Source organism: Nostoc sp. (assembly GCF_036917635.1).
In the GTDB taxonomy this organism is placed as follows: Bacteria; Cyanobacteriota; Cyanobacteriia; order Cyanobacteriales; family Nostocaceae; genus Nostoc.
This window is the reverse complement of record NZ_JBALCW010000044.1, coordinates 1-56,360: the sequence shown is the minus strand read 5'-3', so window position 1 is coordinate 56,360 and position 56,360 is coordinate 1. Positions and strand designations below refer to the sequence as shown.

At 40.0% G+C, this 56,360-nt stretch carries 47 protein-coding genes and 2 pseudogenes; 21 read left to right on the top strand and 28 right to left on the bottom strand.

The features are described 5' to 3' along the window. Nucleotides 1–211 precede the first annotated feature (211 nt). The gene (locus tag V7K32_RS12755; protein WP_334993677.1) at nt 212–658 is read right to left on the bottom strand and encodes a hypothetical protein; all 447 of its coding nucleotides are present in this window, start codon (nt 656–658) and stop codon (nt 212–214) included. Nucleotides 659–798: 140 nt separating this feature from the next. Further along, nucleotides 799–1,560: a hypothetical protein gene (locus tag V7K32_RS12750; protein WP_334993675.1), complete on the bottom strand. Its 762-nt coding sequence runs from the start codon at nt 1,558–1,560 to the stop codon at nt 799–801. A 161-nt stretch (nt 1,561–1,721) separates the two neighbouring features. Here V7K32_RS12750 and V7K32_RS12745 point away from each other — a divergent pair, with 161 nt between their 5' ends. The 3 genes from V7K32_RS12745 to V7K32_RS12735 all read left to right on the top strand — a co-directional run bounded on the left by V7K32_RS12745 (nt 1,722) and on the right by V7K32_RS12735 (nt 6,269). Continuing rightward, nucleotides 1,722–2,588, top strand: coding sequence for an aldo/keto reductase (locus V7K32_RS12745; protein ID WP_334993673.1), 867 nt, complete (start codon nt 1,722–1,724; stop codon nt 2,586–2,588). A gap of 154 nt (nt 2,589–2,742) precedes the next feature. Next, on the top strand, nt 2,743–3,651 hold the full coding sequence (locus tag V7K32_RS12740) for a transposase family protein (RefSeq protein WP_334993671.1): 909 nt from the start codon (nt 2,743–2,745) through the stop codon (nt 3,649–3,651). Nucleotides 3,652–4,865: 1,214 nt separating this feature from the next. Continuing rightward, nucleotides 4,866–6,269, top strand: coding sequence for a right-handed parallel beta-helix repeat-containing protein (locus V7K32_RS12735; RefSeq protein WP_334993669.1), 1,404 nt, complete (start codon nt 4,866–4,868; stop codon nt 6,267–6,269). A gap of 558 nt (nt 6,270–6,827) precedes the next feature. On the opposite strand, the gene V7K32_RS12730 is transcribed toward V7K32_RS12735, so the two are convergent. The 4 genes from V7K32_RS12730 to V7K32_RS12715 all read right to left on the bottom strand — a co-directional run bounded on the left by V7K32_RS12730 (nt 6,828) and on the right by V7K32_RS12715 (nt 14,104). Continuing rightward, nucleotides 6,828–9,047: a GumC family protein gene (locus V7K32_RS12730; RefSeq protein WP_334993667.1), complete on the bottom strand. Its 2,220-nt coding sequence runs from the start codon at nt 9,045–9,047 to the stop codon at nt 6,828–6,830. A gap of 506 nt (nt 9,048–9,553) precedes the next feature. Then, nucleotides 9,554–10,783 (bottom strand): O-antigen ligase family protein, encoded by a 1,230-nt coding sequence (locus tag V7K32_RS12725; protein WP_334993665.1) that lies wholly within the window; start codon nt 10,781–10,783, stop codon nt 9,554–9,556. A gap of 157 nt (nt 10,784–10,940) precedes the next feature. Next, nucleotides 10,941–12,038, bottom strand: coding sequence for a glycosyltransferase family 4 protein (locus V7K32_RS12720; protein ID WP_334993663.1), 1,098 nt, complete (start codon nt 12,036–12,038; stop codon nt 10,941–10,943). Between the two features lie 623 nt (nt 12,039–12,661). Continuing rightward, on the bottom strand, nt 12,662–14,104 hold the full coding sequence (locus V7K32_RS12715) for a sugar transferase (protein ID WP_334993661.1): 1,443 nt from the start codon (nt 14,102–14,104) through the stop codon (nt 12,662–12,664). Between the two features lie 1,300 nt (nt 14,105–15,404). On the opposite strand from V7K32_RS12715, the pseudogene V7K32_RS12710 reads away from it, so the two are divergent. From V7K32_RS12710 to V7K32_RS12700, 3 genes and pseudogenes are all read left to right on the top strand, one after another. After that, a pseudogene (locus tag V7K32_RS12710) lies at nt 15,405–18,056 on the top strand (non-ribosomal peptide synthetase); the annotation flags it as partial. A 279-nt stretch (nt 18,057–18,335) separates the two neighbouring features. Next, entirely contained in the window at nt 18,336–19,517 is a 1,182-nt protein-coding gene (locus V7K32_RS12705; RefSeq protein WP_334993657.1) for an aldo/keto reductase, read from the top strand. 79 nt (nt 19,518–19,596) lie between these two features. After that, a complete protein-coding gene (locus V7K32_RS12700; protein ID WP_334993656.1) occupies nt 19,597–20,964 on the top strand; it encodes a DNA cytosine methyltransferase in 1,368 nt (455 codons plus the stop codon). Nucleotides 20,965–20,992: 28 nt separating this feature from the next. Here V7K32_RS12700 and V7K32_RS12695 read toward each other — a convergent pair whose 3' ends face one another. Further along, nucleotides 20,993–21,184, bottom strand: coding sequence for a TdeIII family type II restriction endonuclease (locus V7K32_RS12695; RefSeq protein ID WP_334993679.1), 192 nt, complete (start codon nt 21,182–21,184; stop codon nt 20,993–20,995). Nucleotides 21,185–21,238: 54 nt separating this feature from the next. Next, nucleotides 21,239–21,511, bottom strand: a complete 273-nt coding sequence (locus V7K32_RS12690) for a hypothetical protein (RefSeq protein ID WP_334993654.1) — start codon at nt 21,509–21,511, stop codon at nt 21,239–21,241. 300 nt (nt 21,512–21,811) lie between these two features. Between V7K32_RS12690 and V7K32_RS12685 the strand changes: the two genes are divergently transcribed. Continuing rightward, nucleotides 21,812–21,946, top strand: a complete 135-nt coding sequence (locus V7K32_RS12685; RefSeq protein ID WP_334993652.1) for a hypothetical protein — start codon at nt 21,812–21,814, stop codon at nt 21,944–21,946. Here V7K32_RS12685 and V7K32_RS12680 read toward each other — a convergent pair. Continuing rightward, nucleotides 21,943–23,271: a hemolysin family protein gene (locus V7K32_RS12680; protein ID WP_334993650.1), complete on the bottom strand. Its 1,329-nt coding sequence runs from the start codon at nt 23,269–23,271 to the stop codon at nt 21,943–21,945. The genes V7K32_RS12685 and V7K32_RS12680 overlap by 4 nt on opposite strands. Nucleotides 23,272–23,508: 237 nt before the next feature. Here V7K32_RS12680 and mfd point away from each other — a divergent pair, with 237 nt between their 5' ends. From mfd to V7K32_RS12665, 3 genes are read left to right on the top strand one after another with little or no spacing between them, the layout of a single operon-like run. Beyond that, nucleotides 23,509–27,135 carry a transcription-repair coupling factor gene (gene mfd, locus V7K32_RS12675; RefSeq protein WP_334993648.1) on the top strand — a complete coding sequence of 1,209 codons (3,627 nt, stop codon included), beginning with the start codon at nt 23,509–23,511 and terminating at the stop codon, nt 27,133–27,135. A 58-nt stretch (nt 27,136–27,193) separates the two neighbouring features. Then, complete coding sequence (locus tag V7K32_RS12670; RefSeq protein ID WP_334993646.1) at nt 27,194–27,397, top strand: type II toxin-antitoxin system HicB family antitoxin; 204 nt, start codon at nt 27,194–27,196, stop codon at nt 27,395–27,397. Continuing rightward, the gene (locus V7K32_RS12665; RefSeq protein ID WP_334993644.1) at nt 27,394–27,603 is read left to right on the top strand and encodes a type II toxin-antitoxin system HicA family toxin; all 210 of its coding nucleotides are present in this window, start codon (nt 27,394–27,396) and stop codon (nt 27,601–27,603) included. Before V7K32_RS12670 ends, V7K32_RS12665 begins: the two co-directional genes overlap by 4 nt. Nucleotides 27,604–27,610: 7 nt before the next feature. Here V7K32_RS12665 and V7K32_RS12660 read toward each other — a convergent pair whose 3' ends face one another. Then, nucleotides 27,611–28,081, bottom strand: a complete 471-nt coding sequence (locus V7K32_RS12660; protein WP_334993642.1) for a DUF29 domain-containing protein — start codon at nt 28,079–28,081, stop codon at nt 27,611–27,613. A 96-nt stretch (nt 28,082–28,177) separates the two neighbouring features. On the opposite strand from V7K32_RS12660, the pseudogene V7K32_RS28735 reads away from it, so the two are divergent. The 4 genes and pseudogenes from V7K32_RS28735 to V7K32_RS12645 all read left to right on the top strand — a co-directional run. Then, nucleotides 28,178–28,303: pseudogene (locus V7K32_RS28735) on the top strand (TRCF domain-containing protein); the annotation flags it as partial. Between the two features lie 420 nt (nt 28,304–28,723). Beyond that, nucleotides 28,724–28,942, top strand: a complete 219-nt coding sequence (locus tag V7K32_RS12655; protein ID WP_334993640.1) for a hypothetical protein — start codon at nt 28,724–28,726, stop codon at nt 28,940–28,942. Next, nucleotides 28,939–29,208 (top strand): ParE family toxin-like protein, encoded by a 270-nt coding sequence (locus V7K32_RS12650; RefSeq protein WP_334993638.1) that lies wholly within the window; start codon nt 28,939–28,941, stop codon nt 29,206–29,208. Before V7K32_RS12655 ends, V7K32_RS12650 begins: the two co-directional genes overlap by 4 nt. A gap of 203 nt (nt 29,209–29,411) precedes the next feature. Next, entirely contained in the window at nt 29,412–29,813 is a 402-nt protein-coding gene (locus V7K32_RS12645; protein WP_334993636.1) for a type II toxin-antitoxin system HicB family antitoxin, read from the top strand. 42 nt (nt 29,814–29,855) lie between these two features. On the opposite strand, the gene V7K32_RS12640 is transcribed toward V7K32_RS12645, so the two are convergent. The 3 genes from V7K32_RS12640 to V7K32_RS12630 form a co-directional block, all read right to left on the bottom strand. Further along, a complete protein-coding gene (locus V7K32_RS12640) occupies nt 29,856–30,311 on the bottom strand; it encodes an NUDIX hydrolase (RefSeq protein ID WP_334993635.1) in 456 nt (151 codons plus the stop codon). 8 nt (nt 30,312–30,319) lie between these two features. After that, a complete protein-coding gene (locus V7K32_RS12635; RefSeq protein ID WP_334880694.1) occupies nt 30,320–30,772 on the bottom strand; it encodes a DUF3531 family protein in 453 nt (150 codons plus the stop codon). A gap of 139 nt (nt 30,773–30,911) precedes the next feature. Then, nucleotides 30,912–31,871, bottom strand: a complete 960-nt coding sequence (locus V7K32_RS12630; RefSeq protein WP_334993633.1) for a Sll0314/Alr1548 family TPR repeat-containing protein — start codon at nt 31,869–31,871, stop codon at nt 30,912–30,914. A 326-nt stretch (nt 31,872–32,197) separates the two neighbouring features. Between V7K32_RS12630 and V7K32_RS12625 the strand changes: the two genes are divergently transcribed. Both V7K32_RS12625 and rsmG read left to right on the top strand, forming a co-directional pair. After that, a complete protein-coding gene (locus tag V7K32_RS12625; RefSeq protein WP_334993631.1) occupies nt 32,198–32,872 on the top strand; it encodes an ABC transporter ATP-binding protein in 675 nt (224 codons plus the stop codon). Nucleotides 32,873–32,955: 83 nt separating this feature from the next. Further along, nucleotides 32,956–33,714 (top strand): 16S rRNA (guanine(527)-N(7))-methyltransferase RsmG, encoded by a 759-nt coding sequence (rsmG, locus tag V7K32_RS12620; RefSeq protein ID WP_334993629.1) that lies wholly within the window; start codon nt 32,956–32,958, stop codon nt 33,712–33,714. A gap of 369 nt (nt 33,715–34,083) precedes the next feature. Here rsmG and V7K32_RS12615 read toward each other — a convergent pair whose 3' ends face one another. The 5 genes from V7K32_RS12615 to V7K32_RS12595 form a co-directional block, all read right to left on the bottom strand. Further along, nucleotides 34,084–34,791 carry a hypothetical protein gene (locus tag V7K32_RS12615; protein ID WP_334993627.1) on the bottom strand — a complete coding sequence of 236 codons (708 nt, stop codon included), beginning with the start codon at nt 34,789–34,791 and terminating at the stop codon, nt 34,084–34,086. Nucleotides 34,792–35,288: 497 nt separating this feature from the next. Further along, a complete protein-coding gene (locus tag V7K32_RS12610) occupies nt 35,289–36,173 on the bottom strand; it encodes a hypothetical protein (protein ID WP_334993625.1) in 885 nt (294 codons plus the stop codon). 266 nt (nt 36,174–36,439) lie between these two features. Further along, a complete protein-coding gene (locus V7K32_RS12605; protein ID WP_334993623.1) occupies nt 36,440–37,195 on the bottom strand; it encodes a superoxide dismutase in 756 nt (251 codons plus the stop codon). A gap of 326 nt (nt 37,196–37,521) precedes the next feature. Further along, the gene (locus V7K32_RS12600; RefSeq protein ID WP_334993621.1) at nt 37,522–37,863 is read right to left on the bottom strand and encodes a hypothetical protein; all 342 of its coding nucleotides are present in this window, start codon (nt 37,861–37,863) and stop codon (nt 37,522–37,524) included. A gap of 65 nt (nt 37,864–37,928) precedes the next feature. After that, nucleotides 37,929–38,552 (bottom strand): Uma2 family endonuclease, encoded by a 624-nt coding sequence (locus tag V7K32_RS12595; RefSeq protein WP_334993619.1) that lies wholly within the window; start codon nt 38,550–38,552, stop codon nt 37,929–37,931. Nucleotides 38,553–38,634: 82 nt separating this feature from the next. Between V7K32_RS12595 and V7K32_RS12590 the strand changes: the two genes are divergently transcribed. Then, nucleotides 38,635–38,784 carry a hypothetical protein gene (locus V7K32_RS12590; protein ID WP_334993617.1) on the top strand — a complete coding sequence of 50 codons (150 nt, stop codon included), beginning with the start codon at nt 38,635–38,637 and terminating at the stop codon, nt 38,782–38,784. A 113-nt stretch (nt 38,785–38,897) separates the two neighbouring features. Here V7K32_RS12590 and V7K32_RS12585 read toward each other — a convergent pair whose 3' ends face one another. Further along, on the bottom strand, nt 38,898–40,004 hold the full coding sequence (locus tag V7K32_RS12585) for an ABC transporter ATP-binding protein (RefSeq protein ID WP_334993615.1): 1,107 nt from the start codon (nt 40,002–40,004) through the stop codon (nt 38,898–38,900). A gap of 306 nt (nt 40,005–40,310) precedes the next feature. Continuing rightward, nucleotides 40,311–41,039 (bottom strand): GUN4 domain-containing protein, encoded by a 729-nt coding sequence (locus V7K32_RS12580; RefSeq protein WP_334993613.1) that lies wholly within the window; start codon nt 41,037–41,039, stop codon nt 40,311–40,313. A gap of 276 nt (nt 41,040–41,315) precedes the next feature. Between V7K32_RS12580 and V7K32_RS12575 the strand changes: the two genes are divergently transcribed. Both V7K32_RS12575 and V7K32_RS12570 read left to right on the top strand, forming a co-directional pair. Next, on the top strand, nt 41,316–42,737 hold the full coding sequence (locus tag V7K32_RS12575; RefSeq protein WP_334993611.1) for an NADP-dependent isocitrate dehydrogenase: 1,422 nt from the start codon (nt 41,316–41,318) through the stop codon (nt 42,735–42,737). Nucleotides 42,738–43,024: 287 nt separating this feature from the next. Continuing rightward, nucleotides 43,025–43,582: a hypothetical protein gene (locus V7K32_RS12570; protein ID WP_334993609.1), complete on the top strand. Its 558-nt coding sequence runs from the start codon at nt 43,025–43,027 to the stop codon at nt 43,580–43,582. Nucleotides 43,583–43,662: 80 nt separating this feature from the next. Here the strand turns inward: V7K32_RS12570 and mtnA are convergent, their stop codons facing one another. Beyond that, nucleotides 43,663–44,724, bottom strand: coding sequence for an S-methyl-5-thioribose-1-phosphate isomerase (gene mtnA, locus V7K32_RS12565; protein ID WP_334993607.1), 1,062 nt, complete (start codon nt 44,722–44,724; stop codon nt 43,663–43,665). Between the two features lie 574 nt (nt 44,725–45,298). On the opposite strand from mtnA, the gene V7K32_RS12560 reads away from it, so the two are divergent. Continuing rightward, complete coding sequence (locus tag V7K32_RS12560) at nt 45,299–45,691, top strand: hypothetical protein (protein ID WP_334993605.1); 393 nt, start codon at nt 45,299–45,301, stop codon at nt 45,689–45,691. Nucleotides 45,692–45,862: 171 nt separating this feature from the next. Here V7K32_RS12560 and V7K32_RS12555 read toward each other — a convergent pair whose 3' ends face one another. From V7K32_RS12555 to V7K32_RS12525, 7 genes are all read right to left on the bottom strand, one after another. After that, nucleotides 45,863–48,508, bottom strand: a complete 2,646-nt coding sequence (locus V7K32_RS12555; RefSeq protein ID WP_334993603.1) for a M10 family metallopeptidase C-terminal domain-containing protein — start codon at nt 48,506–48,508, stop codon at nt 45,863–45,865. A 265-nt stretch (nt 48,509–48,773) separates the two neighbouring features. Then, nucleotides 48,774–50,681, bottom strand: coding sequence for a 1-deoxy-D-xylulose-5-phosphate synthase (gene dxs, locus V7K32_RS12550; protein WP_334993601.1), 1,908 nt, complete (start codon nt 50,679–50,681; stop codon nt 48,774–48,776). Between the two features lie 825 nt (nt 50,682–51,506). Next, complete coding sequence (locus V7K32_RS12545) at nt 51,507–51,953, bottom strand: hypothetical protein (RefSeq protein WP_334993599.1); 447 nt, start codon at nt 51,951–51,953, stop codon at nt 51,507–51,509. Between the two features lie 494 nt (nt 51,954–52,447). Further along, entirely contained in the window at nt 52,448–53,410 is a 963-nt protein-coding gene (locus V7K32_RS12540; RefSeq protein ID WP_334993597.1) for an aldo/keto reductase, read from the bottom strand. Between the two features lie 244 nt (nt 53,411–53,654). Continuing rightward, a complete protein-coding gene (locus tag V7K32_RS12535) occupies nt 53,655–53,960 on the bottom strand; it encodes a small RNA NsiR4-regulated ssr1528 family protein (protein WP_334993596.1) in 306 nt (101 codons plus the stop codon). Nucleotides 53,961–54,126: 166 nt separating this feature from the next. Then, nucleotides 54,127–54,867, bottom strand: a complete 741-nt coding sequence (locus tag V7K32_RS12530; RefSeq protein ID WP_334993594.1) for a COG4280 domain-containing protein — start codon at nt 54,865–54,867, stop codon at nt 54,127–54,129. A 62-nt stretch (nt 54,868–54,929) separates the two neighbouring features. After that, the gene (locus tag V7K32_RS12525; RefSeq protein WP_334993592.1) at nt 54,930–55,184 is read right to left on the bottom strand and encodes a hypothetical protein; all 255 of its coding nucleotides are present in this window, start codon (nt 55,182–55,184) and stop codon (nt 54,930–54,932) included. Between the two features lie 376 nt (nt 55,185–55,560). On the opposite strand from V7K32_RS12525, the gene V7K32_RS12520 reads away from it, so the two are divergent. After that, the gene (locus V7K32_RS12520) at nt 55,561–56,283 is read left to right on the top strand and encodes a hypothetical protein (RefSeq protein WP_334993590.1); all 723 of its coding nucleotides are present in this window, start codon (nt 55,561–55,563) and stop codon (nt 56,281–56,283) included. Nucleotides 56,284–56,360 lie beyond the last annotated feature (77 nt).

Sequence of the window (56,360 nt, the reverse complement as noted above, 5' to 3'; positions counted from 1 at the left end):
CTGTGAGGCTGCTAGAGTATGGCATTACTACTTTATACAACTTTTGCGCTCACTTTACTTCAACACAGTAAAAGATGTCAAATGGGTTCTATAAAGGGGAGGGAACCGGATTTTTTTATTGTTTCCCTCCTTTATAAGGGGGGATTAAGGGGGGTAATAATTCGATTAAAAGCACAACAAACCACTTTTCAAACAACCTCTAAGGGCTTGCTTAGTAAGCGGCTATCTCAGCACCACTATCAATGAAAGGTCTCCCATTAGTATAATCGTGGGTACAGATAAGAACCATTGTGGTTGGCTGATTTAAATTAACGAGTGTAACCCCACCGATTGTAGTTGTTATAGATCCACCCAGCTGTGTTCCAAGGGCGGCTGCGTGTATAGAAATAATCTCACCTGTTTCTCTGGCGCGGACATAGCATCGCGCAATGCCATTGGTTCCATTGTTTCCAGCTGTCGCTGAATAATTAACTATCCACTTACCACGAGGAAGAAGAATTTCCGCTAGTCTGAGTTCCTGATCTCCAACAGGAGGAAAATAAAGAACCTGTGTTGTCTTGGCAAAGTATGCTACGTTGATTGCTGTTGCAGGCAGTGTTAAACTGACCACCGATCCAACAATAGCTAACAAGGAACTACCTAATGCTAATAGTTTCATAATTCAATGAATTTTTGGTTAGTTACATCAAGCCAATAAGGTTTATCAACCTTGAAATATAGTGTTAATAGCTACTTCATACATAATTTATTAAAAAATCTTCATAAATCATAAATTATGGGTATTGAAACGATTTTTTGTTAAAATTTTAAGAATGAATGTATTCTATAAACTGCATATCTGATGCTCTTTTCATCAGTATATTGTGGGTTAATTGGAATTTCCTCGCCAGATTTCATCATAATTACAGCCCGGTAAAGCTTGGAGTATTTATATTGCTTTTCTTGAATATCAAAACGCAGAATATTTTCTAGTGGATGTTCGATAATTTGATTGCCACGCAAACTTTTACGTTCGATAAATACCTTATCGATACTTTTATAGAAGGTACACGTAGTTACAGGCGAGGTTGCAAAATAAGCAGCGATCGCCATAATAATCAATATAAATAAACTTAAGAAAAATAAATAATTACGCTGATTCTGCTGCACTAATAGGGAAGTTTGCCTAGAGTTGATAAAATTATTGATTTTTAATACAACTTCCTCATTCTCTTGATAGCTAATATTTGATAGCAAAGCAAAGTCTCTAAATGGAGTGACAATAATAACTTGATAGCTTTTTCGCCCTTTGCTACCAGTCTTTGTCAGGATGTATGCTTCTTCAGGATCAAACATTTTAAGCTTTTCCATGCTTCCCAACAAATTAAACCGCTTGAATTCACAGTTGATTTGGTTTGGTGAGATGCGATCGCAAGTTATTCTAACTGAAGCAGGCTCAAAAAATAAGCAGTAAATCAAAAAGCTTAAACAGACAGTAAAAATGCACCACCCGCTAAACCAATATCCGAGTGGTCGATGCTTTAGCTGCAATCGGGTACGGGTTTCCTCTACAATTTTCATCTGTACTTGTATATAGAATATTTAACCCCTGAGTAGAGTATTCCCCTCATCGCCCATTTACTGATCACCAAGTCTAAGTACTAAGGAAGATTTCTGATGGATCGCTAAAAAAGCTTTGGTTAACTGATGGATAATTGGGACAGAAAGCTATAGCTAGAAGCATGGAAACCAAACAGCTAGGAAAAACTGGTATATTTGTAAGTGCGATCGGTTTGGGTGGTATGCCCATGTCAATTTCTAATCGCCCTCCCGAATCGGAATCAATCGAAGTTATTCATCGGGCCCTCGATCTGGGTATCACATTTATTGACACTGCCGACTCTTACTGCAAAGATGAATCAGATAAGCACCACAACGAGCGGCTAATTCACAAGGCACTTAGTAGTTACAAAGGCGATGTTAGCCAAGTAATTGTGGCAACTAAGGGCGGTTTGATGCGTCCCAATGGAAACTGGACAAGCAACGGGAACCCAGAACATTTACGCGAAACAATTCGAGTTAGTTTTGAAGCTTTAGGTGGTACTAAACCCATCGATGTTTGGCAATACCATTCGCCCGATCCTAAGTACACCATTGAAGAATCCCTTGCGCCACTTAAAGAAGCAGTCGAGGCAGGTTTAATTCGATTTGTGGGAGTTTCTAACTTTTCCGTTGAACAAATTAAGCGATCGCAGGATGTGGTAGATATTGTCTCAGTGCAGAATCAATACAGCCCTTGGCAACGACAGCCAGAAAATGACGGCGTGTTGAAGTATTGCGAACAACAAGGATTGACGTTTTTGCCTTGGAGTCCCTTTGGTGGTAAGCGTCGCCATCAAGACTTGCAAGATATCCCTGCGATCGCTAACTTAGCTAAAGAAAAAGGCGTTTCAGTATATAATATCGTTTTGGCGTGGTTGCGTTCCAAGTCGCCCGCTATTTTGCCAATTCCTGGTGCTAGTAAGGTTTCTAGCATTGAAGACTCAGCCCAAGCTATCAATGTGAAACTATTTGATGAAGAAGTGCAAAAAATCGACCGGGCAACTTAATCATTCCAAGCGATTTTCACTTCGGTGTAATACAGTTTGAACGTCATCCTCAACCCTGATGTATCAAGATATTTAGTCTCATCCAATAGACTTATCCTTAATATAAGCTTTGTGGGATAATCAAAGAATAATTAAGAAATATGCGAATTGAATAATGACAAGTCCTTTGGCAAGAATTGAATCACATCCGCAAGAAGCAAAGCAGCTAATTTGTATTGATTATGAGCAATTTATAGCATTAGTAAAATTGGCAGAAAAACACCATGCTGAAAAATGTGCAGAAATTGAAAAAAATAAAATTCGTATTATTGCTCCTGGTGGGGGACGGAAACCGGATATATCTCCAAAAGAAGGAGTATGCTTATGCCTAGTTTATCTTCGACAAAAACCAATTTTTGAAATATTAGGTCTCCTCTTTGATATTTCTAAAACAAAAGCTAATGATACATTTAATTATTGGTTAGGAATCCTCAGAGAAATCTTACCAGCATCTCAAATAGAAGAAGTAAAAGCAGATAGTGAAAAATATCAAGAGTTGCGTCGAATCCTTGGTGAATATGAATTAATTGTCGATAGCGCAGAGCAAGCCATACAAAGACCTGTAGACTATCAAGAGCAGAAAAAATACTATTCGGGAAAGAAAAAAATGCATCCTCTAAAAAACCAATTTATTGTGCTACCGAATGGTGAAGATATTGTTGATGTATGCGTTGGGCAATTAGGTAAAACAAGTGACATAGGTTTATTTAGAGAAACACGGCATAAATTCGATGCTGAACAAAAATTTATCGGCGATAAAGCTTATATCGGAGAAAATAAAATTACTACACCACATAAGAAACCAAAAAACTCAGAGATTTCACAACTACAGAAAGAAGAGAATAAACAATTATCGTCACGCAGAATTAGTGTTGAGCATATGATATGCCGAGTAAAAATATTTCGAGTAGCGAGTGAGAGATTTCGTTTATCTCGTCATCGCTATAGCCAGGTAATAATGGCAGTTTCTGGACTTGTAAGATTGCGACTTAATTGCTCATATTTTTTATCTGTTAATACTTAAGTTTAAGTGATAAAAATAAAATTTGATTTTTCCTATCTTTCCACTCCCAAGTGATGATTTAGCTCGATTTATTCCCCAAAGTCTGATTCTTACGTCCATTAAGCGCTGACGATCGCACTTGCGGTAGAATCGCTAAAATCATTGTACACTAAGGATTTCGCATTTGCGGATAAGTCTAATATAGCAACCGTATAGTCTATTAGGACGTAGACTAAAAGTATTATCATGACCTGCTATGGTCTGATTTGCTATGGCTAAACCCTACAGTTACGATTTCCGCTCTTATGGTGATTCAATCCATAGTATCTACGGGATGCGATGTAGCATATCTTACATCTAGCGTCCTAACCGTTATGGCGATCGCTATAGTTTTATTTATTTTTGCGTACTTGCTTAAATGATGTGTTTAAATATGATGCGTAGAACCGTATTTTTCCAGAGAAGCAAGCTATGCAACGCGTCTCTTATTTCAAAGAAAAACTTCTAGGTTAGAGTAGCTATTCTCGTACTACTATGGCAAAGAAACCTATGCACCGTCAAGGCCACAGGATAAGGCAAGACTAGGGTAGAGAACTGGCTTACATGAAGCGATCGCTTCCTCGAAAATTGTATTTTATATCCTAATTTTAATATCTTTTTAAGTAGTATTACTTGCTTACAAATACTATAGACCTAAAGTTTTCACCGAAAATTTTTAATCTGGTATTAATACGCTTTTTCAAACTTTGTTTTAATTACTCTAATATTTAATGAGAATGATAATACTTTAAAAGATGTAGGTGTAAAATCTATTATGTATATGCTTATTAACTCATCAATGATTATTATTATCATAAGAATTATTTAACTAAATTAACTAATTGATGACATATATAGTATCTTAACCACAGATATCCCGTATACACAGTACAATAATGTCGAATTCGAAATGACGCCATTTGTACACTTGCTTGGTGTCCATTAATGAAGTAGCGCTGGATACTGAATCATTTTCCTTCAGTACTTTTACTATATAGTTGCTATTTTTTGGAAGACAAGCTAAAAAGGCTTTTCAGCCATATTTACGTGGTAATTCTCAGGTGGTAACCTGAGAAACGGTGTATAAACTTACAAATGGCAGTTACACGACTGTAACCAATACTGAGTTACTGACTAAGGCTAGAGTTACTGACCGTTGACGAATCAGTTTTTGCAACATACCCTATTTTTTCCCTATGATGATTCATGGTTTAGGTTTTCTCAGTTTGAGCGCATCTCTTATACTTCCCTGGGCATTAACAGGTGTGGTTCAAGGACAGAGAATCACAGAGTCTTTTGTTAAAGATGTTCATCAGTCATCCACCGATCAAGAAATGCCACTACCAAGCCGCAAGCTGATCAGCGAGGTTCCAACTGCGACAAAATATTATGTTAGTGGTAAAGGAAACGATAAAAATAGCGGACGCACTACCTCATCTGCCTTTAGGACAATTCAAAGGGCGGCAGACCTGACTAACCCTGGAGACACGGTACTTATTATGGACGGGGTATACAAGAATGCATATCCAACTGGAACGGTAGTAGATATTAAACGCTCTGGAAGGGCAAAGGCATGGATTAGGTATAAAGCATATCCTGGACATAGACCGAAACTTCAGCACAATGGATGGCATGGAATTTGGATTTCCAATGGAGCATCATATATTGAAATTAACGGGTTGGAGGTTGCAGGGAACAATGGCAATATGACCCGTCGTTATGGAGAAAGTCAGAAGTATAACCAATCAAACCCCCTGACCAATGGAAATTGCATCAGCATAGATGGAACACAAAATGGTCACACCCACCATATACGAATTCTCAACAACAAGGTACATGATTGTGGAGGCGGAGGCATTTCAGCGACTGAATCAGACTATCTAACAATAGAGAATAACGAGGTGTTCAATAATGCCTGGTACTCAGTTTACGGCTGTAGTGGCATTTCGCTGCTCAACAATTGGAATTCTGACAACAACCAAAACTATAAGATGTTTGTGACCAGAAACAGGGTTTACAAGAATCAAATGCTCGTTCCCTGGATGCGTAATGGCAAGATCCAAGACGGTAATGGCATTATTATTGATCGCGCAATGAATAAGCAAAAGGGATCAAGATTGAGTCCGTATCGAGGGCGTACTTTGATTGCCAACAACATCTCATATAAAAATGGTGGTGGTGGCATTCATACATTCCAAAGTGAGAATATCGATATTGTCTACAACACTAGTTATCTGAATAACCAAAGTCCGGAAATTGCATACGGGCAAATCTCGGTTAATGATTCAAATAATATCAACGTTCTCAATAACATCCTTTATTCTGAGCGTGGGAAACCGATAAACGGGAGATGGGGTGGTAGCAACATTAGGTTTGACTACAACCTCAACGCGAATAGTTCCTCGATAAGTGTTTCTGGATCTAGTGATATTATTGCAGATTCAGAGTTTATGAATGGCTCGGCTGGTGATTTTAGGCTGAAGTGGGCCAGTGCAGCAATCAATAGTGGTATGAAGTTCAATAGTGTGAAAACCGATTTTCTAGGCGACCCTCGTGTGAAGGGTTCACGATCCGATAGAGGGGCATACGAAATGCGGTAGTAGTTAAAAGTATGGAATTGAGTTGTATGGCAAAATCCTAATTTATCCAGCGTTTTTGTCTACAACTCATTTTTATAACACACTGCTCGCTCATTTATTAGGAACTAAGAAAAAGTGTGGTGGTAAATAATCAAAGTTTCAGCGTTTGCGAAGATAGGTAATACTTATATCAGGCTACACTAAGGCATAGGTAATTCCCTGGTAAAGCTAGCTGTTGCTTCAAGCAAGAGGTAGTTCTTGAAAGGGACACTTAGTAGGGGGAAATGACCCCCATGAAGAACTGCTGTGAATGAGAGCGCAACATGGGTCTGAGTACCCCATTTCTCTACCAGTGGTGCTTATACCCCTTACGCACAGATAACGGAAAACGAAACACAGAGGATGCAGAGGTCACGGGGAAATGATAGTTTAAGAGGGTTCTTGCGTAAGCCCTAAAAAATTAAAAATAAAATGGGCGAACTGTAAGTTTTAAGCTACATTCCCCATTTAAAACTCTCACATGAATCAGGATCATGGTTTATTAATATCTATTGGAGTCGTTCCTAACCTTTGAAAGTTTTATTTTTTTGCAAGTTTCTGAAACTCTTTTGCCAACTTTGTTGGTTTAAAATATTCATGATCGTGATATAGATAACTACTAGATTCATTTTTATCAATGATTCCATTCACGACTAAGCCTAGTACATTGTAATTAGATCTTTCTAACATCTCTTGAGCAGCGTTAGCACTGTTAGAATCGATTACCCCAGGTCGAGCTACTAACAAAATACCGTCAGTCATTTGGCTTAAAGTCAAAGCATCGGCTGCCAAAAGCAGGGGAGGAGCATCAATAATTACAAAATCATAATTATGTTGAGATGAGAAATTTTCAATTAATGATGCCATCCGTTTCGAGTCAAGCAAAGCAAGTGGGTTGGGAGGTCTAACTCCAGCAGTTAAGACATCAAGATTATCCATTACCCTAGATACAGTAACGTCAAATTCAGCCTGACCTACAAGAACTTCACTTAAACCAAGTGCATTGGTTAGCTGCCAAAGATGATGCTGAGAAGGAACTCGCATATCTGCATCAATTAGTAAAACTTTACGCCCTAGTTGAGCGATCGCTGCTGCTAAATTAGCTGAAACTGTAGACTTGCCTTCTTTAGGAACTGCGCTAGTTACCAGGATAGTTTTCAGGACTTTATCTGAACTCAGGAATTTCAGATTTGCTTGAATCATTCGGTACATTTCGCTAGTTAAAGAGTAAGGCGTATCTCTGACAGCAATTTTTTCTTCTACATTTGAATAACGGGAGCGAACCTTTTTAACAGACAAAGGAACAATTCCTAGCAATGTATATCTAAATACATCTCGGACTTCCTTAAGTGTTTTCAAAGATCTATCTCTCATGCTTAGTAAGAGAACACTTGTAGTAGCCAAAAATAAACCGAATATCACTCCTAGCAATAGAACAATAATTTTTTTGCCTATTGCTGGCTTATCTGGCACTAAAGCCGGAACAATAATCCGCGAACTGGCTGTATTGGTATTCTCAACTAACTGTAATTCTTGAACCTTTTTCAAAAGAGTTTGATATGTCGATTCTGCAACTTCAACTTTCCGTTCTAATTCCCGCTGATTTTGTGCTAACTGAGGTATGAGTTTCACTCGCTGCTCGTACGCAGAACGGGAATTATATAGAGAGGAGAGTCTTTTAGCTAAACCAAAGCGCTGTATTTCTGACTGCAGAAAATTTTGGATCAGGTTTTGCCTAAGTTCTCCAATCTGCAATAGGCTCTGCGGAATTGGTGTTTTATTACCAACAGTCTGACCAATTTGCTGTTGCAAGAGGGATTTTAAGCTAGCTCTCTTTGCTTCTAAGTTAATAATTACGGGGTTGTCATCTAGGAAACGGCTACGTTCAACCGCTAGCTGTCGATCGGTATCTTGAAGTTGTGTAAGAACTCCCTGTACTGCTGGCGACTGACTGAGGGCACTCACAGCGATCGCTTCTTGAGAATTTAGCTCTACTTTCTGGCGCAGTTCATTGGTTTGGGCGTTTACCTCATCCAGTTGAGCCTTAACAGTATTCATTTCATTGTCTAGATTTCCAATAGTTGCAACGGCTGATTTTGTCTCCTCTGATAAATCTGCTATCTGATGCTTCTGTTTAAATATACGTAGCGCTACTTCTGCATTATTAACAGACTCTTGAGTTTTAGGAAGCTGCTTGGCAATAAATTGACGAGTTGCTGCTGCCTCAGAGCGATTTGTCAAAATATCATTTTCTAAATAAAGATTCATGATTGTGTTGACCACTGCAGCTGATTGTTCAGGGTCATGGCTGGTATACCTAATTCCCAATACATCTGTGCCGTTAACAACCTTCATAATCACGGCTTTCCGTAGTTGGTCTACCTCTATAGGTTTACCTTCTTCGTCTTTAAGCCCTAGTTTGTCTATTGTTCGCTGCAATAGAGTAGGTGAAGAAATAACTTCTATTTGAGTGTTTATAGGATTTTGAGTTGCTAGCAGGGATTTTAAATCTCCTGCATCTCCTCCTTCAGTGTTAGTAGGCAAAAGATTGGAGCCTACTACTTTAAAAGAAGGAATTCTAAATAACAGTTTTCCTTCGGCTTCATAGGATGGCTTCATAAATTGTGTAGCTATAACACTGAGCATAACAGTAGCTGCAAATATCGCAGTTGCAGGTAGCCACCATCGTTTTAATATCAATAAGTAACGACTAAGGTCTAAATCGATAGATTCTCTAGATTCCATAGATTTTTCTAACATAAATCTTCAAAAGTACAGGTTTTAAGCAAGAAACTAAAAATTCCCTTACTTACAGAATGCACAAACCACTGCGACAAGAGTGATGCGATTTGACAATATGACAATAGTATAGACTATATTAAGTTACAAATTTAGTTCCTTCCGAAATTTAAAGTAACTACTAACTTTGCCAAATTTTATCATCAGCCTTTAACAGTTTTGGAGCTTGATATTGCCACTCAAGAATCTTCTCCATTCTGCCTTGCTCCTGGGGTGCTCTCTCAGAACATAATCAATTTCAGCCATGACAGTTTCTCATAACGGGAAATAACACCCTGCTGGACTAAGCTAGAACTTAATATAATAATCTTGAGACTATTAGTTCGACACATTAGCTGTAATTTTTGAATATTTGGTCTATTTTTGATTAATATTATGATCGAAAGAATCACAAGTTAAAGTTTGATTGATTTTACCAGATGCAAAACGCTCACGCTTTCTTTTGATATTGAGTAAACTTATTGATTTTATTTTGACAAATTTGTGCGTGTAGAAACTTTGCTTGATAATATTGCTGATACATAAAGTATCCATTCCAGGCTATTTTGCTCTAATAATGTAGTTTCGGTTAGATTTGAAAGAATAATATAGGTAAGATAGACTAAAAGCCATAGATTTTGAGATGTTTGATTCCATCGGATTAAATATATTCCTCTTAATAAATTAATAACGAACCCAATTAGAAAAATCAAAATTCCTAATAGACCCAATGCTAACCATAGATCCAAAAAACCATTGTGAGCATTAGGAGCATTCCATTCTACGGTTTGTACAATAATAGAAGACTCACCCTTCTCTGTCCAGAATGCTCCATAGCCATATCCTAGCCACGGTTTTTTTGCAATCATCTGCAACACAGCAGGCCATAATTCTGCACGTCCAGTGAGTGTTGTGTCCTTACCTACTGAGCCAAGAATTGTATCAGCATTTGCAAGAAACCAAGTGTAAAATGCTATACCAAATGCTAACGCAAATGTTACAACAGGTATCATTACTTTATACTTTAAGTTTAAAATTCGATAATATATAAGAAAAGCACCTGTAATGATTATAAAATTACCTAGAGATGTTGTTGATTTTGATAGTATTACAAGTAATCCAGAAGTAATATAGCCAACCCATAAAACCAAGCGATTTTTTTGAGTAGTCATGGCAAGGAAGAAAAATACTGCTCCACTAAGTACAAATCTCTTGCCAAGAACATTCTTGGTTTGGAATATTCCTCGCCAAGTATTTCCATCAATACCGCCTGACAAACCATATTTGGGTATTAATATAACAAATACAAAACACATTACTGCTGAAATGCCAAGCATGTATGCACATAACTTCAGTTGCTGGTTTATGGTGTATCGTGAAGCTAAATAAAGTCCAAAGATACTTGTTCCTGCCAAACCAATAGCGCGACGTAAAGTAATGCCTGCATCTAAAGACCAAAAACTAGAAAGTGCACAAACTCCAATCAATATCCAAATAAACTTATCTCTGCTAAAAACGTAAGTAACCTTCTTCCAGCGTAGAGCAATGAAGCAAAGGCTAACTATGTATGTAAAAGTATAAAGGAGTCGAAATATAGTTCTATCACCCTCTTGTACAGTATAGCCATCCGTTAGAAAAGCATCTAGCGGAGTTCCTGAGTAGAGCATCAAGCAAGCGAATGTAAGTATTTGTTCACCAGAAATTAAAAATTTTCTCATTTTTTATGATATCTATCATCATGTATACATATAGAAAATATATTAAGCAAGCCAGTCATTAGTCGTTGCTAGTATCAGTCGATTTTGGCAAATACTTTGTTTTTTAAATTTCTAATTATTATGTTCGTTAAATGCCAAAGTAATGAGGATAGTGCTTTTAATGCCTCGTTTTTATGGTTTTTTGATAAACTTCAACAGTTTGAGCGGCAATATTTGACCAATTTAAATCTTCCTGACAACGAGCTACTGCCGCAGTTTGCATACGTTGTTGCAAGTCGCGATCGCTTAATAAAGAAATTATGGCATCAGCTAAGGATCGATTATCACAGGCAGGAACTAACAGCCCATCTTTTTTATCCTGAACGATTTCACTTAATCCCCCTACCTCCGAGGCTATAACCGGTGTTCCCATTCCATAAGATAGGGCTGCCACACCACTTTGAGAAGCTTCTATGTATGGTAAAACTGTTACTGTACTGCGTTGAAATAAATTACTTACTTCTTCAAGGGGTATAAAGTCATTGATAATCTCGTAGCGTTTCTCATCATAGCCATCAGGGAAATATTGTTTAATGTTTTCTCCTTGTCCAGCAATAATCAGTTTCACTTCAGGCACACGTTCAGCAATTAAAGGCATAGCTTCAAGCAAATATTTTAATCCTTTATAAGGCCAGATGCGTCCAAAAAATAGCAATGTATTTGGCTCACGAGGCTGACTCTTGTGATTACTTCGGCGCTGATACAAACTACCAAGTTCCCCATGCGGTATAATATTGACTCGCTCTTGAGGTAAATTAAATTGTTCAATTAAAATCTTTTTTAGTTGATGAGTATGGACAATCAATTGTTGGGAACGGTAGAAAGCAATACGCCTGGTATACTCTGAACCGAATACAGCCATACTATCACCTGGGTGACGGAATATATCGTGGATAGTTGTCACCAATGGTGGCATCTTGTTGAGTAACAATGTCCAATCGTACCAAGGATCGTTAGTTTCTTGCACATGTAAAACATCTGGCTGTATGTCTTTGATTATATGCATCATAGCGCCCATAGACAATATGTTACGTAGGTCGCGAATCCGTGGTTTTTTAAAGCTAATGACGCGGATACTAGGATCAATAACATTGATACAAACATCTGAGACTTTTTGCGGATGAATCAGTGTTAAATCAACATATTTAACCAGACTGTTGGCTAATTCGATGGTATAGTCTTCAAAACCAAAATGTAATAACGCAATTTTAATCATAATTAAGATTATATTATCACCTACAATTATTTATTCAACAAATTTGGATGTCTTCCTGCTTGGATTTTATTTTAAAATTTTTTTTGCTCTCTTAAAACTTTTATCCACAAAAAACTAAACCTGCCAAACGCACAAATTATTAGATAAAACAGCAATAAATCGTAGTCAATATAAAGTACAAAATAATTTTTTGCCCTAATTCCGAATCTAGGTAAAATTACAACACTTATTATTAACCGTCGTCCCATAATTCACCCTAAATCTGATGAAAATAGGCGAATATAGGTGAAATAAATAAAGTGCCTAAAACAAAAACCTAGGATATTCATTAATAATGCCATTAAAGCTGCATCTATTAACTCACTCAATATTGCGAAACAACTGCCACACCTCCCAAGATTCCTAATGTATTGGTAATAAGCATTACTTATAAATTTATATTTTTCTCCTATTCTTAAATTAATAATTAACCTTAATTCGCTTATATTGAATTACCAATACCTATATATTTCATAAATTGAGTTTATTTAATGGGTAAAAAACAGAAGCTTTAATGGAGACAGCAATAATTGTCTCAATCCTTATAATTAATTGCTGTCCGCTATGATTTTATTTTTCTTACCTTAGTAGGCACCTTCTTTTTTCAAAACTACCATAACTGTTTTGAGGAGAATTTCAAAGTCTAACCCAAGCGACCAATTTTCGATGTAGTTAAGATCAAGATTTATTACTTGTTCAAAATCTAAAATATCCGAGCGACCTGAGACTTGCCAAAGACCTGTAATCCCAGGTAAAACTTCATGCCGTATAAAATGATGTTCAGAAAACTTATCTACATCTCTAATAGGTAAAGGGCGAGGTCCTACTATACTCATTTCTCCAAAGATAACGTTAAAAAGTTGAGGTAATTCGTCTAAGCTGTAACGTCGAAGGAATTTTCCAACACGGGTAATACGAGGATCGTCTTTAATTTTAAAGATAATTCCATCTTTCGTTTCATTTAATGCTTCTAATTCTTTCTGGAATTTTTCTGCATCAGACCTCATAGTTCTGAATTTCCATACTTTAAACTGTTGCCCATGTAAACCTATACGGGTTTGTCTGTAAAATACTGTGCCGGGAGAGTCCAGTTTTATAGCTATAGCTATAGCTATATAAATAGGGAATGATAACATCACAAATAAAGTCGCAAAGCAAAAATCACAACTGCGTTTTATCCAAAAATCTTTCCCTGTAATTATCGGACAATCCAAACTCAGACAAGGCATTCCACCTATTTTATTAAATTCTATGTTTTTATAAATTGGTTTTAGTTCCATCGGCAAAATATGTACTTGGATGCCAGATGCTTGAAATAACCAGCATAAAAACATTCTATTTTTTAGAGCATCCCAAGATATAAAAACTTCTGTTACACCTAATTCATTAAGTTGATTCAATGTTTTTTGACGTTGATATCTATCTAATGCATTAGCTTTAGCAGTTCCAGAGACAATATAATGTTTTTCTTTTTTTATAAAGCTAGCTATCTGCTCATGGTCTTGAGAATCACAAATAATAAAGACAGAAGAACGAACTATTTTTCTTTGCTTACGTAGATATTCAAGAGTAATATTTATCGCGTATCTACCAGTGGAAACAAATAATATACTTAGTACCCAAGATAATAATATTAATTTTGGGCGTGTAATATCGATAACTGGCTTATATAAAAGGCAAACTAGGAGTATTAACCCATGAGCAAAAGTTAGCGATTTTATAATATTGAGATAGTCATAGCGTTTTTGACCTTCTCGATAAATACCCTCGATAGCTAATGAGCCTATTTGAATTGCAATAGTTATTAAAATCGGCAAATAATGATTTTGTAGATACGAAGTCAAATGCCCATAAGAGGATTCATATCCAGCTAAAACCCAAGCCAAGGATAAAAGAGTGTAGTCTACTAAAAACAATGTTGTTAATCTCAACCACCACGAACCCTTGCGTACCCTGGCAAATGAAGATGCACGTAAATCTAAAGGCACTTCACTGAATTTACTTGTTGTAATGCTTTGATTACTCATATAGAAACACTTGATGTAGTTAAAATTTGATGGAGGCTTATATTAAGATAAGTAGGGGATATCACATTTTTATTTTAAAGAAACCTGGACTTTGTAGGCTACTATTAATCATTATCTTTTCACTAAATTTAAATTATTGATCAAAAGCATCTTCCGAGGTGGGCTTTAGTGCGGTTACTACCCAAATACTTACCTTTTGTTGCAGGGTAGAATCCAGTCTAGCCTCGAAATTTTGAGCTTTGATACCAAATAAAAGGTTTTTTTGGATTTCTTTATGAGTTAACTTAATAATTGAATAAAATCCCTGACGTAAATAATCAAGTCAGTCAGGTACGAATATTAAGAAAGATTTTTAAGTTGCGTAACAGTTGAACTGAGCTAATATAGTTCAATTGCAGATTTTGAATTCTATCTAGACAAGTATATCCTTTCGGAAATTACTGTAGCATGTTTAGCTAGAATAATTCAGCTTTGCTTAGAAGTTCTCTGTTTGTGTACGCATAATTACTGATTAATAAAACTTACATGCATAAGATATAACAAAATGCATCAAAAATTTGATTATCGTTACAAAAGTTTACATAACTTTCTGTTGTGGTTGAGCTTGACTAAGTTTGATGGGCATCTCTACAGAATTTGTCATAGAGTAATATCAGTAGTGTTTGATATCTGTGAGTCTTGTGATATCTGCATTATAGACATTTTTACCTAGTCAGAGAGAATCATTTTTTTAGCTTTACACTATTTTTACATTTGAATAAACATAATGAAGATTCGGTAATAATTATTGTTTTATTCAGCAAATTTTCATAAAAAAAGATAAATTATTTTTAGTTATTGCATTTAAATCGTATATTTCCAGGAAAAAGCCAAAAAAATTATTTGTTAAATAAACGTAAGCCGGAAATTAAACTTGTCCCTGACTGGAACTAAACAATGCAGTCAGGGAAGTTTTAAATTTAAATGTATTTTAAAATTTTAGTTAAGAATAAAATATTTATTTAGGAAAAATTTGGTGATTATTTATGTTGAATAAAAATCGATTAGGTAGAGTTTTTAGAATCAATTATATTTGAAGATGTATATAATTAGCCTGGATATTGCAATTCAAAAGCGGTTCGCGCACCAGCCTGCCCTTAAGCCTAGCTAGCTTTATATCCTGAGCACATTCCGCATTCATTAATATGCAGTTTCACAAAGAATTTTGAATAAAAACATTTACAATAAATAATAAATTAAAACAATGGCATTTTTTGATGGAGTTGATATATAGAAAATGCAGATAAATAGCCAGGCTCCAGAGTATAAGCAAAATATTCCGTTAAATACCTTAACTCACAGCATTGGTACTCAAGTTCTAGAGGGATGCAATGATACCCAAGTACTTGCTCGGTATCTTTGCATCCATGAGATGTTTGAGATGCAAGTAGAGCGATCGCCCCAAGCAATTGCTGTAGTATTTGAAAATATACAACTTACTTATCAGCAGTTAAACCAGCGAGCAAATCAACTAGCGCACCACTTACGTACTTTGGGCGTTGGGCCTGAAGTTCTTGTAGGGATTTGCCTGGAGCGCTCCTTGGAGATGATCGTAGGAGTACTGGGTATTCTAAAAGCTGGAGGCGCTTATGTGCCTTTAGATCCAGCATATCCCCCAGAGCGTTTAGCCTTCATCTTATCAGATACCCAGACACCAGTGTTGTTGACCCAACAGAAATTGGTCAAGAACCTACCACCGCATCAGGCGCAAGTGGTTTGTCTAGACTCAAACTGGCAAGGTAACACCCAAAAAAGTCAAGAAAATCCTGTAAATCAAACGACGACTGATAACCTGATCTACGTAATCTACACATCTGGTTCTACAGGACAACCCAAGGGTGTAATGATCCCTCATCGTGGTATCTGCAATCAACTATACTGGCGGCAAACAACCTTTAGATTAACTCAAGCAGATAAAGTTTTACTGACTATTTCTTTTAGCTTCGACCCTTCAGTGTGGCAAATATTCTGGCCCTTGTGCTTCGGGGGGCAATTGATCATAGCTCGCCCTGGTGGACATCAAGACACTGCTTACCTGGTCAAGGTGATTACTGAACGGCAAATTACTGTCTTGGGCTTAGTACCTTCTATACTGCGTGTTTTACTGGAAGAGAAGGGAATTGAGAATTGTCGATTTCTTAGGCATATTACCTGCGGTGGTGAAGCTTTACCTAGCGAACTCATAGAAAAATTTTTTGCCCAAGTGAATTTGGACAATGTTTTCCATAATTGCTATGGCCCGACAGAAGCTTCTATTGATGCCACTCTCTGGACTTGTCAGCGCGGCACTAATTATACCATTGCTCCGATTGGTCGCCCTATTGCTAATGCAGATATTTACATCCTTGATGAAAATTTGCAGCCTGTGCCTGTTGGTAAATCAGGTGAACTCTACATTGGCGGGATTGGTCTAGCGCGAGGCTATCTTAACCGTCCTGAATTAACAACAGAGAAGTTCATTTTCCACCCTTTTAGTTCTAAAGTTGGCGCACGTCTTTACAAAACTGGGGATTTGGCACGTTACTTGAGCGATGGTAATATCGAGTTCCTTGGCCGGATTGACCACCAAGTGAAAATACGTGGCTTCCGAATTGAATTAGGAGAAATTGAAGCTGTTCTTAGACAACACCCCTGTGTGAAAGAAGCTGTTGTCATCATTAGAGAAGAAGTTCACGGTGACAAAAGTCTTGTGGCTTATCTGACTCTGAACCAGGAACAGACAGTTAAGGTTGAGCAACTGCGTCGTTTCTTACAGGAGAAACTACCTATTTACATGATGCCTTCAGCTTTTGTGATATTGAAAGCTTTACCAATGACTCCTAACGGCAAGATAGATCGTCGTTCTCTGCCAGAACCTGCTCAAACCAGACAACAAGTAGAAGAAAGTTTTGCGGCTCCCAGCGATGAGACGGAACTGAAACTGGCAAGGATTTGGGAAAAAGTACTAGGTATCAAGCCTATTGGCATCAAAGATAACTTTTTTGATTTAGGAGGCAACTCGTTGCTATCCATACGGGTATTTGCACAAGTCCAAAAAGCCTTTAAAAAAGATATGCCCTTGGCTATTCTTTATCAAAATCCGACCATTGAGCAACTAGCCATAATTCTTCGCAAATTAGAGTTTTCGCCGTCCTTATCGTGTTTAGTACCAATTAAACCTAATGGTTCTAAACCACCTTTATTTTTGTGTCAAGGATTTAACTTATATCAGTCTCTAGTTCCTTATTTAGATTCAGAACAACCTGTTTATGCCCTAATATCACGGGATGGACAGGGAATGCCAATTAGATTCAATGGAATAGAGGAATTAGCATCGTGCTACATCAATGAAATAAGAACTCTCCAACCTGAAGGCCCTTATTTTTTGGGAGGTCATTCTTTTGGAGGAGTCATAGCATTTGAAATGGCTCAACAATTGTCATCACAAGGTCAAGACATAGCTTTACTAGCTTTGTTTGATTCTTATGTACCAGGTACAATCAAAAGAATGCCGATGTCCAAGAGCCTATCATACAACTTGGATCAATTTTTAAAAATTGGGCCTGGCTATCTTTTAAAATATTTTCTAGAACGTGTGTCACAAAAATATGCCAAGATAGCTCTAAAAAATGAATTTATCAGAATTAAAAAACTCCAATATCTAGTCAGCCGAGCGGCATACTTCAAACTTGTAGAAGAATATGCAACCAAGTATATACCACAATCTTACTTGGGTCGTATAACCCTCTTTATGGCTAGTGATAGGCGTTTTCAGGATGAGCCTGAACTAAGTTGGACTAAATTGGCGGATGGAGGATTGGAGATACATGAAATTCCTGGTGATCACCTTAGTATTTTTACAGAGCCTAGCATCCGGTTAATGGCTAAAAAATTAGAGCTTTCTATGAAGGCTTCAATTGATATTACAGAATAAAATCAGGTTATGGAACTAGAATACTGGTTGCAATCCAATAACCACAAAGCCTGGACAGTTTAGGGATCATCTAAAAATAACTTGTATAAGTTTTACCTGAAATCGCTTGTGATTCTAGTTTTCACATAAAAAGTGTTTAAGTTATTTTACAGAATTCCTTAATATGCAATAAATCTTGCTAGTGTCACAAGATTAAACAGATGTTGTTATTGTGGCAATATAGGCTTGAATGGCTGTTGTTTTTAGATTTCAAGTTGGTAAGCAATCCACAATCTACTGATGCTATATAGACGATTTGGACGCACAGAATTACAGATGCCAGTCTTTTCCTGCGGTGGCATGAGATATCAGTTTAAATGGGAAGATGTTCCCAATAATGAAATTCCTGTTGATAACCAGGCGAATCTCGAAGCGACTATTAGAAGGGCAGTTGAGGTTGGGATTAATCATATTGAAACTGCTCGTGGTTATGGCACTTCCGAAATGCAATTAGGGAGAATATTGCCTAAGTTTCCCCGTGAAAAGTTGATTGTTCAAACCAAAATAATTCCAAAGGCAGATGCGAAAGAATTCCGCAACGCTTTTGAACAATCATTGCATAATCTCCAGCTAGATTATGTTGACCTTTTAGGGTTGCACGGCATCAATCATGCTGAGTCATTAGACTACAGCATCCGTCCCGGTGGCTGTTTGGAAGTAGCGCAGCAGTTGCAAGCAGAGGGAAAAGTTAGATTTATTGGCTTTTCCACACACGGTTCAACAGATATGATTGTGCAAACAATTAATACCAATCAATTTGATTACGTAAACCTACACTGGTACTATATTAATCAATGGAATTGGGCGGCAATTGAAGCAGCTAAACGCCATGATATGGGGGTGTTTATTATTAGCCCTTCTGATAAAGGAGGTTTATTGTATAAACCACCAGAAAGATTAGTAAATCTTTGCGCTCCTTTGAGTCCAATGGTGTTTAATGATTTGTTTTGTTTGAGTCATCAAGAGGTGCATACCCTAAGTTTGGGAGCAGCAAAACCAGAAGATTTTGATGAACATCTGAAGACTTTAAAATTAATAGATGGGGCATCAGAAATTTTGCCACCAATTTTAGCAAGGTTAGAGTCAGAAGCGATCGCTACTTTGGGAGAAGATTGGGTAAAATCGTGGCAGACTAATCTACCAACCTTTGAGGAAACCCCTGGTGAGGTAAATATTCGGGTAATTTTGTGGCTGTGGAATCTAGCGATCGCCTACGATCTGGTAGACTATGCCAAAATGCGTTACAACCTGCTTGGTAATGCCAGCCATTGGTTTCCCGGCAACAAAGCCCAGAGGCTAGACGAATTAGACTTGCGTCAATGTCTCGCCCGCAATCCCCACGCCGATAAAATCCCCCAAGTTTTGGCACAAGCCCATCAGATGTTAGCGGGTGCAGAGGTAAAACGATTATCTCAGAGTTGAGGGTTAGAAACTTAGTATATCATCAAATATACTAAGTCGCTACATTCCAAGAGTTAGTTAATCAAGTTGGCTAACAAAAATGAAACCTGTATTTTCACAAAATCCAAAACAAATAGAATTACCTCTACAGTTAGTAACTTATCAAAATAAATTCGCTTTCATCGATCTATTTGCTGGTATTGGTGGGTTTAGAATTGCTTTACAAAAACTAGGCGGTCAATGCTTAGGCTATTCTGAAATAGATAAACAAGCTATAAAAGTTTATCAACAAAATTTTATCAGCTACTTAAATAAAGATGAAATTGAATTAGGAGATATAACAAAAATAAGTGAGCTTCCCTCTCATGTAGATATAGTAGTTGGTGGCGTTCCGTGTCAACCTTGGTCTGTCGCAGGTCGTTTAAAGGGATTTGAAGACAAGCGAGGAAGGTTATGGTTTGATGTAATTCGACTAGTCAATAAAAATAAACCTAAAGCCTTTATATTTGAGAATGTCAGTGGATTAGCAAGCCCGAAAAATATAGATAATTTGCAAATAATTGTACATGAATTAGAAAGCATACGATATTGTGTTAAATGGAAAGTCCTCAATGCTTATGATTTTGGTTTACCTCAAAATAGAGATAGAGTTTTTATTGTTGGAATTAGAAATGATCTAGAAAAATGCCAAGAGTATAAATTTCCTATTCCTTTGAATATTCATCCAAAAGTGTTTGATGTTTTGGATGATATTAAATCTGCAAAACTTATTGAAAAAGTGAAGTTAGATCGACATACTTTATTTAAAGGTATGATTCCACCATCCAGAACTAGATTTCAAAAAGATCACGAATTAAATGATTTCTTTATTTTTTCGGATTTAAGAAATGGACATACAACAATTCACTCTTGGGATATTATAGAAACCACTGATAGAGAAAAAATGATTTGCTTAAATCTTCTAAAACATAGAAGAAGTAAAAAGTATGGAGAGAAAGATGGTAATCCCTTATCTTTTGATAATTTTAAACAAATAATATTTGATATAGAGATAAATGAATTAAATGAACTAGTTAAAAAAGGAATATTCCGATTAACTGCTGATAATAAGTATGAATTTGTTAATTCTAAAAATATGACAGGTATTAATGATATTTATAGAATTATTTTACCTACTGCTGATATTGTGCCAACTTTAACTGCTACTGGTGCTAAAGACTATATAGCAACAGTATCAATTAATGCTAGCAATCCAGATGAGTATAAAAATATATTTTTAGAAAAAATTTATAAACAGAAAAATTTTATCCCAATCATGGCAAAACACGCTTGTAAATTACAAGGTTTTCCGAAAAATTTTGAATATCACGAAAAAGATGATATTGCCAGAAAACAGTTTGGTAATGCTGTTCCTGTACCTGTTGTTGAGTATGTAGCTAAAGAGTTGCTAAGTATTCTTGATATTTAAACTAATTTTGGTAAAAAATATCACTAAATTATGCGGCAAAGTTTTCTTGTCCTAACTCAACAAAAAGTGCCTTTAATTGCTCAAATGTATTTTCAGTTCCAGAACAAAAATCCCAAAATTCATTTTCGACCCATATATCTTGAGCGATATCTAGAGGAGAACTAGATAACTTACCTTTTTGCTTTTCATACCAAGATTTGGAAAAAGGATTAAAAGGAATAGCAATACGAGCTTTTAACTTAGCATTTGTATCTTTAGCAAGTCGATAAGCATATCACTGTAGCATTTGTTTGTTAAACTTTTGAAAATCAGCTAGATTTCGCTGTGCAGTTTTTATATCAAAAAGATATTCAATTCCGTCCTTAGACAAATGAATATCAACTCCAGTTCCTGATGGAGGAGATTTATAGATGTAGGCGGCGATGTCTTGAGGATTGGTTTTTGCCGCAGCGTTTGTTAGCCTGCCTATACATTCCTCTGTTGAAACTCTCCTGTTATTAGACTTGTTTTCACGTTCAGAAACTAATTTATCCAATTCATTCTGCAAAACTTCAGGAAAGGGAGTTGGAACTAATATTTTCTTTTTGATAATTTAAATCCATTAATTTCAGCTAAGGTTTTAGATATAGGTTCCCAAAAACTTGTTCCTAGACTTGTTTCTAATCCACCTATTAGAGAACGTATTCGTCTTTCATTAGGAAAAATATCATCTAATATTTGGTAATTTTTGACTGCTTTATTCTTAAAAAATTTTCTAATTTAAATCTTAAGATTTTCCTTGATTTTTTCTTTAAGATAGTCATCTATAATTTAATTTTTTTATGTTGATTAAGGCGGGTAATATAAGATGCCCAACCGACAAGCTGGTAGGGTAAATTACGGCTTTAGCCTAACACACCAAGTGACATTGGGCATAGTGCATGGAAAATATAAACAATCAATTCTCAATGCCCAATGCCCCATTCTCAATGCCCAATGCTAATCAGATTTATTCGGATCTGCTGATTTATTTGCCTTAGGTACGATTAGCACCTTATCAACGCGGTTACCATCCATATCCATTACTTCAATTCGCATACCTTGCCATTCAAAATGATCTGCTGCGGCAGGAATACGACCTAAATGGGTGATGACAAAACCGCCTAAAGTTTGATAACTGCCGCTTTCTTCGGATTTCCACTCTTCCATACCGAAAAGTTCCAAAAACTCCTCTACAGGTAACATCCCATCCAAAAGCCAGGAACCATCTTCGCGTTGCACGGCTTGTGGTTGATCCTGGCCATCTGTTGAGGGAACATCACCCACGATTTCGCTCATAATGTCGTTGAGAGTGACTAATCCTTGAATCACGCCATATTCATCGACTACTAGGGCCATGTGAGTGATCGTTTGCTTGAATAATTCCAAAACTTTCAAACCACGGGTGCTTTCTGGCACGAATACGGGCTGTCGCAATCCCAGTGTTAAGTCTAGTGCTTCTCCTCGAAAATTTCTGGCTAATAAGTCGGTAACCGGCATAACACCCAGCACATTGTCAAGTCCTCCCTGACAAACTGGATACCGAGAATAGGCACTATCAATCATTTTTTGGCGATTTTCTTCGGCAGTGTCATCCAAGTCTAACCAGACAATATCAGGACGGGGTGTCATTAAGTAGCTGACAGCGCGATCGCCTAAACGAAAAACTCGCTCCACCATATCCTGTTCAGCTTCCTCAAAGGTTCCCGCCTCAGTGCCTTGCTCAATCAAGATTTTAATTTCTTCTTCGGTAACTTGCGGCTCGGTAGAAGCTGTAATTCCCAGCACTCGCAGGATCAAATCTGTAGAAGCGCTTAAGAGAAAGACCACTGGAGAAGCGATCGCCGCCAAGGCTTGCATAGGAATCGCTACAATCGATGCAATCCTTTCTGGGTTGTTTAATGCCAAACGCTTCGGTACCAATTCGCCAACAATCAGTGACAAATAGGTAATGATCAAAACCACTATTCCAAAAGATAGGGGTTCACTATAAGGTGCTAATAAAGGCACAAGTTTTACATAGACTGCCACTCGGCTGGCAATTGTTGCTCCTCCAAAAGCACCAGTCAGGATACCAATCAAGGAAATACCTACTTGGACGGTTGACAGAAAATGATTTGGAGACTCAGCTAGTTTCAATGCTGCCTTTGCCTTGGCATCTCCTTGATTAGCAAGCTGTTGTAGCCTAACTTTCCGGGCCGAGACAATCGCCATCTCAGACATAGAAAACACGCCGTTGGCAATAATTAGCACCAAAATGATTAAAATTTCAAAATTTATGGAGGACATGTTTAAAATTGCCACTTATCACGAACGTAGCTCACTACCTAGTATCTAGTATTAAAGGTGCTTCTATAAATGCTTTTACTGTACACAAAGTAATAGTTATACTTCTTAAGTTTATTAGTCGCCGTGCATTATTCTTCCACCGAAAGAATAAGAAGGCTGTTAACACTTTTAAAATAGTTGAGATAAACTGCCTCAAGATTTTCTGATCCACAAAGACTCCCACCGCTAGTAGTACTTATGTCATTTTCTTCTATTGTGCGTGCCTTAGCGCGATCGCCGCTCACCACTGAATTTATTTCTAAGCTAAACCGACAACAAGAATTGCGGTTAAATGGCGTTGCTCGACTACCCAAGGGTTTGGTGGCTTCGGCATTGGCGCAGGCTACGGGCAAGGATTTGTTTGTGGTTTGCGCCACTCTGGAAGAAGCTGGACGCGTTTATGCACAACTGGAGGCAATGGGATGGCAAACAGTACATTTTTACCCCACCTCCGAGGCTTCTCCCTACGAACCTTTTGACCCGGAAACTGAGATGAGTTGGGGGCAAATGCAGGTATTGGCAGATTTGCTCAAAAAGAGGCAGTGCGGTCTTGGGGTCTCCCCAAGTGAAGCAACTGCCGTTCAAGAGTCATTAGTGATTAGTCAGCTGTCATTAGAAACAAACCAAGGACAAAGGACAAATGACAAAGGACAAATGACAAATTTAGCAATTGTGGCTACTCAAGGGGCGCTGCAACCCCACTTACCACCACCACAAGCTTTTGGGCAATTCTGTCTTACTTTGAAGCGGGGGATGGAATTAGACTTGAATACCTTCAGTGAGAAAATAACTATTTTGGGGTATGAAAGAGTTCCTTTGGTGGAAACAGAAGGACAGTGGAGCCGACGGGGCGATATTGTTGATGTGTACCCAGTTTCATCTGAGTTTCCAGTCCGGCTGGAATGGTTTGGCGATGAAATTGAGCAAATGCGGGAATTTGACCCAGCAACCCAACGTTCCGCCCTCGATAAAGTTGATCGGTTAATTCTTACCCCCACTAGTTTTGCTCCCATCGTCATGGCGGCACTAAAGAATAGTTATGAGTTAGGAGTTAGGAGTTATGAGTTAAATTCTGAGTCAGAACTTAGTACTGAGAAATCATCGCTCTTGGAGGGTAGTCGTCGCTTTTTGGGGTTGGCTTTCGAGCAACCAGCATCTCTGCTAAACTACTTATCAGAAAATACCCTGATTGCCATTGATGAGCCAGAACAGTGTCATGCTCATAGCGATCGCTGGGTAGAAAATGCCGAGGAACAATGGGGAATAGGGAATAGGGAGTTGGGAGTAGGGAATGGGGAAGAATCTATCCCCACTCCCCTAACATTGCCGAAGATTCACCGTTCTTTTGATGAGTGTTTGGCTCATGTTGCCAGGTTTAAAACATTATATTTATCGGAACTCTCAGAGGAAAATGATGGGATTAATCTTGCCAGCCGACCTGTTCCAGTTACCCCACACCAGTTTGCTAAACTAGCTGAAACCATTCGCCAAGAACGCGATCGCCATTTCTCGATCTGGTTAATTTCTGCTCAACCTTCGCGCTCTGTCTCGCTGTTACAAGAACATGATTGTCCGGCTCAGTTTATCCCGAATCCCCGCGACTATCAAGCGATCGATAAACTCAAAATTAACCATACTCCCATAGCCCTAAAATATTCTGGTCTTGCTGAACTAGAAGGTTTTATCCTGCCTACATACCGTTTGGTAATTGTTACAGATCGGGAATTTTTTGGGCAGCATTCTTTGGCGACTCCCGGCTATATCCGCAAGCGCCACAAAGCTACTTCTAAACAAGTTGATCCTAATAAGCTGCGTCCAGGTGATTATGTAGTTCACAGAAATCATGGTGTTGGTAAATTTGTCAAGCTGGAAAGTTTGACGATTAATAACGAAACCCGTGATTATTTGGTGGTGCAGTATGCTGATGGATTATTAAGAGTTGCAGCCGAGCAAGTGGGTGCTTTATCTCGATTCCGCGCCGGAGGTGATAAAGCACCCGAACTCAACAGGATGACCGGTAAAGCTTGGGAAAATACCAAGAATAAAGTCCGCAAAGCGATTAGAAAATTGGCAGTGGACTTGTTGAAACTGTATGCAGCGCGATCGCAACAACAAGGTTTTAGCTTTCCCAGTGATATGCCTTGGCAGGAGGAACTCGAAGATTCTTTCCCCTACCAACCCACAACGGATCAACTCAAAGCTGTCCAAGATGTCAAACGCGACATGGAAAGCGATCGCCCAATGGATCGCTTAGTTTGTGGCGATGTCGGTTTTGGAAAGACGGAAGTGGCGATTCGTGCTATTTTCAAAGCAGTCATCGCCGGTAAACAAGTGGCACTCCTTGCGCCGACGACTATTTTAACACAGCAGCATTACCATACACTCAAAGAACGTTTTGCTCCCTACCCCGTAAATGTCGGTTTACTCAACCGTTTTCGTTCGGCTGAAGAACGCCGTGATATTCAAAAGCGATTGGCAACGGGTGAATTAGATGTAGTTGTTGGTACACAGCAACTTTTGGGTAAAGGTGTGCTATTCCGAGATTTAGGATTGTTGGTAGTAGATGAAGAACAGCGCTTTGGGGTAAACCAGAAAGAGAAAATTAAAAGCCTAAAAACTCAAGTGGACGTGCTTACCCTCTCCGCGACTCCTATTCCCCGGACTTTGTATATGTCCTTGTCGGGAATTCGGGAAATGAGTTTAATTACCACGCCACCCCCAACTAGACGAGCGATTAAAACCCATTTATCACCAATAAATTCTGAAAGTATCCGCACGGCAATTCGTCAAGAATTAGACAGAGGTGGACAAGTATTTTATGTAGTTCCACGGGTGGATGGAATTGAAGAGACAACAGCCAATTTACGAGAAGTGTTACCGGGAGCTAGGTTTGCGATCGCTCACGGTCAAATGGATGAAAGCGAGTTAGAATCAACCATGCTCACTTTCAGCAATGGCGATGCAGATATCCTGGTTTGTACGACAATTATTGAATCTGGCTTAGATATTCCCCGAGTCAACACAATTTTGATTGAAGATGCTCACCGCTTTGGATTGGCTCAACTGTATCAATTACGCGGTCGTGTGGGACGTGCAGGTATCCAAGCTCATGCTTGGTTATTTTATCCCAAGCAACGGACTTTATCTGATGCGGCGCGGCAACGATTACGAGCAATTCAGGAATTTACTCAGCTAGGTTCTGGATATCAGCTAGCGATGCGCGACATGGAAATCAGAGGCGTGGGTAACTTGCTAGGTGCAGAACAATCCGGTCAAATGGATGCCATCGGTTTTGATTTATACATGGAAATGCTGGAAGAAGCAATCAGGGAAATCCGAGGACAAGAAATTCCGAAAGTGGAGGATACCCAGATTGATCTTAACCTGACGGCGTTTATCCCAGCAGATTATATCACCGATTTGGATCAAAAGATGAGTGCTTATCGGGCGGTAGCCACAGCTAAATCTAAATCAGAATTAAAGCAGATTGCAGCCGAGTGGAGCGATCGCTATGGTAGTTTACCAGTGCCTGCAAATCAACTTTTGCGAGTCATGGAACTCAAACAGCTAGCGAAAAAACTTGGATTTAGTCGGATTAAACCAGAAAACAAGCAGCACGTTGTTTTAGAAACGCCGATGGAGGAACCCGCTTGGAATTTATTGGCGGCGAATTTACCCGAAAATCTGAAGACGCGCTTTGTCTATTCTCCTGGGAAAGTCACGGTACGTGGGTTAGGAGTATTTAAAGCAGATCAACAATTGCAGAATTTGATTGATGCTTTCGGGAGAATGCAAGGTGCGATTCCAGAGGCGGTTGGTGTTTGAGCAGTTTTGTTTAAGTTTCTATCAATTTAGAACCAAACCTATAGAGGACAATCAGTTTATGAAAATTAGAGCAATCATTCATCCAGCAGAAGAAGGCGGCTATTGGGCAGAGGTTCCCGCACTTCCTGGTTGTATTACTGAAGGCGACACCATAGAAGAGGTAATAACTAATTTAAAGGATGCTATTGAAGGTTGGCTTGAAGTTGCCAACAGTCGCAATTCAATTGAATCAACAGATCAAGTTGTCGAAATTGCTGTATGAAATCGATTTCTGGTAAACAAATTTGTAAGATTGTGGAGCAAAAAGGTTGGGTTTTGCAAAGAATTACTGGTAGTCATCATATTTATGAAAACCTTGAAGTAGAAAAAATCTTGTCAATTCCTGTTCACCGCAATCAAGACTTGAAAGTTGGAACATTAAAAGCCTTGATGAAAATAGCCCAGCTATCTGAAGAAGATTTACTTTAATTTCAAATTACTGCTCTGATTCATCTAGTAACTTGCTTGGTTCACCGGGGTAGAAATCATAGTCCACAATCTCTAGCAAACTGTAAGGACACTCTACCGGAAAAGTCCGCTTGGGCAAATCTGTTTCTCCAACAGCTAATTCGATACCTTTAAGGTAGGCTTTGCCAAGTGCTTCTTCTAGGTAAGGCTTTAGGCTAGGATTGTCTTCAAGCAGTTCAGCAATATCTAAGCGTTGAATCCGAAGTGTTGCTAACCAGCTACGGCTACGGCGTTGGGACTGGTACTGCCATTTTAGTAAATGACAAATTAACACGCTTAGACGATTTCGCAGCTCTTGACGTTGCTGTTTACCCAAAGATTGAATCTCCTCAATCAGATTTAGCAGATCAATCTGACTCCACTGCTCAGTCCGAAGTAAAGTTACTTGTTCCTGTGTCCAAGCGTAAAAATCAGTTTCGTAGAGGCTTGGTGAAAGCATTGGTATCTTTGGGTTTATTTCAGGTACACCCATTAGGTTAGTTCAACCTCAATGTCTTTGCTTTTATTGTAGAACTGTCTCAAATTAAAGCGATCAATTTTTGCTATGGAGAGCGATCGCTATGGTACTTTACCAGTGTCTGCAAATCAATTTTTGCAAGTCATGGAACTTAAACAGCTAGCGAAAAAACTCCGGAGATTAACAATTGCAGAATTTTATTGATGCTTTCGGGAGAATGCAGAGTGTGATTTCAGAGAAAGCAATAACCATCGTTGGGGAGAGCTATTATGCTTTTCTTCCACTGTAGGCGATCGCAGCTACACCGCTATTACCGCGGATTACATACCCGATTTGAATCAAAATTTGATTCTACCTACGTTAGATAGCTTGAGAATCTTGGGAATACTGATCAAAGAACTCAATTGTATAAACCGCAGAAAATTGGGAGGATCTTGTCTATGTTCAAGGTTATCGTCGTAAGGATGGAACCCATGTTGAAGGACATTGGCGCAACAAATAGCTCTGTTATCAACTAACCAACTCATCTATCCTGGTTGGCAATAAAGATAAAGCGATCGCACCCGATAACCCGAACAGCGTGCAAGCAGAGATAATTTATAGTATGACTTTCGTATAACAGCTATGACTGAGCTACTTGAACAAGCGATCGCCAAACTCAAAATTTTGCCTCCCAATGAACAAAATGCGATCGCGGCGTTGATTTTGGAAGAACTAGAAGATGAACGCTCTTGGGATGAAACTTTCGCCAGTTCCCCTGACGTACTAGCTTTCCTTGCAGCCGAGGCAATGGCTGAATACCGTGCAGGAAAAACCCAAGAGTTAGATCCTGATACATTGTGAAGTCACGTATAACCGCTCAGTTTCGTCAAAGGTTTGGTGATCTACCTGAGCAAGTTCAAGAGCAAGCCCGTGAGGCATACCGCCTCTTTAAACAACATCCGAGCCATCCAAGCTTACGCTTCAAAAAAGTACATCCAGAACTACCAATTTATTCAGCACGGATTAGCAAAAGTTATCGAGCGGTTGGACAGTTAGATGGAGATACCGTTATTTGGTTTTGGCTTGGTTCACACGCAGAATATAACAACTTGCTCTCTCAGCTATAGCGACACAGTGCGATCGCATACCCAATTTATAGCGAGCGGTTCTCAGTTGAGTGAGGTACAAGAACCCCACCCCCAACCCCCTAAGAGCAAGCGAGGAGCTTGCTATGATGTACCTCATTTGATTAGGAAACGCTATAGATGAAAAGACGAGCGGATCTATGTACAGCAAATAGTTGAACTATTAAATTTAGAAGAGTGGATTGATGAAGACACTGAAGCAGAAAAACCAGCAGATTGAAAAGCCGTCGTTAGAATATTATTTAAATCTTCAGTACCCTGTAACACTTTACCCCGATCCAGAGGGTGGATATGTAGCCAAAATTAAAAATTTACCTGGATGTCTTACCCAAGGCGAAACCCTTGAAGAGACAATGGCAAATCTCAATGAAGCGCGGGAATTATGGATTGAAACAGCTTATGAAGCCGGCGATAATATTCCTTTACCAAGTAATAATGATAGCTATAGCGGTAAACTAATACTACGAATGCCAAAATCTTTACATCGACGTTTAGCTGAGACTTCTGAACGGGAAGGCGTTAGTCTCAACCAATATATTGTGTCTTTGCTGAGTGCGGGAGCATCATTAACAGCAAAGCAATCTTAGTAAATTCCCAGATGTTTTATCCAGATGTTTTATCCTGATGTTTTATAAATATTCAAAAAATACTTCAGGTACTAATTTGAATTCCCCAGATTTCAAGCGAGAGATATCTATCCATAACGCCCTATGTTTATGAGTTTGTGATTCTGAAAAAACTAAACTTTCTAGTTGATAAAATTTTGAATCAGCAAAGTCACATTGATAAAGCTGAATAATTTCATGACCTTGCCTACCATTAAATGTAAACAGGTTCTCTATACAACCTAAATATTTAATATTTGTTAAATCTGCCTGAATTTCTTCTTGAAACTCTCGTTCTAAGGCGGTGCGACTGGTTTCGCCAAATTCAACACCACCCCCTAGAGCACGATAAAATGTTTCTTGCTTAACGGGATCGTAGCCTTCAGAAAGAAATATGCGTTCGCCCTTGGCGATGGCAGAGCCATCGCCATTCCGAATTAGCCCCAAAGCTATTACCCTAATTTCACCTGCTTTATTCATTTTTGTAACTAATTATCATAAATAGACTGAGGACGACTTTCGCTATCCTCAATAGGCCAATCGGAATTTTCGCCACCGACGTACAATTCTTCAATGGTGACATATTCTTGACTTAGCTGTGTGAGGGCGTTGATTAGAATATCCAATGCGATCGCATCACTAGTTCCTAAATCAAACCAACAACGCCCCCACTGTCCCTCATATTCAAACTCCCCGATGTTGTGCATCAGTGCTAACAGACTTTTGTCATACCCTTGTTCATCATAATTCATGTAGCTGATATCGAGTCCAGTGTCCTGCACCTGAAGATTCTCTGCATTAAATGCACCCAATTTACCCAGATAAAACCAGGAGTTGAAGACTTCTTCTACATACTGCTTTTCACGCGCAGAAGGATTAGTGCTGAATTTCAGCCAAATCCACATATCAAAAGGATTAATTTCGCGGAACTGAATCTCCATTTTGGTCTAGCATCTCAATTACTGTTCTGCAAATAAGCATATCAAAGTAGGGAGTGGGGAGTGGGGAGTGAGGAGTTAGGAGTTAGGAGTTAGGAGTTAGGAGTTAGGAGTTATTATTTCCCACCTGCTCTATGCCCTATTATCTAGAATTGCTCAGGCTAACAGCACTGCTGCGTTCACGTTCAATTTGTTTGACTAAATCGCCTGGGAGTTGGGATTTTTTAGTCAATGCTTTGTCAAAATTAGCGATCGCTTCCTGGATTATTTGCTGGCTTTGTTCTTTTTGCCCCAGTTTTTTGAGTATTTGGGCTTTAAGATAATAAATTTCTGGATTATCTGATGTAGTTTTGATCGCCCGGTTGACATACTCTAGTGCCTGTGGATACCGCTTTAAATCCCGATAAGCAAGGGCAATACCCCGATCTACTAGATACCCAGGAGCAGCATTTTCTTCTAAGCGTCCAATTGCCTGATCTGGGCTGGCAAAAGGCAAATTAACCGCCAATAATAAATCCATATAACCCTTGATTAAATTCAGTTCTGGATCGTTGGCAGAAATTGCTTCGGCTTTGTCTAAATATTCATAAACTTGCCGCAACCGACTAAAGGCTTGCGGTACACCGTTGACTGTACCCTCACGGGTGATAATTACTGCTCCCTCTAAAAAATGACCAACAGCAGTGTATAAATTACCACGCAAGGGATCGCTAGAAATCAGTTTTTGTCCAGTTTCTAGAGTTTTTTGGCTGTAGGTGTCTAGTTTAGCCCAATCCTTATTTCCGTATGCTAAAGATGCGTTCATGGCATAAGCTAGAGGTTCATTTGGCTCTTTGGATAGTGCTTGTTGCAAATAACGCTCTGCTGCTGGATAATTGCCCTGTTGGAAAATCGCTTTAAAAGCGGCTTCTGTTTGGTCGCCAATTTGATGAGGTTCACGATTGCGAAACGGATCGCCAGCCAATGAGGGATTTACCCATAGATTAAGTGCGATTGCCCAAGGGGCAACGCCAAAGGCGAACGCAGCACCAAAAGCAGTCTGAGCAAGGATAGTAAGTTTAGCAGACACTACTAATCGAGGCGAAGAAAACCTTTTAGTCATTTTAATCCTCAGAATATTTGCGGTTGAAATAGTTGTATGTGTTACTTAGAATGCAAAAAATGGTTAAATTTTAGACTGGGCGAAATCGAAGTGTTAAGTTGCCTCTGCTGAAACCAAAATTTTCTTATATTCAAGGTTGACTTTGGTAATTTTTCCATGTTCCCAGGCTGGTTATAGCCAAAGTTTTCAGGGTGAGTCTGCCACAATGGAGAAAAATGTGGATGATTCTTGCTGCTAGATTAAGGTGTTAATCCTTTCTTTGAATTTTCTAGATGCTCTCAGTGTAGCTAATCAGTAATTTGCTGACTTTTTGGTAATCTTAACAAATGCTCTATCTCCGAAATCTAATTTATCACCCGACAGCTTGCCCAGCAGCGATTCTCAAATCGATCAACTTGGAATTAGCACCCCAGCAGCTAGGTCTGATTATTGGCGCGAGTGGTTCAGGTAAAAGTACGTTACTAGAAATTTTGTCGGGACTAGCCGAACCCACTAGCGGCGGCCTCTTTTGGCGAGAACAAGAACTTATAGCCGAACAGCTACAACAATTGGCTGGGTTGGTATTTCAGTTTCCAGAGCGGCACTTTTGCGGTGGTTCAATTTTAGAAGAATTGCGTTTAGGACATCCTGAGTTAGGGTCAGAACGAGTCAGAGAAGCACTAACTGAGGTGGGATTAGAGCATTTATCGCTTTCGGCTGCCCCACATGCTTTGAGTGGTGGTCAGCAACGACGTTTAGCTTTAGCAGTGCAATTGATTCGTCAGCCAAATTTACTGTTATTGGATGAACCGACAGCTGGGTTAGATTGGTCAATGCGTCGGCAGCTGGTAAATTTATTAGCGAAACTGAAACAAGATTGGACGCTGTTAATAGTGACACACGATGCTGGGGATTTGCTAGCGATCGCAGATCGTTGCTGGACACTCAACCACGGTGAACTACAATCAGTAGACCCAAAGACACTAGAAGCGAAAGTTAAAGAGCCTTTACCATCGGTGTGAATGGGGATGACGGAGATGAGGGAGATGAGGGACTGAGGGACTCAGGAAAGAAAGAATAACTAATGCCCAATGACAAATGACAAATGACAAATTTATTGCCTGAGATGGCAGAAATCTGGCAGCAAACTCTGAATTGGCAACCAACTGTCCAAGACCAAGCACAATTTCAAAAGCTTTATGAGTTAATCCTAGAAGGTAATCGCCAACTAAATTTAACTCGGATCACTGACCCCCAAGAGTTTTGGGAAAAACATCTGTGGGATTCTCTGCGACCAATTGCACCCCTGTTATCAGCAAATTTCTCTCCTACTCTTCTGCTCCCTGGCATAAGTGCTTCCCCCGCTCTCATCGATATTGGTACAGGTGCAGGTTTTCCAGGTATTCCAGTAGCAATTACTGTACCTAATTGCACAATTACTTTGATGGATTCAACCCGGAAAAAAATTACTTTTATCGACAATATATTAACCGAACTTGCCCTTACCAATGCCAAAACTCTTGTTGGTAGGGCTGAAGAAATCGGTCAGCACCGCCAGCACCGACAAGCTTACGATATTGCATTGATCCGTGCTGTAGGGGCAGCCTCTGTTTGTGCAGAATATACTCTACCATTGCTTAAGCCTGGTGGTTTAGGGGTAATTTATCGCGGTAATTGGACAAAGGAAGAAACCACGGATTTACAAAATGCTGTTAACCAGTTAGGTGGTGTGATTGAGTTAATTGAAAAATTTACCACTCCTCTAAGTGATAGCATCCGTCATTGCCTTTATGTGCGTAAGGTAGCAAACACAGCACTTAATTTTCCTCGTGCTGTAGGTGTACCTTCTCAAAAACCGCTTTGAGGAGGAGTCCGTGCGAGAAAGAGGGCGTTGCTGAGTGAAAAGATGAATTAGCCACATAAAATGACTCCTCCCCGCAAGGGGGAAGAGGTGAGCAAAAATCAAACTTTGTCAGAGCAGGGTTGATAAAGATATTAGACTTCTTGCAAAAGTCCTTAACATCCCCACTTCTAAGAGGAAATTCTTAGGAGTGGGTTCTTATTTTTGATTTATGCAAGAAGTAAACAGAAGTTGAGCGATGGATAAGGACTCTGAGGGTTTTGTCGTAAGCTTTCTAGAATCTCTTGCTAGAATTCATTAATTGATTTTTGCAACTGTATAAATGGGTTTCTCCAGAACGAATCGCATCCCATATCTCAGCTTAACCACTACTTACCAAGGATTCGCATTTTGATCGTTAATTTTCACCCAATAGCGAATACCTGCGCTACTCAGATTAGGATCGTCGGATTGTGCCCAAAAACCCCAACCTGCATTTGGAGCGGTGCCATCATGAAACTCTGCCATCCTGAACCCAGATAGATGATAACGTTCTTGACCAGCTTGGTCACATTTACCATCTGCTACTTCTGGAGACACCAAGGAGCTACCTAGAACGTTAGGAATAGCGAAGATTTCTCCACCAGACCAAGAGTTTTTAGATGCACCACCAGGCGTAATAGCAGATTGAGTCTGATTTGGAATCGGATCAACTGCGAGTTCCAGTGATTTACGAATGCAAAGTAGTGACAGGGCTTGATTTACAGAAGTATCACCAGAATAGGGATCGGTTTGACTATCATATCTAACTTGGGCATAGGTTTTGCCGCTGTTGTATACATTGGTATATATAACAGTGTTGATAATCCAAGTCATGGCTTTTTTAGTAGATACTGGATTCCATATTGGTACTGAGTCTATTGGTTCTGAGTCTATTGGTAATTGTTTTGCGCTAACTGAAGATGCTGAAACCATTGAGGAACCTATTAAGACTACAAAAGTTAACAGTTTTCCGAACTGTTGGATCAATTGCATACCTGTGTCATTTCCTCTAGTGTTATTTTTTGTGCTATGGTCTGTAGTGCCGCGGCTAACTGCCATTTTTTTTCAGCCAAAAACTGCTTGTATAGCAGCTATCAACTTGCTAGCTATAAATTATTTAAAAAGTTACATAACTTTAGAAATTGGTAAAAGTAGCAGTTTACAGTGCTGGAGAACAGCGTGTGGTGACAACAATACTGCTCGGTTTTTGGATTTTTCGATAGTGTTTTAGGATGTAGAGACGCTTTCTTCGTAGCGGCACGAAGTGCAATTTCGCGTCTCTACACAAGGTTTTTGGTCTTATCCAAGCAGTATTGGTGGTGACAAGGTGTGAACAGAGTTATAAAAACAATTTCAGGAGATCGAAAACTTTTGTCCGTTGACAAAGTAATCAGCATTTGAGCCGATATAAGTCATCGAAAAAGATTTAGTTTGAGGTTTAATCTTATTGCTGCTCTCTACAATTACGAGCTTCATCTCGCCCAACCAAATTTGCTTAAGCGACTTTTGCAAGAGGTCTATTGTTTGGAGGAAATTAACCAGACAAAATATTAGCCCTAATTCCTCAGAATATACCAAGTGCCATTACTCGGTCGCCATACTGCGAAGTCACTTTTAATAGAGAAATTATAAATGCCAGGGGCAGGAATATCACCATTTAGGCCCAATTCTCTAGTAACTACTTGACCTGTAGAACTGTTAATTATATACCAAGTACCATTACTAGGTCGCCATACTGCAAAATCAGCTCTACCATCATCATCGTATTTACCAGGGGCAGGAACATCGCCATTTACGCCCAATTTTTTAATAACTACTTGACGCGTATAACTATTAATTACATACCAAGTACCATTACTGGGTCGCCATACTGCAAAATCAGTTCTACTATCATAATCATAATCGCCGAAAACGGGAATATCGCCCTTTAAACCCCATTTTTTAGTAACTGTTTGCCCGGTAGAACTGTTAATTACATACCAAGTACCATTACTGGGTCGCCATACTGCAAAATCAGTTTTACCATCATTATCATAACTGCCGGGAACAGGAATATCGCCATCTACGCCCAATTGTTTAGTAACTGTTTGCCCGGTAGAACTGTTAATTACATACCAAGTACCATTACTGGGTCGCCATACTCCAATATCAGTTATCCTATCACCATCATAATCGCCGGTAACGGGAATATCGCCATTTACACCCCATTTTTTAGTAATTGTTTGACCTGTAGAACTTTTAATTACATACCAAATACCATTACTGGGTCGCCATACTGCAATATCAGTTCTACCATCCTTATCATAATTGCCGGGAACGGGAATATCACCAGCTACACCCAATTTTCTAGTACTAACTTGAGCTTGTGCTTGAAAATTTAAAATTCCAATAAATAATGGAAGATTTAAAACAAGCATGAATAATTTGTAACCAATCTTCATGAGAATATTGTCCTTATAATCAAAATAACTCAAGAGTGTTTTTATTCAAATTGTACATTTGAATAAATGATTTTAAGCTTTTATAGTTGCCCAATAAAGCAATCACAAACTCTAAATGTTGCGATTGCTTCGTTCAATTTCATTACGTACCTCTGCGGGAACACCAAGGGCGAGCGCAATGACAAAATATGTTTTTACACATTTGGGATTTTCCCATTTTTGTTGCCAGTTTTTAAGCGCCTATAACTCTAAATTTTTATCTAGTTTCAGGCAAATTTAGTTGCTGCTGCCAATCGCTTATTAATCTCATCCCAATTAACTACATTCCACCAAGCATCTAAATAATCGGCGCGGCGATTCTGGTAATTGAGATAATATGCATGTTCCCATACGTCATTACCCAAGATGGGATATTGATCTGCACTTAAGGGACTATCTTGATTAGCTGTACTTGTCACTTCCAATTTGCCACCTTTGTTACGCACTAGCCAAACCCAACCACTACCAAAACGACCAGCACCAGCTTCGTTAAACTGTTTTTTGAAAGCTGCAAAAGAGCCAAAATTTTGATTAATCGCGGAGGCTATATTTCCTGTTGGTTCTCCCCCACCTTTCGGCTTCATAATTTGCCAGAACATTGAGTGGTTCACATGACCACCGCCATTATTGCGTACTATTTTGCGAATATCTTGTGGTACATTGTCAAGTTTTTGCAACAGTTCTTCAACACTTTTACTTTTGAGTTCTGGATGTTTGGCTAACGCTGCATTCAGGTTTTTTACATAAGTTGCATGGTGTTTATCGTGGTGAAATTGCATCGTTTTGGCATCGATGTGTGGTTCCAGTGCTTCGTAGGCGTAAGGTAAAGGCGGTAGCTGGATAGTCCCTGTTGTCTTTGCTGGTGTATTTGCTATTGCAGCATTTCCTTCAGGAGATTTCTCTGCTAATGCACAAGCATCTAATGCAAAAGCACCCGCACCTGATGTGAGTAAAAACAAGAAATACCGTCGATTAATAGTCATATAGGTTTTTGCAGCGAATTCATTAAGTCTCTATTGCAGTTTTTATTTTCTTAGATTTTGGGTACAAAAAATTGGGAATTGGCGATTATTTCTGGCAGTTTAAGAAACTATTTACAACAATTGTAATATTAGGTACTAACATTCAAAACTTTATGTATTTTTACTTAAACTATCTTTTTACAACTAATCATAGGTTCGCACCCAACCACCAAAAAATAAACCCCGTCGTCACAAGAGACGCTACGCTACGGGGTGTTAAGGGAATTATCGGGTATTAGATGGTTAATCGAGGTCGTCAGGCATTCCAGCCACCTTAAACTTTTTTCTTACTTTTTTCCTCGCTTAAAATTAAATATAGGCTGATCAATGCCTTCGGGTAACTGTAAATGAAACACATACTTATTTATGTTAGTAGGATCAGACGGGTTAACAGTACGCTTAGTCCCGTATCCCCATATATCTCTTATGTATTTACTGAAGAACGTTCGCGATCCTTCCCGTCCGGTTCCGATATTCATTCCCTCATTATCAAATTCATCAAGTGTTGATCCTTTCATGAGTAGGGTGACAATTATATGTATTTGACTATTTTCTATAGTAATAGGCTTAAGTTTATCCTTAGATTTAGGAGCAACATCTACGTATTTATCAACATTTTTAGTTGTCATTTTATCAATTACTAGTTGTTACGGGTTTTGTATTTTTTGCTGAAATGTTGGGAAATGCGTGTTTATCAATAACGCACTGAAAAAATTTGTTCAACAGTTAGATTTAAATCTGGAAATCTTGGTGATTCTATACGCTCGTCTCCTCTAAACTGTTTACCACGATATTCACCCTCATCACTTAAAGAGTAAATTGTGATTGTTGGTTGTTTGGGGTCGCCTATCAATTCCTTGCTACCCAAAGCAGCATAATCCACAATCCAATATTCTTGAATACCCATTTCTTCATAATCAGCAAACTTTTTATGATAATCATCTCTCCAGTTAGTACTCACCACTTCAATCAGCAATGGAATTGAATCGGGTTTACTAAGGATAGATTGTTTCTCCCATAATGGTTCATTACCCAAGTTAGAAAAATTCATTAATAAAACATCAGGATAGTACCCTGACATTTTATTTTCTGGCTTCACTGTAGCGGTTTTAGGTATACCGTAATAAAGTTTAAGACGAAGACACTCATACCCTAATATCATTGTTAAAAATGCTATTATTTGCTCGTGTTTGCCTGATGGCGGCGGCATTTGAATAATATCTCCATCGTGTAATTCATAACGAATGTTTTCCGGTTGTGTCTCTAAAAACTCTAAATATTCATCAAATGTAAATAGTTTTTGTAGTGATTGAATCATTATTTCATCCTGATTATGGATATAAACAGTTCTCACTGCTGTAACCTGAAAATTAAGAGTTAACGGGGTGTAGCGGCCAAAGGTGAAAGTAAATCGGCATGGACGCGCCAAAGTTCTTACTCGGCAAAAGATACAGCAAATTTTCGCTATTGGGTTAACAAATGAGCGCGATCGCACGCAAGGGCAAGATCAGAGTTACAGATCAAAAATTGGATTAACGGCGGTGTGGTGATGATTCTGGATGCGATCGCTAACCTATCCCTCGCTACCAATTACAGCGATTGCCCCTACATCCGGTCATAGCGATCGCACACAAAACAATTATATTAGACATCTCCGAAGCGCTTATAATATTCTATCGCCAGTTTTGGGATCAAATACAAACAAGTAATTTAAATCGAGTTGTAGAGAAAGGCGATCGCCTGGACGAAAACGCATATCCCCGCCCACCTGAATATTCAATACCACCGCCGAACCAGGTAAACCAGCACGAATCAAAGTTTCTCTCCCCAAAGGTTCGACTACTTTAACTTCTACAACCAACTGACTCTCATTTGCTTCTTGGTCTTTTTGGCTATTTGGCGGTTCGTTAATAAAAATATGCTCTGGACGAATCCCTAAATTAAAACTGTGTCCCTGACGCAACTGCAATTTTTCCCTCAAAACTGCTGCAATTGCTAATAACTGTCCACTGACATCAAAACCATTATTTTGATAGATTGCAGGTAAAATATTCATTGGTGGACTGCCTAAAAAACTTGCCACCATTTGATTAGCAGGACTTCCATAAATAGTTTGGGGATCGCCGATTTGTTGAATCCGTCCACGATTTAGGACGACGATTTTATCAGCTAAAGTCATCGCTTCAACTTGATCGTGGGTGACGTAAATAGTTGTAATGCCTAATTCTTGATGTAACTGTTTTAATTCTGCTCTGGTATCATCGCGCAATTGAGCATCTAAATTAGATAAAGGTTCATCAAGTAAAAACACTTGTGGTTGACGAACGATCGCTCTCCCTAATGCTACCCGTTGTTGCTGTCCCCCAGAGAGTTGTTTGGGTTTACGATCCAGTAAATGATCTAGAGAAAGCGATCGCGCCACATTCATCACCCGTTCTTGAATGATTTTTCGGTGAACCTTCCGCATTTGCAAGCCAAAGCCGATGTTTTGCGCCACACTCATGTGAGGATAGAGAGCGTAATTTTGGAACACCATCGCTACATCTCGTTGTCTGGCTGGGATATTATTCACCAAGCGATCGCCAATAAATAGTTTACCAGATGTGGCAGTTTCTAAACCCGCGATCGTTCGCAAAATTGTAGATTTCCCACAACCCGATGGCCCGACTAAAACCCAAAACTCCCCATCAGGAATTTCAAAGGTAATATCTTCAATAGCGCTGACGTTATTGAATCTACGTTTAATATCTTCTAGACGAACGTTTGCCATTATCCAATTTGATATTTTTAGTTTGGGATCTGTGGCACTTTCAAGTCAACACTAGAGGCTTTTATCCGCCCCCTCCGAGTATCTGTAAGTGCATAAACTTGGTTGTCCTGCACAACTCTAATCACAAATCTTAGTGCAGCTTTGCCTAAGTTCGTAGCGAATGGAATCAAATAAACTTTGCGCCCCTCTGCGTTATACTCTGCGCCCCTCTGCGTTTAAACTTAAATCCTCAATTGGTGACAAATTTACACGTAGAATTCTCGGTTAGTGGGATTGATCATAATCTATTTGTCCCTAGACTCAAAATCATTTTTCTGAATTCTTCGACCAAGCAGCGTGAGAGAGTAAAGAAGCAAAGACCCGTACCCCCCGAAGTTGATTAGAAAGGGGTAAGTGACCTCTAGGCGCACTCAAATCCCAGGTAAACTCGTTAGGGTATCTTGTCCAGCTATTACCTGCTTTCCAGCCAATTTTCGGCCAGAAATTCTCCCAATTTTTACCCAAGCTTAACCAGATTTCTCGCTGGACTGAAAAGCCAAATTTAGCTTCCGAGTGGACTAACCAGAGATTGTTAATAGTTTGCAAGTCAACAGCCGAGACATTTTCTACCTCACTAAAATACAACCATTTTCGTTGTACAGCCGTTGGCCCTGATAGTTCACACATTTTTTCTATGGTGACGCGATCGGCTGCTTGGAAGTCTTGAACAGCTAGTAACTGTTGCAAAGAATTGTAGTTAATCCCACACTCTGATTTTAGAGGTACAATTCCCTCAGGAAAACAAGAGCGCAGAAATTCTTGAGCTTGGGGTGCATCAGAGTTATAAAGGACTTGGTAAGCTTTGCCATCAACCCAAGTCGCTGGGTTTTCACGTCGTTTCAGTAAAAATTCCATCAACACGTCTAATCCCTCATTACCCAACTCAGCTAACTGTGGGATTATCTGCTGTTGGACTTTTTCAGACCCAGCGATTAACGGTCGTCGGAGGGAGTCGATGTCATTAGCAGGGCTTGATAAAATCATTGGGTCTGTCATGCCATTCTTGTGTTAGCGGTCAGTGAAAGAGCGGTAAGCTATTGCGCTTGTCCAAGGTGAAGCACTGATAGCGAAAAGTAGTTTACTATTTTTGATCGTACAAAATTGCGATCGCTTCACTGAAATCCCACACTTAATCCCCAAATAATGTACAAGGGAAATAGGGGGAAAATCTGCGCCTTATGGCTTGGTAAAGAAAAAACACAGCAAAATATACAAGCCTGGACACATAAGGTTTTTTTCAATAGCAGCGTATCGATTAGGAGTGTGTGAACGATGTACGAAAAGATTACCCCCCCCGCAACCGGAGCAAAAATCACCTTCAAAAATGGTGAACCTATCGTACCAGACAATCCAATTATCCCCTTTATTCGCGGCGATGGTACAGGTATCGATATCTGGCCTGCTACCCAAAAGGTGCTAGATGCTGCGGTAGCTAAAGCTTATAAGGGTCAGCGTCAAATTAGTTGGTTTAAGGTTTACGCTGGCGATGAAGCTTGTGATTTATACGGTACTTATCAGTATTTACCTCAAGACACTCTCACGGCAATTGAAGAATATGGTGTCGCAATTAAAGGGCCTTTGACTACTCCCATTGGGGGGGGAATTCGCTCTTTAAATGTGGCATTACGGCAAATTTTTGATTTGTATGCCTGTGTGCGTCCTTGCCGTTACTATGCAGGTACGCCCTCACCGCACAAAAATCCTGAAAAGCTGGATGTAATCGTTTATCGGGAGAATACGGAAGATATTTATTTAGGGATTGAGTGGCGACAAGGGAGCGAAATTGGCGATCGCTTAATTAAAATTATCAATGAAGAACTGATCCCCGCTACTCCAGAACATGGGAAAAAACGCATTCCTCTTGATTCTGGTATTGGCATCAAACCGATCAGCAAAACTGGTTCCCAGCGCCTAGTTAGACGCGCCATCAAACACGCCTTACTATTGCCCAAAAATAAGCAACAGGTGACTTTGGTGCATAAAGGCAACATTATGAAGTACACCGAAGGCGCCTTCCGTGACTGGGGTTATGAACTAGCAACCAGCGAATTTCGTCAAGAAACTGTTACTGAACAGGAATCTTGGATTTTAAGTAACAAGGAAAAAAATCCGAATCTTTCCTTGGAAGAAAACGCCCGTCAAATTGAGCCTGGGTTTGATAATCTGACTCCAGACAAGAAAGCGCAAGTTGTCAAGGAAGTTGAAACTGTTCTTAACACAATTTGGGCAACCCACAGCGAGGGTAAATGGAAAGATAAGGTTTTGGTGAATGATCGGATTGCTGACAGTATTTTTCAACAAATCCAAACCAGACCAGATGAGTATTCGATTTTGGCGACAATGAACTTGAACGGCGATTATTTGTCTGATGCCGCCGCCGCCATTGTTGGGGGATTGGGAATGGGGCCAGGGGCAAATATTGGTGATTCTAGTGCCATATTTGAGGCTACCCACGGCACAGCACCCAAACACGCCGGCTTAGATCGGATTAATCCGGGTTCAGTGATTTTGTCTGGGGTGATGATGCTGGAATTTATGGGTTGGCAAGAAGCCGCAGACTTAGTTAAGAAAGGTTTAAGCGATGCGATCGCAAGTAGTCAAGTTACCTACGATTTAGCTAGGTTGCTAGAACCGCCTGTTGAACCTTTGAAATGTTCTGAGTTTGCCGACGCAATTATTCAGCATTTTGGTTAAATAGACTTTAGTCGAATTAAAAGACCTCTCCCTGGTTTTACATAGTAAAACCTGTCCCTCTCCGAGTCGGAGAGGGAAAGGCTTGAACTTTAGTTCGAGACAGGGAGAGGTTTCTAGGTTAGTTTGTCAAGATAAAAATGACGGATTGTAGTGTGAGCCTCTCGCTCACGCGGGCATCTTGCCCGCACTACCAAAATCTCTCAAAACAAAATTGACAGACCACTATGGCAATACTCGCAAAGAAAGCGAAGATATTGGTATAAAGGTAGAAATACAAAATTATTTCGATGGCTAAAGGTTTTGGAAAATCACTTACTAATAAGAAACTCAAGGTCTACGCCCCTTTGGACAAGCACTCTAAAAGCTTGATATTATCGATGAAGATGGGCGCAGGCTTTGTATACGGTAGAGATTTTCTACTAGATAAACGAGCAGGGAAGATATACGTTTCCAAAAAAGTAACCAGTTATTTCAACAACATACAAGCTTCACTAAACAATAGCCCTGAAGCAATCGCTCAGGAGTTCTTGCAAAAAATGAGCAATGCTCTAGAAGAGACTGACAACCTAGAGACGGCTGAATTTTTTATTTTGTCTAGAGAAGCTACTTTCTGGAGTGCCTATAAAATACTGCATGATGGCAGTGAACCACTTATAGAAAACGGGCTATGCGTTTACCCAGACGAAGAATTTTCCGCCCTTAAACAAAAGGCTGATGAAATAACAAAAGATGTTATGAACTCAGGTTCTACCGATGATCTCATAAACAAATACGTTACGCCGTTTTGTGCGGCTCTCAAAAAACAAGGCTACATCTACCAGATTCAGGGTGACTACGTAGATTAAGAAGTAGTTGATTTAGGTTCTTGAACTGGCGTGGGACTACAGAGGGGGTCTTGCTATGTGCATTTTCATACAAGATTGAGTTAAGCTAATTGCTTTACCTGTGATTTCATTAATTCCCCAGGCGCGATCGCTCCATTTTCTGTAATAATTGCTGTAATCAACTCAGCCGGAGTTACATCAAAAGCTGGGTTATAAAAATCTACACCCGCAGGTGTGAGAATAGTATCGCCAACTTGATAGATTTCTGTTGGTTCGCGTTCCTCAATGGGAATTTTACTGCCATCGGCTAATTCAAAATCAACGGTAGAAAAAGGTGCAGCGACAAAGAAGGGGATATTATGTGCAATAGCAGCGATCGCAACACCATAAGTACCAATTTTATTAGCAGTGTCGCCATTAGCAGCAATGCGATCGGCACCCACAACTACAGCATGAATTAAACCCTGTTTCATGCAATGGGCTGCCATATTATCAGTAATTAATGTCACTGGAATACCTTCTTGCACACATTCCCAGGTAGTGAGTTTTGCGCCTTGTAATCGGGGACGGGTTTCGTCGGCAAATAAACGTTCTAAACGTCCTTCCCTCCAAGCCGAACGCACAACACCCAATGCTGTACCATAACCAGCAGTAGCTAGCGCCCCAGCATTACAGTGAGTAAGCAGTGTTAGTTTTTTTGGGGTAGTAGGTAAAACTGCTAAACCATTGTCACCGATCGCCTGACAGGTTTGCAAATCTTCAGCGTTAATTGCTTGGGCTGTTTGCAAAAGGGTTTGCTTGATTTCTTCTACCGTTCCCAGCGTTTCGTAGGCGACTTTGAGCATCCGGCTAATTGCCCAAAATAAATTCACCGCCGTTGGACGAGTAGAACGCAACAACTGGGCTACTTTATCTAAGTGTTGCAAAAATTCGGTGCGATCGCTTGTCTTAATTTCCCTTGCGCCAAGATACATTCCATACGCCGCAGCCACACCAATTGCCGGCGCACCTCGGACAATCATGGTTTTAATCGCCCGCGCCATATCTTCACTGCGGTGAATTTCCACAAATGTATATTCTTTTGGTAAGCGCGTTTGGTCAATTAGTGATACTGAGTCATTGTGCCAAATAACGGGATAAACCTGTTCAGTAGAAACTGTCATAAAAAGAGGGATTAAAGAATTCGCAATTTGCAATGACGCTCGCGGACTCGCTAACGCAATTCGCAATTACTTTTTAAGCATTGCGTTAGCGTACTCCTACAGGGAAGCCAGCTACGCACAGCCTCTCTACGAGAGGAATGAGCCTCTGGGGATTTAGCGCAAAGTCTGAGCGCCGGTTTCCGGCGCTCAGAACTTTGTAAGAGAGACCCTAACCCTCTCACAAGCTCGTGTCTTGGGTATGGGGTCTTAAACCCTTTAATTTACGATAACCTTTTTTAAATTTATTAAGAGAATAATAAACTTTACAGTTGTAAATTAAAGCGGTTTTTCTGTAGAACAATTACAGCTTGATTTTAATTTATGAATATGCTCTAATTTTAGCAAAGCTTCATCTAAAATTATTTAAAATTTGGGAATTAAGCAACAATCAAGTGCAGCTTATCCAAAACTGGCAGTTATGAAATAAAAGTCAGCTTTTAATTTTATTGCGATCGATAAAATTGGGTTTACTCGAGCAGACCAAGCAGCATGGAAAGCGACTGGTACTCCTGAGAGCATTCTGGCATCACAATTATTGGACTACGCTCTGACAAATATTTCTGGAAATGACCCGTTGATTCCTAACCCAGCTTGGGATTTGGTGGCAGCTATTAACTTAAGCGAGCCATCATTTTGTCAACCTACACCGCTACACATAGAGCTGAATACCGATGGAAAACCAGAGGTTAACCAGCGTCAAACTCTTGCTATTCCCAATCAACCACCGAATACTAATGTTTGCTTAAATCCTAGTTTGGCTAACTTGCCATTTAGCAGCCAAGAGTTATTCTCAAATAAGGCTAAACCGCACTCTGTACCAGAAGCTAATTCCGGGCTAGGGTTGTTGCCTGCTGCGGCAAGTGCTGTTTTGTTACGAAAGCGTTCAAATAGGCAAACTGCTAAGAAAGTTCGGAAGGGTTTTCATTAGACATCTCCGGAAATTAAATATCTGCAAAATTAAACCCTTGTAGATACGCGAAATTTTGCGTCTCTACATTCTTTTTCGGAGATGTCTATTAGGGAATTATTTCTTAAATGGCCTAAAAAAAATACCTTTGCAAATGTCACTCCTTACCAAGCAGAAGGCTGAATTGGTGTTCTAGGCAATCAGACTAAAATCGTTACTACTCAAAGTAATATTAGGATTGCCTAAACGAGCAAATTCAAATACTGTTCCTGCACCCAGAAGATTGCCATCCCGATTATAGAATAGGCTGCCACTACTTTGGCTAAAGACAATACGTGCATTACTAGCGTTGACAAATTGATTGTCACTGACAACCGCAAAGTCAGTTAAAGCCTGACCCACACTATTAGTAACAGCATTGAAGGTGGTTTTACTTAGCACAATCTGGTCTTGTCCCGCTTCAAACTCGGTGATGTAATCAATACCTAAGCTTGTGTTAAAAACTCCACTACTTTGGAACAGGTATTTATCCTTGCCGGCTCCACCAGTGAGAATATCATCGCCCAGCCCTCCCAAGAGGAAGTCATCACCAGTTCCACCAGTGAGAATATCATTACCATTACCTCCCTGAAGGCTGTCATTTCCTGCTAACCCTTGCAGTTGGTCATTTCCGTCACCGCCAATCAGAGTGTTATTCAATGTATTACCAGTGAGACGGTCATTACCTGTGCCACCCGTTGCATTTTCGATAACGTTGTTGGCAGAGATAATGAGTTGAAGATTGCTATTAACTGTTTGTGAGGTGGTTACACCCAGATTTACGTTTACAGGAACTGTAGTACCACTAAAGTCAATAGTATCAGTGCCACCTGTTGTAGTTTCTGTAACTGTCCTGCTTCCCAAGGGAGTATTAGCTACGAAAGAATAAGTATTATTCCCCGCACTACTAGGCGATGCAGAATCATCATTAGTAATGGTTCCGGTGACGGCTGTTGTAGTGCCGATGGCGTAACCAGTTCCTGTTGCTAGAGTCAGACTAACGGTTTCATTACTTTCAACAGCGATGTCTGCTGTCGGGTTAATGGTTAAGGTTTTTGTAGTACTTCCGGCTGCAAAGGTAATTGTTCCGGTGGTAGCTTTAAAGCTGGCTGCGCCTTGTTGGGTGTAGTCGATGTTGAAGGTAGCTGTACCAGTAATGTCATAGTTCACGGTTAAGGCATTGCTGATGCTGCCGGTGCGGGTGAAGGTGTAAACTAAGTTGGTGGTGCCGTCTTCAGTAACACTAGTGGGATTTGCTAAGGCGACAGTGATGCTTGGGTCTGGATTCGTAATGTTGACTAACTCTAAAGAATAGCTAGAGTTGACGTTGTTGGAGTCTTGAGAAATTCCAACATAGTAATTTCCGGCTCCTAATGTTGTAGTCAATTGAGCATTCCGACTGGAACTAGCAAAATCAGAAGCAAGTTGCTCTCCACTATCAATCAATCCATTATTGTTTTTGTCGTAATAGATGAATGCATTGACATAGCTTTGAGCTACTCCACTCAAAACTAAATTAATATCATTTGTGCCTGTCAGGGAGAATTTGTAATAATCAACTGGGTCTACACTCCCAACGAATTGTGTAAAAGTTCGTTCACCAGTCAAAGCGCCAATATTATAAGCAGTGTTAAGTGTGTTCCCAGGATTTGAGGGAATCGAACCGGGTGTAGATGTGGCTAATAATTGTAAAGAATAGTTGGTGTTAACGTTGTTGGAGTCTTGAGAAATTCCAACATAGTAATTTCCGGCTCCTAATGTTGTAGTCAATTGAGCATTCCGACTGGAACTAGCAAAATCAGAAGCAAGTTGCTCTCCACTATCAATCAATCCATTATTGTTTTTGTCGTAATAGATGAATGCATTGACATAGCTTTGAGCTACTCCACTCAAAACTAAATTAATATCATTTGTGCCTGTCAGGGAGAATTTGTAATAATCAACTGGGTCTACACTCCCAACGAATTGTGTAAAAGTTCGTTCACCAGTCAAAGCGCCAATATTATAAGCAGTGTTAAGTGTGTTCCCAGGATTTGAGGGAATCGAACCGGGTGTAGATGTGGCTAATAATTGTAAAGAATAGTTGGTGTTAACGTTGTTGGAGTCTTGAGAAATTCCAACATAGTAATTTCCGGCTCCTAATGTTGTAGTCAATTGAGCATTCCGACTGGAACTAGCAAAATCAGAAGCAAGTTGCTCTCCACTATCAATCAATCCATTATTGTTTTTGTCGTAATAGATGAATGCATTGACATAGCTTTGAGCTACTCCACTCAAAACTAAATTAATATCATTTGTGCCTGTCAGGGAGAATTTGTAATAATCAACTGGGTCTACACTCCCAACGAATTGTGTAAAAGTTCGTTCACCAGTCAAAGCGCCAATATTATAAGCAGTGTTAAGTGTGTTCCCAGGATTTGAGGGAATCGAACCGGGTGTAGATGTGGCTAATAATTGTAAAGAATAGTTGGTGTTAACGTTGTTGGAGTCTTGAGAAATTCCAACATAGTAATTTCCGGCTCCTAATGTTGTAGTCAATTGAGCATTCCGACTGGAACTAGCAAAATCAGAAGCAAGTTGCTCTCCACTATCAATCAATCCATTATTGTTTTTGTCGTAATAGATGAATGCATTGACATAGCTTTGAGCTACTCCACTCAAAACTAAATTAATATCATTTGTACCTGTCAGGGAGAATTTGTAATAATCAACTGGGTTTGCATTTGTTATAGCATCATTGTAGTTAAAAGATGTGAGAATTCCAATGTTTTGAGCAGTCTTCAATGTAGTTCCTGGCATATTTTTCCTTTTTTGAAATGCGGATCAACTTCACTCGTGGAACCGAACCTATCAAAAGTATAGAGCTATCAACTGCTACTACAGCGATGGAATAATAATGCTGCTGATGAACAAGATGATTCCCACAGTCTCCCCTCCCCGCTTGCAAAGAGGGGAGACAAAGCGTAGCTTTGGCGGGGTGGGGTTCTTTGGGTTTAACGTTACATAAGCAAATCGCCCACACCTGAATAACAAGTGTGGGCGATTTATTACTACAAAGAATTAACTAAACAACAGCAGATACTTGCTTCTTAAAGAAAGCTTGCAACACTCTCTCTGCTATTTGATGGCTAGTTAAACCTAGTTCTGTCTTAGATTCATTGGGTTCAGCATGATCTACTAACACATCTGGCACACCGAATCGCTTGACAGGAACGAGAATATCTGCATCAAGTAAAGCTTCAGCGATCGCACTACCAAAGCCACCCATGACACAGCCTTCTTCTAAGGTGATGACGCGGCCGATTTTCTTAGCTAAAGGTAAAATCAACTCGGTATCCAAAGGCTTAACAAAACGCGCATTGATTACAGTTGCTTCAATGCCGTGTTCGCTGAGAATTTCCGCAGCTTGCATTCCTGGATAAACCATTGTGCCATAGCCGACGATTAACACGTCATCGCCTGTACGCAGAATCTCGCCTTTGCCGATTTCCAAAGGTTCCCAACCTTCTTCCATCAGGGGGACGCCGTAGCCATTACCACGAGGATAGCGCATAGCGATCGGGCCACTGGTATGGTTAACACCAGTTACTACCATGCGTTGCAATTCTGCCTCGTCTTTGGGTGCCATTATTGCTATGTTGGGAATGCAACGCAGATAAGCGATGTCATACATACCTTGGTGGGTAGGCCCATCAGCACCAACAATTCCTGCCCGATCTAAGCAGAAGAATACTGGCAGGTTTTGGATGCAGACATCGTGAATTATCTGGTCATAGGCGCGTTGCAGAAAGGTAGAATAAATCACGGCTACGGGGCGCATCCCTTGAGTTGCAAGTCCTGCTGCTAGGGTGATTGCGTGTTGTTCAGCAATGCCGACATCAATATATTGATTAGGCAGTTTGGCTTGAAGTTTATCTAAGCCTGTCCCCGTTGCCATCGCCGCAGTAATCCCAACGATTTTGGGGTTTTGTTCGGCAAGTTTCACCAGAGTGTGAGAAAAGACTTTGGCATAAGCCGGGGGTTTGGGTTTGCTGGAAGGAATGGCTTTGCCAGTTGCTACATTGAAGGGGCTTTGGGCGTGGTAGCCAACTTGATCTAGTTCGGCAATTTCATAACCTTTGCCTTTGACTGTTGCTACATGTACCAAAACTGGGCCTGGTATTTGATGTGCTTGTTGGAAAGTCGCAATCAATTCTTCGAGATTATGCCCATCGACTGGCCCAATGTAGGTAAAGCCGAGTTCTTCAAAAACTGCACCTACCTTGGGAACAGCCAAGCGCTTCATACTTTCTTTGATTCGTCCGAGTTCGGGAGACAGGGATTCACCCACGAAGGGAATTTGCTTAAATTGTTCTTCAAAATTATCTTTAATAAATTGCACCGGTTGGCTGAGGCGCATTTTGTTCAGATAGCGGGGAATGGCGCCCACGTTGCGAGATATAGACATGTCGTTGTCGTTGAGAACAACCAACAGGTTAGTTTTCGGCATGTGTCCAGCATGGTTGATGGCTTCTAAAGCCATACCCCCAGTCAGCGCCCCATCCCCAATCACAGCAACGGCTTTAAATTTTTCTCCTTTTAAATCTCGTGCTAAAGCCATGCCCAATGCTGCTGAAATACTTGTAGAAGCATGTCCAGCCCCAAAGTGATCAAACTTGTTTTCACAGAGTTTGAGATAACCTGCAATTCCGTCTTTTTGTCTAAGGGTGTGGAAGCGATCGTAGCGTCCTGTAAGCAGTTTGTGGGGATAAGCCTGGTGTCCTACATCCCAAATAACTTTATCCCGATCTAAGTCCAGTGTCTGGTAAAGTCCTAGTGTTAATTCTACAACACCCAACCCTGGCCCCAAGTGTCCACCATTAACTGCTACGGTTTGGAGATGCTTATCTCGAATCTGACGGGCAATCTGTTGCAGTTGGCGAACAGATAAACCGTGCAACTGATTAGGATGGGTGATTTCGCTCAAATGCATATTATAAGGTTTTCCTCTCTAACTTGGAGTTTCGGTATTTTGATTTTCCCACGGTCGGGTTGTTCACATAATCAGACTCTTATTATTGTTACTAAGTTGTAGCGGAAAGTATAACTTCGTAATTGATAATAGTGAAAAATTTTTTATCCATTAACAATTCGTCCAAATAAGGTTAAAATCAGTTAAAGTAAAAGCAATTTTGTCAATAAGTGATGATACTTAAAAACCATTTATTGTTCGTATAAAAAGAACTATTGTGCAGCAGTTTGCGAAAATTTCTTAACTAGATCGCTCGCTTTAGCTAAACTCAGTATTTCTTTATAGGACTTACGCAAGAGTTAGGGAATAACGCACAGAGGCGCAGTGGCTTCTCTGCCCCCTTGCGGTTAAGAGACTTGTCCCTTGCGGGTCTCCCCTTGGGAGAAGCAACTGGCGCGACACGGAGAAATAATAGTTTGAGAGATATTTTACGTAAGTCCTAATTTAGTAAGTAGGTAGGCGTACAGGGCTATTTCATTCTCATCTAGTCCGCCTCAGAATGAATTCTGAGTCTAATAGCGAAAGTAGTCTAAAGACGACTAAGACTCATGTTATAGTCCGTTAAAACGGACTTTAGCTAAAAGCTAAAGAACTTTAGTTCAGGGCGGTTTCTGTCTAGAACGAAATAGCCCTGGATAGGGGTAAGAATCACAGCACAAAGTTTATAAATTAATCTGTGCGATAAATTTAGACTTTCTTAAATTATTTGTAAACAGCAATATTCCCGACTTCTTAGAAAAGTCGGGAATCTAAGTCTTTCGATTTAAACCAAATCAAATAGGATTACTATTTACCAAAAGCATCCTTGATATTCTCAACAGTCCGTTCAACAACATTCTTTGTCTTGTCTACTGCTTCTTTAGTCCGAGCCGAATCTTCGTTTGCTCTTTTTTGAATTGTAGCCGCATCTTTCTTTGCTTTGCGCTCAACAAAACTACCATTGTCTGTTGCTTGATCGACTTTACTGGCATTGCTCTTTGCAGCTTCCTTAACTTTATCTGCCGTATCGTCGATGAAATTTTTGGCGCGTCCAGCATCCTTACTGGTTTTTTCTTGAACTTTATCGCCTGCGTCTGATGATGCGATCAAGGTTGCAGTAGGAGCAGCCATTGCTGAAGTGTTCGAGAAAAATGCCCCTTGCCAAACGAAAGCGATCGCTAACATACAAAACAGTGTTGTAGCAATCCAGCGTTTTACCGTAGAAACCTGTTTTGTAACATAATTCAATTTCATAGAATACAATCTCATGTAACTTAGTATACTATTTCTACTTCATTTAGCTGATCAGCCATATCGATCCCTAGATAGAATTTTTTGCGTCATTAGTTATGGAATTCACTATTTTGATAGATTGAATTTTGAGTAAAGATTTTTTGCTGGTAATATAAGGATCGAATTAAACAATTCACAAATTTTGGGCATGAGCGATCGCTGTTAAGTTAATTAACTGCAAAATGTTTTAAGTAAGTGGGTCAAATTAAATCAGGACTTAGGCAAAAAGGCACCGAAAGCCCTGATTTCTCGTAGGGGCAATTGATGAATTGCCCCTACATTTCGTACCTAATGCGTAAGTCCTATAAATATAAAACCTCACCCTACCTGCGGCTTCCCTCTCCAAAGCATCGGAGAGGGATTGAGGGTGAGGTTTTTTCTTATGTTTAATTACGTTTACTTACTTAGTGTTGTATCATAGTGTCAACTTGTTTTAGACACAACACTAAAAAACATCAAGCTGACATCAATTGCTGGATGCGCTGTGGTTCCTCCCCTAGCCAATCTGGATTTTGGGCAGTGCTATCGAAAATTGATGAGGTTTTAAAAGGCTCAAACTCGCCGCGTGATGCTGATAAAGCCGTTTTTGCTAAAAGCGATCGCACTTGCTGGTCATTCATTGGCTGAAATGTCCGCACTGCTTCAAAAGTTTGCTCTAAAATCTCCATGCTGTCAATTCCGGTAATCACAACCGATGTGGGCAAATTCAAAGCATAGTGTAAACATTCAATTGGCGTTACAGTCTTTGACCGTAAAATAATACCGTTTGCCAAACTTTTCATTCCCAGAACGCCGATGTTTTGTTTAACCAGTTCTGGCACAACCAGCTTTTCAAAGCTCCGGTAGTGGGCATCCATCACATTGAGCGGCATCTGCGCCGTATCAAATTTAAACCCGTTAGTGGCTGCAACTTCCAGCATGTGCAGATGAACATAGGGGTCTTTGTGACCAGTGAAGCCGATATATCGAAGTTTGCCAGCTTCTTTTGCCTCAATAAAAGCAGCATTCGCCCCTTCTTCGTCAAAAACTCGATGTGGGTCTTCGTGCCGAAGGATTTCGTGGTGCTGAACCAGATCGATGCAATCAACTTGCAGGCGTTTGAGTGATTCGTCTAGCTGTTTTGCTGCTACTTTTTTAGAGCGACCATCGATTTTCGTCATCAGGAACACTTTGTCTCGATAGCCATCGCGCAGTGCTTTTCCCATGCGAATCTCGCTGACTCCACCGTTGTAATCCCAACTGTTATCCATAAAGGTGATGCCACGATCGATGGCTGTTCTAACAATTCGGATAGCTAGTTCTTCATCAACATGCTTTAAGGCGATATGCCAACCACCCAATCCAATCGCGGAAACTTTCTCTCCTGTACTGCCGAGGACTCGGTATTGCATTTCTGAATTTGACGTAGTTCCTGACATGTGTTCTCCAAGTCTATCAGCTATTACTTAAGTACATATAGCCATCTGCCAATTCAAACACAAGGCAGAGTTGAGAATATCTTGCTGAAGATACACTTTTCAACCCAATCAGGAAAGAACTCAACAAATCAAAATACCGATGGCAATTTGGGATGTGTGAGATAAACAATTGAGGGCGCAGCATTGCTGTACCCTACAACATATTTGGTTCAAATAATTGAAAACTGTTGTAAAATATCAACAATTATTTACCACTATAGAAAAAGGCAATTTCTTTTTCTTTTAAGGGAGCGAAACCAGCATCTGCGAGTAATTGGTCTAGTTCTGGTTGGGGAATGTGTTTTGCACCAATTCGCACAATGCGCGATCGCATAGTATTAGATACACCACTGCGCTGTCTATTGGCTTCTAGCGCCATAACTTTACCATAAAGTTCTAGCTTGGCAGGAGGAATCGGAGATCCATCAAAATCAATACCCTGTGCGATCGCTTCATCAATAGCATCAGCACCTGTGGTAGTTTGATTTCCTGGGTTAGTTTCGGTAGGCATGGTGATTTACTCTTCTTGGTTATGGGTAGATTTTACCAGTCTTGCTGACACCAAACCTGCCTACTGGCTTTTTTGCTGCCGAGGATCAATTGCAATTCTTTGCGTCTTGGCGTGACAAATTTATATAAACAATAGGCTTGGGTTATTAACTCAAAAGTATTTTCACTTAACCGATCGCTTCCTCTGGTTTTTGTAAACTAGCTCGCCAGCGCCAAATTGCCGAGGCGATCGCCATACCCACACCCCAAGCTAAAGGCAACCAAATAATTGCCCAGTGACCACCAGTCCATTCCACATCCAATCCTGCACCCAGCCAATAAACACCAAATCCCATCAGCAGCATTGCAGCTACAAATTTCATTGGTTTGACGGGTATTTGCTGAAGTGGCGTTCTGAATAATAAGGCAAACACAACTAAACTAAATGTCGCTAAACCAGCGCCACTAATTGCTTCTAGCCATTGACTTTCGGCAGCACCTAAAGTTACAACTGCGATCGCTACTTCTACACTATCCAACAAAGCACCCTTAAAGGTGGTGATAACAGCAAACCAGTTCCAGCCAGATTGATTCTCATCTTTTGCTAGTTGCTCTTCCAGTCTATTTTCCCCATCAGCTTTACGCTTTTTGGGAAGACCTGCATAATACCTAACTATGGAACGCGTCCACTTTTGCCCAAAAAGTAGTAGTAAAATCCCCGCCACAATTCTGAGAATATCTACAGGGATCAGTGTCAAACTTTTTCCTAAGACCAAAGATAGCAGTAATGTCAAGGCAATGCCACCGCTTGAACCAACCAGGGCATTACGCCAACCTGCCAACCTTCCGACAACAATGACTATACCAAGAATCTCGACTAATTCAATTAAAGAGCTAGCAAAACTAGCTAGAACAATTTCCCAATTCATTATATTTTTGATACCTGATAATAGGGCAACATGGTTTAGTTAATCACTAAGTAGTCAACAGATTAATTACGAGCTTCTCGCGTCACCAAACCACCAACAAACGCCCCTAAAATAGTTCCTGTCCATAATCCTGTTGTGCTACCTTGCCATATTGCTCCTGGTGCCATCCAGGCGTTGCACATTTCCTTGAAACCCCAAGGTTGGTTTTGACACTTTTGGCTATGCAACATTATGGTAATTTGCCCACTAGTGTAAGCACCAAAAAAACCTGATGACAGCGCTAAAAAAGTGCAAACTAAAATTCTATTTTTTGTCATTTGTCATGGGAGCAATGCGATTTTGTGACATGCTTAAAATTCGGGTACTAAATCACCTATAGCATGATCTGCTCTTAAAGCAACACTCTCCACATTGAGGCACTCTCTCCGCAAGCTTCAAAGAGATTATCCTGCTAGTCCCTATGTTTTCCAGACGTATCTAAGCAGTTTGTTGACCTACATAGGGGAAGATGAAACTATTCAATAGTTTCGTCGGGACAGACTTTGAAATATGAAGAGCATAACCGCACCCCTTGCCGCGCTTCTCCTTTCTGTTGGCGTTATAGCTCATAGTGGAGCACAAACTGCCACCATGAGCGACATCCCCACGAAAAGTGTCCTACCAAGCGATCGCAGACCCGAGGGCGGAATGGGGATGCAGGACACCGTTTTCTACAGCGAACACATCAAAGCCGTTACCTCTGTGACTGAGGTTTTTGGCGATGGGCAACGTCTCACGGCTTCCATCGTTGAATACAACACACCTATCAAAAACAGCAGCCTCTCGACCACCACCTTCACTGTAAGCGGTCGTAATATCACGCGAGTGTATGCTAATGCTCGACCCGAAAAATCAGAAGTTGGCAAGGATGGAAAATTCGTCATCATTGAATTGGACACAGCCAATTCCAATGCTGCTACTTACAACGCTCAAGGCCCCGTGCTGCGCCAGGCATCGGTCACGGTGAATCAGGCGGGAGAAGTCCAAACAGCGTCTGGTCTGCGGTATTCCCCGACTGCTAAACCTGTCTCAAACACCCGACAAGTGAACTTGATCGTAGATGATTTTCAGCAGTTCAAGTTCACCGATCCAGTGACAGGCTTGGTTCTCACGTATAACCTCTTCATTCCCAAAGGTTACAATCCGAACACAAAGTATCCGATGATGCTGTTCATGCACGATTTGGGTGTCACCAACATAAATCCATACACGACACTAGTGCAAGGACTGGGCGCTACTGTTTGGGCTAGTTCTCAAGAGCAAGCCAAACACCCGGCGTTTGTTTTGGCCCCACAGTACCCCGTAGCGCTGGCGAACGATAACTCCCAAACTTCTGATTACGCAGATGTAACCGTTCGGCTTATAGAACCCATTTGACATCTAAGAAGGTGCAGCAAGCCTCTTAACCATCAACCGAATAAAACAAAGATTAACCTTGGCAGTCGCATTAGCTA

Coding starts and splice junctions, on each gene's coding strand:
- V7K32_RS12755 (WP_334993677.1), bottom strand. CDS start 658: ATGAAACTATTAGCATTAGGTAGTTCCTTGTTAGCTATTGTTGGATCG.
- V7K32_RS12750 (WP_334993675.1), bottom strand. CDS start 1,560: ATGAAAATTGTAGAGGAAACCCGTACCCGATTGCAGCTAAAGCATCGA.
- V7K32_RS12745 (WP_334993673.1), top strand. CDS start 1,722: ATGGAAACCAAACAGCTAGGAAAAACTGGTATATTTGTAAGTGCGATC.
- V7K32_RS12740 (WP_334993671.1), top strand. CDS start 2,743: ATGACAAGTCCTTTGGCAAGAATTGAATCACATCCGCAAGAAGCAAAG.
- V7K32_RS12735 (WP_334993669.1), top strand. CDS start 4,866: ATGATGATTCATGGTTTAGGTTTTCTCAGTTTGAGCGCATCTCTTATA.
- V7K32_RS12730 (WP_334993667.1), bottom strand. CDS start 9,047: ATGTTAGAAAAATCTATGGAATCTAGAGAATCTATCGATTTAGACCTT.
- V7K32_RS12725 (WP_334993665.1), bottom strand. CDS start 10,783: ATGAGAAAATTTTTAATTTCTGGTGAACAAATACTTACATTCGCTTGC.
- V7K32_RS12720 (WP_334993663.1), bottom strand. CDS start 12,038: ATGATTAAAATTGCGTTATTACATTTTGGTTTTGAAGACTATACCATC.
- V7K32_RS12715 (WP_334993661.1), bottom strand. CDS start 14,104: ATGAGTAATCAAAGCATTACAACAAGTAAATTCAGTGAAGTGCCTTTA.
- V7K32_RS12705 (WP_334993657.1), top strand. CDS start 18,336: ATGCTATATAGACGATTTGGACGCACAGAATTACAGATGCCAGTCTTT.
- V7K32_RS12700 (WP_334993656.1), top strand. CDS start 19,597: ATGAAACCTGTATTTTCACAAAATCCAAAACAAATAGAATTACCTCTA.
- V7K32_RS12685 (WP_334993652.1), top strand. CDS start 21,812: ATGCCCAACCGACAAGCTGGTAGGGTAAATTACGGCTTTAGCCTAACA.
- V7K32_RS12680 (WP_334993650.1), bottom strand. CDS start 23,271: ATGTCCTCCATAAATTTTGAAATTTTAATCATTTTGGTGCTAATTATT.
- mfd (WP_334993648.1), top strand. CDS start 23,509: ATGTCATTTTCTTCTATTGTGCGTGCCTTAGCGCGATCGCCGCTCACC.
- V7K32_RS12670 (WP_334993646.1), top strand. CDS start 27,194: ATGAAAATTAGAGCAATCATTCATCCAGCAGAAGAAGGCGGCTATTGG.
- V7K32_RS12665 (WP_334993644.1), top strand. CDS start 27,394: ATGAAATCGATTTCTGGTAAACAAATTTGTAAGATTGTGGAGCAAAAA.
- V7K32_RS12660 (WP_334993642.1), bottom strand. CDS start 28,081: ATGCTTTCACCAAGCCTCTACGAAACTGATTTTTACGCTTGGACACAG.
- V7K32_RS12655 (WP_334993640.1), top strand. CDS start 28,724: ATGACTGAGCTACTTGAACAAGCGATCGCCAAACTCAAAATTTTGCCT.
- V7K32_RS12645 (WP_334993636.1), top strand. CDS start 29,412: ATGAAGACACTGAAGCAGAAAAACCAGCAGATTGAAAAGCCGTCGTTA.
- V7K32_RS12640 (WP_334993635.1), bottom strand. CDS start 30,311: ATGAATAAAGCAGGTGAAATTAGGGTAATAGCTTTGGGGCTAATTCGG.
- V7K32_RS12635 (WP_334880694.1), bottom strand. CDS start 30,772: ATGGAGATTCAGTTCCGCGAAATTAATCCTTTTGATATGTGGATTTGG.
- V7K32_RS12630 (WP_334993633.1), bottom strand. CDS start 31,871: ATGACTAAAAGGTTTTCTTCGCCTCGATTAGTAGTGTCTGCTAAACTT.
- V7K32_RS12625 (WP_334993631.1), top strand. CDS start 32,198: ATGCTCTATCTCCGAAATCTAATTTATCACCCGACAGCTTGCCCAGCA.
- rsmG (WP_334993629.1), top strand. CDS start 32,956: ATGACAAATTTATTGCCTGAGATGGCAGAAATCTGGCAGCAAACTCTG.
- V7K32_RS12615 (WP_334993627.1), bottom strand. CDS start 34,791: ATGGCAGTTAGCCGCGGCACTACAGACCATAGCACAAAAAATAACACT.
- V7K32_RS12610 (WP_334993625.1), bottom strand. CDS start 36,173: ATGAAGATTGGTTACAAATTATTCATGCTTGTTTTAAATCTTCCATTA.
- V7K32_RS12605 (WP_334993623.1), bottom strand. CDS start 37,195: ATGACTATTAATCGACGGTATTTCTTGTTTTTACTCACATCAGGTGCG.
- V7K32_RS12600 (WP_334993621.1), bottom strand. CDS start 37,863: ATGACAACTAAAAATGTTGATAAATACGTAGATGTTGCTCCTAAATCT.
- V7K32_RS12595 (WP_334993619.1), bottom strand. CDS start 38,552: ATGATTCAATCACTACAAAAACTATTTACATTTGATGAATATTTAGAG.
- V7K32_RS12585 (WP_334993615.1), bottom strand. CDS start 40,004: ATGGCAAACGTTCGTCTAGAAGATATTAAACGTAGATTCAATAACGTC.
- V7K32_RS12580 (WP_334993613.1), bottom strand. CDS start 41,039: ATGACAGACCCAATGATTTTATCAAGCCCTGCTAATGACATCGACTCC.
- V7K32_RS12575 (WP_334993611.1), top strand. CDS start 41,316: ATGTACGAAAAGATTACCCCCCCCGCAACCGGAGCAAAAATCACCTTC.
- V7K32_RS12570 (WP_334993609.1), top strand. CDS start 43,025: ATGGCTAAAGGTTTTGGAAAATCACTTACTAATAAGAAACTCAAGGTC.
- mtnA (WP_334993607.1), bottom strand. CDS start 44,724: ATGACAGTTTCTACTGAACAGGTTTATCCCGTTATTTGGCACAATGAC.
- V7K32_RS12555 (WP_334993603.1), bottom strand. CDS start 48,508: ATGCCAGGAACTACATTGAAGACTGCTCAAAACATTGGAATTCTCACA.
- dxs (WP_334993601.1), bottom strand. CDS start 50,681: ATGCATTTGAGCGAAATCACCCATCCTAATCAGTTGCACGGTTTATCT.
- V7K32_RS12545 (WP_334993599.1), bottom strand. CDS start 51,953: ATGAAATTGAATTATGTTACAAAACAGGTTTCTACGGTAAAACGCTGG.
- V7K32_RS12540 (WP_334993597.1), bottom strand. CDS start 53,410: ATGTCAGGAACTACGTCAAATTCAGAAATGCAATACCGAGTCCTCGGC.
- V7K32_RS12535 (WP_334993596.1), bottom strand. CDS start 53,960: ATGCCTACCGAAACTAACCCAGGAAATCAAACTACCACAGGTGCTGAT.
- V7K32_RS12530 (WP_334993594.1), bottom strand. CDS start 54,867: ATGAATTGGGAAATTGTTCTAGCTAGTTTTGCTAGCTCTTTAATTGAA.
- V7K32_RS12525 (WP_334993592.1), bottom strand. CDS start 55,184: ATGACAAAAAATAGAATTTTAGTTTGCACTTTTTTAGCGCTGTCATCA.
- V7K32_RS12520 (WP_334993590.1), top strand. CDS start 55,561: ATGCAGGACACCGTTTTCTACAGCGAACACATCAAAGCCGTTACCTCT.